General features: G+C 58.4%; 54 protein-coding genes and 1 pseudogene (2 of these 55 only partly in view). 18 read left to right on the top strand and 37 right to left on the bottom strand.

The features are described from left to right. Both V6582_RS06685 and V6582_RS06690 read left to right on the top strand, forming a co-directional pair. A protein-coding gene (locus tag V6582_RS06685) for an ABC transporter permease (RefSeq protein WP_156632925.1) crosses the window boundary here: on the top strand, window positions 1–58 show its final stretch. Its footprint begins 1085 nt before the window's first position; 58 of the gene's 1143 nt are visible here — the last part of the coding sequence; its start codon lies off the left edge, out of view; it ends in the stop codon at window positions 56–58. Window positions 59–61: 3 nt separating this feature from the next. After that, window positions 62–1261 carry an ABC transporter permease gene (locus tag V6582_RS06690; protein ID WP_156632926.1) on the top strand — a complete coding sequence of 400 codons (1200 nt, stop codon included), beginning with the start codon at window positions 62–64 and terminating at the stop codon, window positions 1259–1261. A 537-nt stretch (window positions 1262–1798) separates the two neighbouring features. On the opposite strand, the gene V6582_RS06695 is transcribed toward V6582_RS06690, so the two are convergent. Beyond that, window positions 1799–2869 carry a GGDEF domain-containing protein gene (locus V6582_RS06695; RefSeq protein ID WP_060719128.1) on the bottom strand — a complete coding sequence of 357 codons (1071 nt, stop codon included), beginning with the start codon at window positions 2867–2869 and terminating at the stop codon, window positions 1799–1801. Window positions 2870–3077: 208 nt separating this feature from the next. Between V6582_RS06695 and V6582_RS06700 the strand changes: the two genes are divergently transcribed. Genes V6582_RS06700 through V6582_RS06710 form a run of 3 tightly spaced genes read left to right on the top strand, consistent with a single transcriptional unit; the run spans window position 3078 to window position 5914 of the window. Then, window positions 3078–4049, top strand: coding sequence for an L-threonylcarbamoyladenylate synthase (locus V6582_RS06700; RefSeq protein ID WP_156632927.1), 972 nt, complete (start codon window positions 3078–3080; stop codon window positions 4047–4049). 36 nt (window positions 4050–4085) lie between these two features. Next, window positions 4086–5516 carry an FAD-binding oxidoreductase gene (locus V6582_RS06705; RefSeq protein WP_156632928.1) on the top strand — a complete coding sequence of 477 codons (1431 nt, stop codon included), beginning with the start codon at window positions 4086–4088 and terminating at the stop codon, window positions 5514–5516. Then, a complete protein-coding gene (locus tag V6582_RS06710) occupies window positions 5516–5914 on the top strand; it encodes a winged helix-turn-helix domain-containing protein (RefSeq protein ID WP_156632929.1) in 399 nt (132 codons plus the stop codon). The genes V6582_RS06705 and V6582_RS06710 overlap by 1 nt, the downstream gene beginning before the upstream one ends. A gap of 30 nt (window positions 5915–5944) precedes the next feature. Here the strand turns inward: V6582_RS06710 and V6582_RS06715 are convergent, their stop codons facing one another. The 5 genes and pseudogenes from V6582_RS06715 to V6582_RS06735 form a co-directional block, all read right to left on the bottom strand. After that, a complete protein-coding gene (locus V6582_RS06715; RefSeq protein WP_349508936.1) occupies window positions 5945–6622 on the bottom strand; it encodes a TOBE domain-containing protein in 678 nt (225 codons plus the stop codon). Further along, window positions 6623–7038 (bottom strand): annotated as a pseudogene (locus V6582_RS06720) (ATP-binding cassette domain-containing protein); the annotation flags it as partial. It lies immediately after the preceding gene. Further along, window positions 7038–7733 carry a molybdate ABC transporter permease subunit gene (gene modB / locus V6582_RS06725; protein WP_156632931.1) on the bottom strand — a complete coding sequence of 232 codons (696 nt, stop codon included), beginning with the start codon at window positions 7731–7733 and terminating at the stop codon, window positions 7038–7040. The pseudogene V6582_RS06720 and the gene modB, both read right to left, overlap by 1 nt. A gap of 31 nt (window positions 7734–7764) precedes the next feature. Then, window positions 7765–8562 carry a molybdate ABC transporter substrate-binding protein gene (gene modA, locus V6582_RS06730; protein ID WP_234889767.1) on the bottom strand — a complete coding sequence of 266 codons (798 nt, stop codon included), beginning with the start codon at window positions 8560–8562 and terminating at the stop codon, window positions 7765–7767. A 186-nt stretch (window positions 8563–8748) separates the two neighbouring features. Further along, window positions 8749–10932: a DUF1217 domain-containing protein gene (locus tag V6582_RS06735; RefSeq protein ID WP_156632933.1), complete on the bottom strand. Its 2184-nt coding sequence runs from the start codon at window positions 10930–10932 to the stop codon at window positions 8749–8751. 593 nt (window positions 10933–11525) lie between these two features. Between V6582_RS06735 and V6582_RS06740 the strand changes: the two genes are divergently transcribed. Continuing rightward, window positions 11526–12092: a DUF6101 family protein gene (locus tag V6582_RS06740; RefSeq protein ID WP_060719132.1), complete on the top strand. Its 567-nt coding sequence runs from the start codon at window positions 11526–11528 to the stop codon at window positions 12090–12092. A gap of 121 nt (window positions 12093–12213) precedes the next feature. Here the strand turns inward: V6582_RS06740 and dmeF are convergent, their stop codons facing one another. From dmeF to V6582_RS06765, 5 genes are all read right to left on the bottom strand, one after another. Further along, window positions 12214–13269, bottom strand: coding sequence for a CDF family Co(II)/Ni(II) efflux transporter DmeF (gene dmeF / locus V6582_RS06745; protein WP_156632934.1), 1056 nt, complete (start codon window positions 13267–13269; stop codon window positions 12214–12216). After that, a complete protein-coding gene (locus tag V6582_RS06750; protein WP_156632935.1) occupies window positions 13266–13541 on the bottom strand; it encodes a metal/formaldehyde-sensitive transcriptional repressor in 276 nt (91 codons plus the stop codon). The genes dmeF and V6582_RS06750 overlap by 4 nt, the downstream gene beginning before the upstream one ends. A gap of 74 nt (window positions 13542–13615) precedes the next feature. Next, on the bottom strand, window positions 13616–14569 hold the full coding sequence (ubiA, locus tag V6582_RS06755) for a 4-hydroxybenzoate octaprenyltransferase (protein WP_156632936.1): 954 nt from the start codon (window positions 14567–14569) through the stop codon (window positions 13616–13618). Between the two features lie 72 nt (window positions 14570–14641). Then, window positions 14642–15898 carry a class I SAM-dependent methyltransferase gene (locus V6582_RS06760; RefSeq protein ID WP_156632937.1) on the bottom strand — a complete coding sequence of 419 codons (1257 nt, stop codon included), beginning with the start codon at window positions 15896–15898 and terminating at the stop codon, window positions 14642–14644. Window positions 15899–16133: 235 nt separating this feature from the next. Then, window positions 16134–18446 (bottom strand): Tex family protein, encoded by a 2313-nt coding sequence (locus tag V6582_RS06765; RefSeq protein WP_156632938.1) that lies wholly within the window; start codon window positions 18444–18446, stop codon window positions 16134–16136. Between the two features lie 231 nt (window positions 18447–18677). On the opposite strand from V6582_RS06765, the gene V6582_RS06770 reads away from it, so the two are divergent. The 4 genes from V6582_RS06770 to V6582_RS06785 all read left to right on the top strand — a co-directional run bounded on the left by V6582_RS06770 (window position 18678) and on the right by V6582_RS06785 (window position 23647). Then, a complete protein-coding gene (locus V6582_RS06770) occupies window positions 18678–19745 on the top strand; it encodes an acyltransferase family protein (RefSeq protein ID WP_197434437.1) in 1068 nt (355 codons plus the stop codon). Window positions 19746–19798: 53 nt separating this feature from the next. Continuing rightward, window positions 19799–21079: a phosphoribosylamine--glycine ligase gene (purD, locus tag V6582_RS06775; protein WP_156632940.1), complete on the top strand. Its 1281-nt coding sequence runs from the start codon at window positions 19799–19801 to the stop codon at window positions 21077–21079. 111 nt (window positions 21080–21190) lie between these two features. After that, window positions 21191–21610, top strand: a complete 420-nt coding sequence (locus V6582_RS06780) for a plant virulence effector HPE1-like domain-containing protein (RefSeq protein ID WP_156632941.1) — start codon at window positions 21191–21193, stop codon at window positions 21608–21610. Window positions 21611–21814: 204 nt separating this feature from the next. Beyond that, window positions 21815–23647, top strand: coding sequence for a methyl-accepting chemotaxis protein (locus V6582_RS06785; protein ID WP_156632942.1), 1833 nt, complete (start codon window positions 21815–21817; stop codon window positions 23645–23647). A gap of 53 nt (window positions 23648–23700) precedes the next feature. On the opposite strand, the gene V6582_RS06790 is transcribed toward V6582_RS06785, so the two are convergent. The 14 genes from V6582_RS06790 to V6582_RS06845 form a co-directional block, all read right to left on the bottom strand. Then, complete coding sequence (locus V6582_RS06790) at window positions 23701–24195, bottom strand: DUF523 domain-containing protein (RefSeq protein ID WP_156632943.1); 495 nt, start codon at window positions 24193–24195, stop codon at window positions 23701–23703. A gap of 116 nt (window positions 24196–24311) precedes the next feature. After that, window positions 24312–24656, bottom strand: a complete 345-nt coding sequence (locus tag V6582_RS27520) for a type II toxin-antitoxin system RelE/ParE family toxin (protein ID WP_156632944.1) — start codon at window positions 24654–24656, stop codon at window positions 24312–24314. Next, window positions 24544–24792, bottom strand: a complete 249-nt coding sequence (locus tag V6582_RS27525) for a type II toxin-antitoxin system RelE/ParE family toxin (RefSeq protein ID WP_420360206.1) — start codon at window positions 24790–24792, stop codon at window positions 24544–24546. Before V6582_RS27525 ends, V6582_RS27520 begins: the two co-directional genes overlap by 113 nt. After that, window positions 24719–24958: a type II toxin-antitoxin system ParD family antitoxin gene (locus V6582_RS06795; protein WP_156632945.1), complete on the bottom strand. Its 240-nt coding sequence runs from the start codon at window positions 24956–24958 to the stop codon at window positions 24719–24721. The genes V6582_RS27525 and V6582_RS06795 overlap by 74 nt, the downstream gene beginning before the upstream one ends. A 130-nt stretch (window positions 24959–25088) precedes the next feature. Then, on the bottom strand, window positions 25089–27506 hold the full coding sequence (gene glyS, locus V6582_RS06800) for a glycine--tRNA ligase subunit beta (RefSeq protein ID WP_156632946.1): 2418 nt from the start codon (window positions 27504–27506) through the stop codon (window positions 25089–25091). 117 nt (window positions 27507–27623) lie between these two features. Further along, window positions 27624–27953, bottom strand: a complete 330-nt coding sequence (locus V6582_RS06805) for a TM2 domain-containing protein (RefSeq protein ID WP_060719143.1) — start codon at window positions 27951–27953, stop codon at window positions 27624–27626. A 108-nt stretch (window positions 27954–28061) separates the two neighbouring features. Continuing rightward, on the bottom strand, window positions 28062–29333 hold the full coding sequence (locus tag V6582_RS06810; protein WP_156632947.1) for a 3-phosphoshikimate 1-carboxyvinyltransferase: 1272 nt from the start codon (window positions 29331–29333) through the stop codon (window positions 28062–28064). A gap of 263 nt (window positions 29334–29596) precedes the next feature. Further along, the gene (locus V6582_RS06815; RefSeq protein WP_156632948.1) at window positions 29597–30337 is read right to left on the bottom strand and encodes a DUF4328 domain-containing protein; all 741 of its coding nucleotides are present in this window, start codon (window positions 30335–30337) and stop codon (window positions 29597–29599) included. Between the two features lie 33 nt (window positions 30338–30370). After that, window positions 30371–31303, bottom strand: coding sequence for a glycine--tRNA ligase subunit alpha (locus V6582_RS06820; RefSeq protein WP_041697566.1), 933 nt, complete (start codon window positions 31301–31303; stop codon window positions 30371–30373). Window positions 31304–31452: 149 nt separating this feature from the next. Beyond that, on the bottom strand, window positions 31453–32640 hold the full coding sequence (locus tag V6582_RS06825) for a PAS domain-containing sensor histidine kinase (RefSeq protein ID WP_234889768.1): 1188 nt from the start codon (window positions 32638–32640) through the stop codon (window positions 31453–31455). Window positions 32641–32966: 326 nt separating this feature from the next. After that, window positions 32967–33155, bottom strand: a complete 189-nt coding sequence (locus V6582_RS06830) for a hypothetical protein (protein WP_156632949.1) — start codon at window positions 33153–33155, stop codon at window positions 32967–32969. A gap of 126 nt (window positions 33156–33281) precedes the next feature. After that, a complete protein-coding gene (locus V6582_RS06835) occupies window positions 33282–34163 on the bottom strand; it encodes a S49 family peptidase (RefSeq protein WP_156632950.1) in 882 nt (293 codons plus the stop codon). 106 nt (window positions 34164–34269) lie between these two features. Then, complete coding sequence (locus tag V6582_RS06840) at window positions 34270–35073, bottom strand: tRNA1(Val) (adenine(37)-N6)-methyltransferase (protein WP_156632951.1); 804 nt, start codon at window positions 35071–35073, stop codon at window positions 34270–34272. Window positions 35074–35089: 16 nt separating this feature from the next. Next, entirely contained in the window at window positions 35090–35320 is a 231-nt protein-coding gene (locus tag V6582_RS06845) for a DUF2007 domain-containing protein (protein WP_156632952.1), read from the bottom strand. Between the two features lie 326 nt (window positions 35321–35646). Here V6582_RS06845 and V6582_RS06850 point away from each other — a divergent pair, with 326 nt between their 5' ends. From V6582_RS06850 to moaB, 4 genes are all read left to right on the top strand, one after another. Then, a complete protein-coding gene (locus tag V6582_RS06850; protein ID WP_156632953.1) occupies window positions 35647–36663 on the top strand; it encodes a polyprenyl synthetase family protein in 1017 nt (338 codons plus the stop codon). A 446-nt stretch (window positions 36664–37109) separates the two neighbouring features. Further along, window positions 37110–38975, top strand: a complete 1866-nt coding sequence (locus V6582_RS06855) for a tetratricopeptide repeat protein (protein WP_156632954.1) — start codon at window positions 37110–37112, stop codon at window positions 38973–38975. A 212-nt stretch (window positions 38976–39187) separates the two neighbouring features. Further along, a complete protein-coding gene (locus V6582_RS06860) occupies window positions 39188–40060 on the top strand; it encodes a 4-(cytidine 5'-diphospho)-2-C-methyl-D-erythritol kinase (protein WP_156632955.1) in 873 nt (290 codons plus the stop codon). A 50-nt stretch (window positions 40061–40110) separates the two neighbouring features. After that, window positions 40111–40659, top strand: coding sequence for a molybdenum cofactor biosynthesis protein B (gene moaB, locus V6582_RS06865; RefSeq protein ID WP_156632956.1), 549 nt, complete (start codon window positions 40111–40113; stop codon window positions 40657–40659). A gap of 77 nt (window positions 40660–40736) precedes the next feature. On the opposite strand, the gene V6582_RS06870 is transcribed toward moaB, so the two are convergent. Then, complete coding sequence (locus V6582_RS06870; RefSeq protein WP_156632957.1) at window positions 40737–41258, bottom strand: glycosyltransferase family 2 protein; 522 nt, start codon at window positions 41256–41258, stop codon at window positions 40737–40739. A gap of 270 nt (window positions 41259–41528) precedes the next feature. Between V6582_RS06870 and V6582_RS06875 the strand changes: the two genes are divergently transcribed. After that, a complete protein-coding gene (locus V6582_RS06875; protein ID WP_156632958.1) occupies window positions 41529–42686 on the top strand; it encodes a PA0069 family radical SAM protein in 1158 nt (385 codons plus the stop codon). Window positions 42687–43379: 693 nt separating this feature from the next. After that, entirely contained in the window at window positions 43380–44072 is a 693-nt protein-coding gene (locus V6582_RS06880) for a ribonuclease HII (RefSeq protein WP_156632969.1), read from the top strand. A gap of 205 nt (window positions 44073–44277) precedes the next feature. Here the strand turns inward: V6582_RS06880 and V6582_RS06885 are convergent, their stop codons facing one another. The 11 genes from V6582_RS06885 to V6582_RS06935 all read right to left on the bottom strand — a co-directional run bounded on the left by V6582_RS06885 (window position 44278) and on the right by V6582_RS06935 (window position 56011). Further along, complete coding sequence (locus V6582_RS06885; RefSeq protein ID WP_156632959.1) at window positions 44278–44763, bottom strand: F0F1 ATP synthase subunit B; 486 nt, start codon at window positions 44761–44763, stop codon at window positions 44278–44280. Between the two features lie 4 nt (window positions 44764–44767). Next, window positions 44768–45352, bottom strand: coding sequence for a F0F1 ATP synthase subunit B (locus V6582_RS06890; RefSeq protein WP_156632960.1), 585 nt, complete (start codon window positions 45350–45352; stop codon window positions 44768–44770). Between the two features lie 79 nt (window positions 45353–45431). After that, the gene (locus V6582_RS06895; protein ID WP_003588243.1) at window positions 45432–45659 is read right to left on the bottom strand and encodes a F0F1 ATP synthase subunit C; all 228 of its coding nucleotides are present in this window, start codon (window positions 45657–45659) and stop codon (window positions 45432–45434) included. Between the two features lie 67 nt (window positions 45660–45726). Next, on the bottom strand, window positions 45727–46479 hold the full coding sequence (locus tag V6582_RS06900; RefSeq protein ID WP_015915077.1) for a F0F1 ATP synthase subunit A: 753 nt from the start codon (window positions 46477–46479) through the stop codon (window positions 45727–45729). A gap of 77 nt (window positions 46480–46556) precedes the next feature. Further along, the gene (locus tag V6582_RS06905) at window positions 46557–46904 is read right to left on the bottom strand and encodes an AtpZ/AtpI family protein (protein ID WP_156632961.1); all 348 of its coding nucleotides are present in this window, start codon (window positions 46902–46904) and stop codon (window positions 46557–46559) included. Between the two features lie 308 nt (window positions 46905–47212). Further along, window positions 47213–49117: a potassium transporter Kup gene (locus V6582_RS06910; protein WP_420360207.1), complete on the bottom strand. Its 1905-nt coding sequence runs from the start codon at window positions 49115–49117 to the stop codon at window positions 47213–47215. 15 nt (window positions 49118–49132) lie between these two features. Then, window positions 49133–50110: a magnesium transporter CorA family protein gene (locus V6582_RS06915; protein WP_060719157.1), complete on the bottom strand. Its 978-nt coding sequence runs from the start codon at window positions 50108–50110 to the stop codon at window positions 49133–49135. A 358-nt stretch (window positions 50111–50468) separates the two neighbouring features. Then, on the bottom strand, window positions 50469–51635 hold the full coding sequence (apbC, locus tag V6582_RS06920) for an iron-sulfur cluster carrier protein ApbC (protein ID WP_156632962.1): 1167 nt from the start codon (window positions 51633–51635) through the stop codon (window positions 50469–50471). Window positions 51636–52054: 419 nt separating this feature from the next. Continuing rightward, window positions 52055–53281: a CmpA/NrtA family ABC transporter substrate-binding protein gene (locus tag V6582_RS06925; protein WP_349508938.1), complete on the bottom strand. Its 1227-nt coding sequence runs from the start codon at window positions 53279–53281 to the stop codon at window positions 52055–52057. 139 nt (window positions 53282–53420) lie between these two features. Next, window positions 53421–54161 (bottom strand): LuxR family transcriptional regulator, encoded by a 741-nt coding sequence (locus V6582_RS06930; RefSeq protein WP_420360209.1) that lies wholly within the window; start codon window positions 54159–54161, stop codon window positions 53421–53423. 758 nt (window positions 54162–54919) lie between these two features. After that, a complete protein-coding gene (locus V6582_RS06935; protein WP_349508847.1) occupies window positions 54920–56011 on the bottom strand; it encodes an IS5 family transposase in 1092 nt (363 codons plus the stop codon). Window positions 56012–56464: 453 nt separating this feature from the next. Here V6582_RS06935 and V6582_RS06940 point away from each other — a divergent pair, with 453 nt between their 5' ends. Continuing rightward, window positions 56465–57346: an SMP-30/gluconolactonase/LRE family protein gene (locus V6582_RS06940; RefSeq protein WP_156634585.1), complete on the top strand. Its 882-nt coding sequence runs from the start codon at window positions 56465–56467 to the stop codon at window positions 57344–57346. 267 nt (window positions 57347–57613) lie between these two features. Further along, window positions 57614–57671, top strand: partial view of a PRC-barrel domain-containing protein gene (locus V6582_RS06945; protein ID WP_156634586.1) — the 5' end (the start) only. The gene runs 476 nt beyond the window's last position; only the first 58 of its 534 coding nucleotides appear in the window; its start codon is at window positions 57614–57616; its stop codon lies beyond the right edge, outside the window.

Genomic DNA, 57671 nt, shown 5'->3' on the forward strand with positions numbered 1-57671 from the left:
ACTTCCGGGCTTTAACGCACTCAGAATCCCCGTTATCGCAGCCTTCAGAGAAAGATAAGTTATGACTTTCAACCTTAGGCAGTCACTGGTGATGGTGCGGGCAAATCTCTATAGTTTGCCGCGGCGCCTGCCGATTTCCCTTTCGATGATCCTTTCAATCGCGCTGGTCGTTTGTGTCCTCGCCGGCTTTCTGTCCATGGCAAGAGGTTTCGAAAAAGCTCTGCGCAGTGCAGGATCGCCTTCCGTTGCGGCTGTCCTGGGCGGCGGCACCAATCAGGAGACCGGCTCCGATATCCCAACATCCGTTATCCGCACGCTGGAAGCCAAAATAAACGATATAGGTGTCGCACGCAGCAGCGACGGTGCGCTCATGCTCTCTCGTGAGATTGTGGTGACCGTGGATGTCAAGCCTGACAAAGCTGCGGTCGGACGCACAATCGCATTGCGTGGCATGGACGCGGCGGGAATGTCGATCCGTGATAATATTTCGCTGTCTACAGGGCGGCCTTTCAAATCCGGCGCGCGCGAGATTGTCGTTGGTGATCGCTTTGCCCGTGAGTTGGGATTACATACGGGTGATATGGTTCGGCTCGGGACGGTCAACTGGACCGTTGTCGGGCAATTCTCCGCGCAAGGCAGCGCCTTTGAATCTGAAATATGGGCCGACCTCGATGCAATTCGTTCAGCGTTTGATCGTCAGGGACAGGTCCAAAGTCTACGACTACGCTTGTTTAGCCCGACATCTCTTCCAGCTCTTCAAAACGAACTCGCAACAATAACCACAACGCCGCTGATCGCTGTTTCGGAAGCTGATCTTTATGCGGCGCAATCGGGCCGAACAGCCAGCCTGATACGGCTGTTCGGCTGGCCTCTTGCAATCTTGATGGCAATCGGCGCCACAGCAGGTGCGTTAAACACCATGATGAATTCTGTTTCTGATCGTAAGGTGGAAATCGCAACCTTTAGAGCTTTGGGTTTTACGCGTTTCTCGGCATTCATCGGAACCTGGACTGAGGCCGTTCTACTTGCTGCAATCGGTGTGATATGCGGCCTGGCAATATCATGGCTGGTCTTCAATGGATGGCAAGCCAGCACGATCGGCGCGAATGACGCTCGGATGGCGTTTCAGTTAGCGGTTACCAGCGACGTCGCGTTCGTCGCTGGAGCGCTAGGGCTTACAATCGGCGTCATAGGTGGGGCATTACCAGCGATCACTGCCACAAGGCTTCCTATAGCAACAGCTCTAAGGTCGAACAGATAGTTTTTTCCTGGTGGCTCGAACGTTGGGTCTACTGCATAATTCTTTAAACCGGAATCGGTTTAAAGAGAAAATTATGCAGCAGATATAAAGCGCTACAGCGAACCTTTGTGCGCCATATATGGCGCACGGCGCTGTAGGCGATGTGCAGGTTTGGCATCTTTCTGCTGACTGCTCTTCAACATTCAGAACCGTGAAGCTTTCTATGGAGGAGCACCGACGCGCAAATCCGCCTGGTTGATCAGCAACACCGCGCTGTTTATGCTCTTGTCCACTGCTCTTTGTGCCCAATCTTAGCCGCCTATCCTGGCTGGGACGACGTCAAGACTAGACTTCCGCCTAAGCCATTCAGGGGAACGTGCCATTATTGTCGTCACGCACGCGGCCCAAATTGGAGTTGATATCGAGCCGCTGCGGGCAAACCGGCGGCTCGATGCAGTCGCGAAAAGGTTCTTTGCGCTACAGTGCCGTACAGAGAACCGGTTCACACTTTTCAGTCCAAAATCAATACCGTTCGCGTTCAGGCGTCAGCGACCTTCCTCACACCACATGCGGCTTGTAGATCAGCCAATCCTTCGGCACATAGCTGTTTTCTGTCACGCCATAGAGCGTCACCGTATCGCCACCGGAGGATTTTGAGGCTGTCAGGGCGCGTTCGGAATAGGTCATCAGGTCGAAGGCATTGGGGGCCTGTTCGGAGAGGCAGATGCCGAAAGACATGGTGAGCGCGGCAAGCGAGCCGTTGGAACCGGCATTGACCACGGCGGTGGCCTTCAGCTTGACGCGCACCGCATTGACGATGCGGCTGATTTCGTCCTGGTCTGACGTGTAGAACAACAGGCCGAAACGGCTGCCGTCGAAGCGGCAGGCAAGGTCGTCCTTGCCGGCCACGGCCTTCACCACCTTGGCAATCTGCTTGATGAAGCGCTCGGTCACCGTCGGGCCAAGATGATCGGCGAGCTTGGCGAAATCGTCGATTTCACCGACCGCCAGACCGCACAGCGTCGGCAGAGCCGGATTGGCATAGACTTTTGCCAGCGCTTTGTTGAAGGCGCGGCGGCTGCCCATGCCGGTCAGCGGATCGACGAATTTCGCCTGTTCCACCTGATCGGCCTCGCGCTGTACATCGGCGAGCTGCTCGGTCTTTTCCACCACGGTTTTGACGACATTGCTGTTTTCGGCAACGCGCTGGTCGGTGGCGGCCTTCAGCGCCTGGATGGAGCGGCTCAGTTCCGGATTGCCGAGATCGGTGTCGGTCAGGATGCCCTTGGTGGCATCACCGATCAGCCGGCCATAATCGGTCAGCGACAGTTTTTCCTGGTTGAGCAGGCTGATGAAGCTGCTCATTTCGGCGCGTACCTTGTTATTGTGGCGGGCGAGAAGTCCGTCCTCATGATGGTGGGGCAGGTATTTGCGACCGAGCGCGTCCAGCGCATCCTGGGTCTTGACCTTGCCGAGCGCGATGAACTCGCGCACCAGATCCGGATTGCTGCCGGAATAGGCTTCATAGACCAGTTCGTAATTGCGCGGCAGGCCCTCGATCCCCATCTGATGCATGGCTGTCGCTACACGCAGCGCAATGCTGGAGGCCGGATTTTTCATAGGCTGCATCGGATGCTTCCCCACATCGAATCATTGATTGCCCGCAGAGTAGCGCGACACTTCTTTCTTTCGGTTACAGCTGTATTTAAAATTTTACGGATTGGTGAAGAGACAGTGAAAAGCAAGCCTGCAAGATGGAAGCGCGTTCATAAAAGTCATTTGCTCCCGGGGCCGGGTCAGGCTATTTCACCGGTGAAACAGCGGCAATCAGGCAGGCATGGCACAGCGTCTCTCAGTCATCACATCCCCGGAACCGGCCATCCGCGCCGCCTTGCCCCTGCTTGAGGCCGGCGAAGTGATCGCCATGCCGACCGAGACCGTCTATGGCCTGGCGGCGGATGCCACCAATCCGCAGGCCATCGCTCGAATTTACGAGACCAAGGGTCGCCCACAGTTCAATCCGCTGATCTGCCATGTCGCCGATCTCGCCATGGCCGAGCACTACGGCATTTTCGATCCCTTGTCGCGGCAATTGGCGGAGCGGTTCTGGCCGGGGCCGCTGACGCTGATCGTGCCGCTTGCGCCAGATTCTGGCATTCATCCGCTGGCAACTGCCGGGCTGGACACGGTCGGCCTGCGCATGCCCCTGGGCTTTGCCGCCACGCTGATTGCTGCCTTTGGCAAGCCGCTGGCCGCCCCAAGCGCCAATACATCGGGCAAGATCAGCCCGACCACGGCTGCCCATGTCGAGGAGGATCTAGGGGCAAAAATCCCGCTGATCCTCGATGCCGAGGCAGCGGGCGTCGGGGTTGAATCCACCATCCTGAAGGTGGAAGATGGCCAGATCCGGCTGCTGCGGCCCGGTGGGCTTTCGGTGGAGGCCGTGGAAGAGGCGACAGGATTGCGGGTGATCCGCCCGCAAAAGGCAGGCGCGATCATCGAGGCGCCGGGCATGTTGGCCTCCCATTATGCCCCGGAGGCTGCTGTGCGGCTGAATGTGACCTCGGTTATTGCCGATGAGGCGGTGATCACTTTTGGCTCTGCCGTCCCGCAAGGGCTTGAAAAGGCGGCACTCGTGCTCAATTTGAGTGCCAGCGGCGACCTCACTGAAGCCGCCGCCAATCTGTTCAGCTTCATGAAAAGGGCCGATGCCAGCGGCGCTGCCCGCATTGCCTTCACCGCCATTCCCACCCATGGGCTGGGAGATGCAATCAATGACCGGCTGGAGCGGGCCGCTGCGCCACGATGATGGTTTGCGGCGAGAGAATAACAAGGACGAGACGCCATGACTGACATGCCCCTTTCCGCCGCCCTGCTCGACCGTTTCATCGCCATCGTCGGCCCCGCCCATGCACTGACCGCTCAGGCTGATATCACGCCCTATCTCACCGAAAATCGTGGCCTTTACCACGGCGCCTCCCCGCTGGTGCTGAAGCCCGGTTCGACCGAAGAGGTCTCGAAAATCCTGGCGCTGGCCAGCGAGACGAAAAGCCCGATCGTGCCGGTCAGTGGCGGCACCGGCCTGGTCGGCGGACAGGTGCCGCGCGATAATTCCAGCGATATCCTGCTGTCGTTGGAGCGGATGAACAAGGTGCGCGAGGTCGATCCGGTCGGCAATGTGATCGTCGCCGATGCGGGCTGCATTCTGGCCGACATTCAGAAGGCAGCCGCAGACGTCAACCGGCTGTTTCCGCTGTCGCTCGGTTCGGAAGGCTCCTGCCGGATCGGCGGCAATCTCGCCACCAATGCCGGCGGCACCGCCGTGCTGGTCTATGGCAATATGCGCCAGCTGTGCCTGGGCCTCGAAGTCGTGCTGCCGACCGGCGAGATCTGGAATGGCTTGCGGCGGCTGAAAAAGGACAATAGCGGCTACGACCTGCGCGACCTGTTTATCGGCGCGGAAGGCACGCTCGGGGTGATTACCGGCGCCGTGCTGAAGCTTTATCCGCAGCCGCTTGGCCATGAAGTGGGTTTCGTCGGGTTGAAATCGCCGGTGGAAGCTTTGGCGCTGTTTGAAAAGGCCAGCGCGCTCTGCGGCCCGGCGCTGACCGGCTTCGAGCTGATCCCGCGCATCGGCATAGACTTCACCAGCCGCCATATTCCAGGCGTCCGCGATCCGCTCACCTCGGCGCATGATTGGTATGTGCTGATCGATATTTCCACTTCCGATGCGGCGGAGACGGCGAAAACCATGCTGCAAACGGTGCTGGAACAGGGTTTTGAAGCGGGACTGATCGAAGATGCCGTGGTCGCCGGTTCGGTCGCCCAGCAAAAGGCGCTCTGGCACATGCGCGAAAGCATGTCGGATGCGCAAAAGCCGGAAGGCGGTTCAATCAAGCATGATGTTTCGGTGCCAATTGCCCGGGTTCCCGCCTTCATGCGGGAAGCGAAAGAGGCGGTGCTCGCCGCCATGCCGGGTGCGCGGGTCTGCGCGTTCGGCCATCTGGGCGATGGCAATATCCATTACAACATCAGCCAGCCCATCGGCGCCGACAAGGCGCAGTTCATTGGCCGCTGGCGCGAGATCAATAAAGTCGTGCATGATATCGTCCGCGCCCATGGCGGCTCGATTTCGGCCGAACATGGGGTCGGCCAGCTGAAACGCCAGGAACTGGCGCAGACAAGACCGGACATCGAAACCGCGCTGATGACCCGCATCAAACAGGCCTTCGACCCCGCTGGCATCATGAACCCGGGCAAAGTGGTGCCCGGCTGATGGCCGACACAGTGCCTTCCCACGACAATCCAAACCCGGCATCGGACAAGGTGCTGTTTCGGATCGATCTGGCCAATGGCGCACGGCTTGGGCCGGGCAAGGTGCAATTGCTACAGCTGATCGGCCAGCATGGCTCGATCCGCTCGGCGGGCGTTGCCATGGGCATGTCCTATCGCCGCGCCTGGCTTTTGGCCGATGAAATCAACCGAATGTTCAGGGAGCCCTCCATCGCCACCCGCCATGGCGGCAAAAGCGGCGGCGGCGCTATCCTGACACCCTTTGGCGCGGCTCTGCTGGCTCGGGCGCAAGCCATGGATGCCGCTATCCGTGCGACTCTGGTCGAGGATCTCGCCTGGCTGGAGGCGATGGCGGCGACAGAGTTGGTGCCAACTGAGTGATGTAGCAGGCCCTCATACGAAGGCCCTGGTTCAGCCCAAAGGATCCGTCCGTATCCGATAAACACCTCCCGCCTCTACCGAGACCGCCTTGAACAGCACCGAAACCGGCTTGCCAAGCGCCAGATCCAGGGCGGCCAGCGAGCGACGAGTAATTTCGGCGTCGATGACCTGACCGGAGCAATCGACCCTGACGACGATGCCGGGGCCTGTTTCGAAAATAGCTGTCACCTTGCCTGACAAACGGTTGAGGGTGGAAAGCTGACCCGTATCCCCTGTCGCCAGCACCAGATCGCTGGCGGCGACGAACAGGCGGATCGGGGTGCCAATGGGTAGATCGGCATATTTCAGGTAGAGCAAACCCGCAGGGCTTGTCGCCAGCGTCAGGCCTTCTTCACGGGCGTGGCCGGTGACATGGGCATGCAGGAAGCTGCCGGGGCGGCTGTCGCCGAACCTTGGGAGATGAACCAAAGCCCCCTCGCCCGCGTCCACCCTTGTCGCACGGCCTTTGGTCATCGTGACCACCCGGCTGGCCAACCGGGTGACTTCCTCGACCGCATGGCTGACATAGAGGATTGGCACCCCCGCCTCATCACGAATCCGCTCGATATAGGGCAGGATCTGCGCCTTGAGGGCGCCATCCAGCGCCGATAGGGGTTCGTCCATCAACAGAAGCTTCGGGCTGGTCATCAGGGCGCGGGCAATGGCCACCCGCTGCTTTTCTCCCCCGACAGCCCATTAGGCGCACGGTCCAGCAGATCGGTGATCCCCAGCAGATCGCAGATCCGGGACAAGTCTTCCCGCCGCTCGGCTTTCGGGGTGAAATACCGGCCATAGGTGAGATTGGCCCGCACGCTCAGATGCGGGAAAAGCCGCGCCTCCTGGAAGACATAGCCGATCCGGCGGCGATGCGGCGGCAGGAAGACACCGCTCTGCGCATCGCTCCAAACCCTATCGTCGAAGGTGATCCTTCCCTGGTCAGGGCGGATCAACCCGGCCACCGCATTGATCATCGTGGTCTTGCCCGATCCGGACGGACCAAACAGCACCGTCAACCCCGGCCCCAGCTGAAGATCGGCTTCAAGATCAAACGTTCCCTGGCGGTGGTGGATATCGATTTCCAACATCAGCCCGCCATCCGCACGGTCAGCCGCCGGGTCAGCAGCTCGGATGCGAGCAGCGCCAGCAGCGAAAGAACGACGGAAACCAGCGTCAGCCGCAACGCGCCGGCATCGCCGCCCGGCACCTGGGTATAGGTGTAGATGGCGGCGGACAGGGTCTGGGTTTCGCCGGGTATATTCGACACGAAGGTAATCGTCGCGCCAAACTCACCCATCGCCTTGGCAAAGGCCAGCACCGCACCGGCTGCGATGCCAGGCAGGATTAGCGGCAGGGTAACGGTGAAGAACACCATGATCGGCGATGCGCCGAGCGTCGCCGCTGCCGTTTCCAGCTTGCGGTCCACCCCGTCCAGCGACAGGCGGATGGCGCGCACCATCAAGGGAAAGCCCATGATGCCGGAGGCGAGCGCCGCCCCCGTCCAACGGAAGGAAAACACCAGGCCGAACCATTGATCCAGAAAGGCACCCACCGCACCACGCCGCCCGAAGGTGATCAGCAGCAGATAGCCAGTCACGACCGGCGGCAGGATCAACGGCAGATGCACCAGCCCGTCCAGCAGGCTGCGGCCCAGAAAGGAGGTTCGCGACAGCAACCAGGCCATACCGACGCCAAGCGGCAGCGAGACGGCAACAGCCGTCAGCGCCACTTTCAGGCTGAGCAGGATCGCGGTGATTTCGTCAGCGGAGAGCGCGTCGATCATGGCTCAACGGGCCACAGGTCGACGGGTTTTGTCAATTGGTCTTCGCCAACACCGTAAACCCGGCAGTCCTGAACACATCCGCAGCTTTCCGTTGTTGCAGATAGGCCAGAAAAGCCTTGGCATCGGGATTGGTGGAGGCCTTCAGCACCGCTGCCGGATAGACGATGGCCGGATGGGAATTTTCGGGGAACCGGTCAAGGATTTTCACGCCTGGATCAACCTTGGCATCGGTTTCATAGACGATGCCGAACGGTGCTTCCTGACGCGACACCAGCAGCAGTGCGGCGCGGACATTGTCCGCCTGCGCAACCTTGTCCTTGACACTCGCCCACACCCCGAGATTTTCCAGCGCTGCCTTGCCGTAGACACCGGCGGGCACCGAGGAAACATTGCCCATAGCCAGCCGCTCATCCCCCAGAAGCCCGGCCAGATCGAAACCAGAGGCGATTTTTGTCGTGATCGTCGACGAAGACGCCGTCACCAGCACGATCCGGTTGCCCAAGAGGTTGACGCGGCTGCCCGGCACGAGTTCGCCACCCTTGTCGAGATGGTCCATCCAGTTGAGGTCGGCGGAGACGAACAGGTCGGCGGGAGCGCCCTCATCGATCTGTTTTGCCAGCGCCGAGGAGGCGGCAAAGGACAGCTTGACCTCCCGGCCGGTCTCAGCCTTCCATTCGTCGGCAATCTTGCTCATGGTTTCCTTCAGGCTGGCGGCGGCAAAGACCGTCAGGCTCTGGTCGGCGGCAAAGGCCTGAGGGGCGACGAAGAGGATCAAAGCCGTCAAGACCGCCAGCAGCCGTTCCATGCTTGTCGCTCTGGCTTTAGCCATCATTTTCCAACCTGCCTTCATCCCGTATTCCCTTAGGTTCGATATATTCTACGGGATATATCGCCTCCACCAGGCAGGAGCAAGCGGCAAGCAGCGCGATGACGACGCCACCACGATTTATTCCAGGTCTCGAAGATCTTCATGGACCCTCGACTTGACGGAATTATACGACAGATAGAACAGTCTTTACAGACTGTTGACGGATTCGAGCAGGCTGGCGCTGATACCGCTGGTCGAAGAGCTGCCCCCCAGAATGGTCAGCGCGGCATTGGCCGAGGAGCCGGTATTGTTGTCAAGGTCGTACATGGCCGTAAAACGTTGCAGGAATTTCTTCTGCTTGTCAGGATCGCTTAGATCCTTCAGGTCCATTTTCTTCTCAATGACCTTTTTCTGCTGCTCGATATCCATATTGCTCATGTCGCTGGGCAGACTGTAGGCGGTGCGGAACACTTCCAGCAGCGCCGTATCGCCGAGAATGTCATAGGCCGAGGTAATGGTCGACGACATGCGATCCCAGTAAAGGGCAAGGCGCACACCCTGATCGCTTTCGCCCTGTTCGTTTTCCAGGGTCTGATGCAGATAGAGATTTTCAGTGTTAAAGGTCTCACTGCGGTTCTGCACGCCATCGGCATTTTCCTTGGAAATCTTGCCGCTACTGTCGAAATTATAGGAGGCGACGAATTTCGCATATCCTTCGTCGGCTTGGGTATTGGCAAAGCTTTTCGGATCGGTGAGATCAGACGAAAATAGCTGCTTGAGCATATCGTCGCTGACATCTTTCGGGTTCAGCCCCTCCGCCGTCAGAGCAAAATCCACCAGCTTGCGATCCTTGAGCAGATCCGTAACGGATGACACCTTGACGATATTCTCCTGGTAATATTTGGAATCCTCCTCCGCTGCGGTCTTGGCGTCGGTCTTTTCCTTGCCGTCCAGAAAGCGGGTTTTCTGGACAATATAGTCCTTGGCCACCTCGGTAATGGTGCGCTCCGATTGGGCCAGAAGCGGCACGTCAGCGGTCCCATCCTCCTTGAAATTGAAGGCGGAAGCCAGGCTGATCAACCGCTCGTCCCGGGTCTTGTTGGCATAGCTCTTGGGATCGTTCATATCGCTGGTCAGAACCTTTTTCAGGTCCGCCTTGGAAAATTCGTCGGTCTCGATGCCGTAGGCCTTCATGACCATATTGTAGATTTTCTCATTGCCGAGCAGGTCATCAACCTTGGTAATGGATTTCATCTGAGTGGAATAATAGGTGGTTAGGGTGCTGAGATCCGCCTGGTCCTGATCATCGTAATTGGTCATATAGCCGGTGGCGGTCTGGGCGAGCTGGGTCTCGCTCTGGGCATTTCCAGCCGTGGCATTGCCGCTGGTGTCGAAGTTAAACATCGCGGCGACCTTCGCATACTCTCCCTTCACCTTGCCCTGGGTATTGGCATAGCTGTTGGCGTCGTTGAGATCGCTGGTGACGATATTCTCGAAGGTGGATTTCAGCGTGTTCTTGTCCATGCCCAGCGCCGTCTTCACATAGCTGAACAGCCGCGAATCCCCCGTGATGTCCGAGGCCTTGGTGACGGTGGCGATCTTTTCCTTGTAGTAAGCGGCTTCGCGCTCGGCCTGGTAGGCGGTCTCGGTGCTGGGAACCTCCTCCAGATAAAGATCTTCCATCGCCGTTTTCTGATCGGAGGTCTGGGCCGTGGCATTTTTCAGCGAACCGTCGGTATTGAAGGAAAATGCTTTGGCGATATTCAGGTAATCCGACTTGTTGGTGGTCAGCGTATTGACGTAACTGGTACTGTCGTTGACATCGCTGGTCAGGACCTTTTTCAAATGGTCGGTGGAATAATATTTGGTGTCGAGCCCATAGGATTCGAGAACGAATTTGGTCAGGCGGCTGTTCTTCAAGAGGTCATCGACATTGGTGACCTTGTCGATAGCGGAATCGTAATATTGCACCTCTTCCTCGGCATCGTCGCCTTCGGTAACAAGCGATTGCTTGTAAAGGCCAATCACATCCTCTTCCTGCTTGTCGGTCTGGATATCAGCGGTTTCGGCGGAAAAATTGAAGGACCGGGCGAAATCGCGGTAACGGTCGTCGGCCAATTTATTGGCATAGCTGTTTTCGTCTGACAGATCGCTTTCCAGCACCTTTTTCATGAAGGCCTTGGCATAGGTCATGTCTTCCAGGCCGTTGGCCTTCATCGTATATTGGTAGAGCCGGTCGTCGTTCATGAAGTCGTCGACGGTTTTGACCTTGCCGATATTCTCCTGGTAATATTTCTGCTCGCGGGCCACCTCAGGCTCCTGAGACACACGCTTCAGGCTCGCTTTCATATCGCGATTGACAAGATCATAACCGATATAAGTAGACACCATGGCACTGCGTTCCTCGATAAGCTCCAAAAGCGTCGCCCGCCACGTCCCTGGCTGCAACGCCCTCAATCACTGCATAACCCTGCCCCTGACCACCCCTGGCCGGTTGCGTCATGCGGATGTCGGGTAACCCATCATGGCCTACCTGCCTTGCTCCTGGCTTTTGCCGCAAGGCAGAATGGCGTCAAGCAAGAGATACTCACAAGCCCGGCGCCCGCCGCATTCCATTCGCGGCATTCAAACTACAACCTGCCAAACACAACCCAAAAGCAATTTTCTGGCAGTTCTACACGTATTGCAACATTCACCGATCATACCAATAAAGGTTGGTGACCGATGCAGGTTGCCGTAGCATTATCATCCAAACATAGTAGAATACTCTTAACTAATGCTTCACAATTTTACAAAAGCCGTTCACCAAATCGAAACCGTTAGCGCTGGCAATTCGATAACCATCTGGAACGGCAAAGTTTTCTTAACCGCGATTTTTAAGCGGTCCGGAACCCGGCAAGGCTATCTTTGGCCTCAGAGGACGAAAAGTCCCAGTGAAAAGAGCAGATGCAATAACGGCTCTCAGGTAAAACAAGGGTAGTAAGATGACGAACACGGTTATGAAGCCCGTCTGGGCCGGAGCAACGTTTCGACTGGAACCATCACGGTTTCCGCAACATGTGACTTATACGTTGCGCGATGCTTCCGGAAATGTCTCCGTTACACTCGACGAGCGCGGTGCCGTGCTGCGCAAGATCCTGCCGGCCAGTGGCCTGCCAATGTCCTTTGCCCTTCCAGCCCGGGCTTTCAAGGGGATCGCCGCCCGTGCCATCGACCATGGCAATGGCGAAGTGACCGTGACGCTGGAACTGCATCACGCCGATCCGGACCTGTGCATTCCGCTGCTGGTTGCCCATGATCTCTGCGATATTGCCGCCGACTGGCGCAGCTGGGCTGAAACCTTCCGCATTCCGATGCTGATGGTCGAGGCCGATGGCGTTGCCCGCCCGCTGGAAGAGCATCTGGGCGAATTGCGCGCCGAACCGCCGCGCAGCCGCCGCCGCCATTCCTATTTTGCAGAGCGCCGCCCGCGCTTCCTGGTCCGCCGTACCACTGGTTCGCTGGGCGTTGCGATGAAAATTTCCGGCAAGGAAATCATTGCCCGCCGTTAATAGAGCGGTTGCCGATACCTGAATATTTTAACATGGCTCGCCGGAAAAGGCGGGCCATGTTTCATTTCGGGGCGCCGCACCCCGGAAAAATTCCTCCACCACATCTGTGTGTTGGCGGGGACTATGCCGCCTCGGCGCGCTCAACCTCGACAGTCACATGCGACAAAGCGGCAATCTGGGACAATTTTTCGCGGTACCAGGCGGGAGATTGCGGCTCGCGCGCCACCAGCGAAACGATGGCGCCGTGATGACCGGGGCCCAATTGCCAGACATGGAGATCGGCAATATCGGCCCCTTCCGCTTCGATCACCCGGCGGATAGTGCCGGAGAGATCTTCGCCATCCGAGACATGATCGAGCAGAACCATGCCGCTATCGCGCATCAGGCCGAAGGCCCAGCTACCAATGACCACCGCGCCTGCGATGCCGATCAACGGATCGAGCCAGAGCCAGCCGAAAAGACTGCCGAGCAGCAAGGCCGCAATCGCCATGACAGATGTAAGCGCATCCGCCAGCACATGGATATAGGCGGCGCGCAAGTTGCGGTCTCTGCCGCCATGGTTGCTGGACGCTTCCGAATGGGCGTGATGGCCGTGTTCGTGATGCCCATGGTCGTGACCATGATGATGGTCTTCCTGAAGCAGCAAGGCGCAAACGAGATTAACGGCCAGGCCGATAATAGCGATGACGATGGCCTCACTGAAGTTGATGGCGACCGGCTGAAACACCCGCCAGAGGCTTTCCCAGGCGATGATAACAGCCACGAGGCCGAGAAAAATCGCACTGGAAAAGGCGGCCAGATCGCCGAATTTGCCGGTTCCGAAGGTAAAACCACTATTATCCGCATGGCGCCGCGCCAGGCTATAGGCCATCGCCGCAACAAAAATCGCCCCGGCATGGGTGGCCATATGCCAACCATCCGCCGTCAGCGCCATGGAGCCGAACAAATTGCCCGCGACGATTTCCACCACCATCATCACCGTGGTGACGCCGATCACCGCCCAGGTGCGGCGCTCATTGCGCTGATGGTTTGGGCCTAAGAAGACATGGCTGTGGCGATTGCCCGGCTGATGCTGGTGCGGATGCGGATGAACATGCCCCCCTTGCCCATGGGGATGGTGGCCATGAGGGGGATGCTGATGAGAATCGTGGCTGTGAGACGTTGGGTCCTGGGTCATTTCAGGTAGCTCCTGATCACGTCGATGAGTTCGTCGGCGCCTTGATGACGCTCTGAGGCGCCGAGATTTTCGGCAACGATATGCTCGCGGATATGCTCTTCGACCAATTCGGTCATTAGCCCGGTCAGGGCTCCCCGCACAGAGGCCGTCAGGTTCATGATATCGCCGCATGGCTTTTCAGCCAGAAGCGCGGTTTCGATGGCCTCCATCTGTCCCTTCATCCGGCGGACGCGGGCGAGAAGCTTGGCCTGGTGTTTGATCGTGTGGCTCATAACATAGGGGGGTACCCTATTTTGGAGGTAAATACAAGAGGTCTCTTATATTCTCCAGCCGTCGGGCCGAGTGATCAGGCGAAGGGAATAGCAGCAACCAGACCGATAAACAGGATCAGACCAACCTTGCCATTCAGCTTGAACAGCGCATGGCATTGCAGTGGATTATGGATATCCAGCACCTTGATCTGGTAGCCGAGCAGAACCAGCGCCACCAACAGTCCGAGATAGGCGGGGAAACCGGCTCCAGCCAACAGAAATGCCACGGCCAGCAACAAGCCCATCGCGCCGTAAAATCCGGTGAGCCAGATCTTGGTGTCCTCGGCAAACAGCCTTGCGGTGGAGCGCACGCCGATCAGGGCGTCATCCTCCTTGTCCTGATGGGCATAGATCGTGTCATAGCCGATGGTCCAGACCACGGCGGCGACATAGAGCAGCACGGCGGCCAAAGACAGCGACCCCGTCAGCCCGGCCCAGCCCATCAGCCCGCCCCAGGAAAACGCCAGACCAAGGAAAAACTGCGGCCAATCGGTAAACCGCTTGGCAAAGGGATAGATCACCACGATGGCCAGCGACGCCAGGCCAAGCAGGATGGAAAACCCGTTAAAACAAAACAGAACGGCGGCCCCTACCACCAACTGCGCGACAATGAACAGCTTGGCTTGGCTCCGCGTTACCCGCCCGGAGGGCAAGGGGCGCGAGCGGGTGCGGGCAACCTCCATATCGATTTTCTCATCGACCAGATCATTATAGGTGCAGCCGGCACCGCGCATGGCGACGGCGCCGATGAAAAACAGCAGGAGGTGGGCGATGAAGGTAAAGACCGGCAGCGCGCCGCTGGATGCCAGAAAATTGGCGGCCAGCGCCGAGGACCAGAAGCACGGCCACATCAGCAATTCCCAGCCGATCGGCCGGTCCCAGCGGGCCAGCTGCGCATAGGGCCAAACCGCCCGTGGCAACAGGCGGTAGACCCAATTATCGGAAAGCGCGTCCTGGACGCGGGCGGTGGTGTCGCTGGCGGTGTTCATGATCGAAGTGATAGCTCAAATCCGCGCCCAAGAAAACTATCCTTAAGCCTTGGCCAACAGACACCTTGACGTTCAGAACAGCACCTTTTCCAAGGGCGCACGCAACGCTTCGGCTGCCTTCAGCGTCTCTTCACGTGCGGCGATGTAATCGCGATTGTCGGGCACGCTCATCCGCTTCTTGGTGATTTGCAGCTGGAAAATGAAGAAATCTTCATGGGTGAAGGCCATTTCGGACCCTGCGAGGTAAAACTCCCACATCCGCACGAAGCGTTCGTCATAAAGCCGCGCCGCCTCTTCACGGCGCGCCATGAAACGGTTTCGCCAATGGCGCAGCGTATGGGCGTAATGCATCGGCAGAATTTCGCAATCGGCAACCAGCAGACCGGATTTTTCGATGGCTGGCAGGACCTCGGCAAGCGACGGGATATAGCCGCCGGGGAAGATATATTTCTCGAAAAACGGATTGTTGTAGAGCGCCGGATACGGCTGGCCGATGGAATGCAGGATCATCACCCCATCATCCTGCATCAGCTCATGCACCTTGCGGAAATAATGCAGGTAGTGGGTTGGGCCGACATGCTCGAACATGCCGACCGACACCAGCCGATCAAAAGGCCGGGCCTTCAGTGTGCGGTAATCCTGCAAGTCGAACCGCAGCCTTTCGTCGAGACCGCGTTTGCGCGCCCGTTCGCGCGATACCTTCAACTGTTCTTCGCTGAGCGTGATACCGCTAACATCGACCCCGCAGGTTTCAGCCAGATAGATCCCCATGCCGCCCCAGCCGGAGCCGATTTCCAGCACCCGCTGGCCCGGCTCGGCCATCAGCTTTGCGGCGATGTGGCGCTTTTTCGCCAATTGCGCCTCTTCCAGCGAAATGCCCGGCGGATTGAAATAGGCGCAGGAATATTGCCAGTCCTCGTCCAGAAACAGGTCGAACAGCTTGGCGCTGAGATCGTAATGATGGGCGACATTGCGCTGGTTGCGGTTAACAGGCAACGCGCCCCGCACTTTCGCCGCCACCACCCGCAGCAGCCCGCGCCAGACCATCGGAAAGGTCAGGTCGGACACCAGCGTATTGGTCTTCACCAGTGCCAGCAGGTCGTAGATATCGCCTTTTTCGAAGGCCATCCGGCCCTGCATGTAGATCTCGCCCAGCTTTAGCTGCGCGTCGCAATAGATCTCGTCTTCCGCTTCGTCATCGAAGAAATGGATCGCAATCGGCGGTCCTGAACCATCACCGAAACGCTGCATCTGGCCATCGGCCCCGATGACCTCCAGCGTGCCTTTTCGGATGATCCTCATCAACATACCACGAAGAGACGATGCCATTGACACCTCCTGAAAGGAAAGAGATTGCCTGTCCGCTGATTGCAACCCTATCCTCTCTCGTGGCGCTGACAAGTATGCTTTTGTCACATAATTTTCAAAAATCCATGGAACTTTTCGGAAAAGCAAAACACGCGCTCACCTCAGGGTGTGCGCGTGTTTTTTGTTCCCGCAGTGGTTTATGGTGCATCGGACCGGAAAAACGGACACCGGTTTTCGGTCCGATGCTGATGACGGGTTATTTCTTGCGCATCGCCTCGGCAAGGGCCGCTCCCAGACCACCCATCGCGGGCTTTTCATCGCGGACCGGTTTCGGGTTGGCATTGCGCATCACCGCCGGGCCGCGATTGTCGCGGGCTGACGGTGGCGGGGCTTCGCCACCATCCTTGCGCATGGTCAGCGCAATGCGCTTGCGCTTCACGTCCACCTCGACCACGCGGACCTTGACCACATCACCGGCCTTGACCACCTCATGCGGGTCTTTGACGAATTTGTCGGCCAGTTGCGAGACATGCACCAACCCATCCTGGTGCACGCCAATATCGACAAAGGCACCGAAGGCCGCGACATTGGTAACCGTGCCTTCCAGCAACATGCCGGGCTTCAGGTCGGTGATTTCTTCCACACCATCGGCAAAGGTGGCAGTCTTGAAGCTCGGGCGCGGGTCGCGGCCCGGCTTTTCCAGCTCGGCCAGAATATCTTTCACAGTCGGCAGACCGAATTGCTCATCGACAAACTGGCGCGGGTCCAGCCCTTTCAACAGGCTGCTGTCGCCCATCAACGTGCGCAGATCCCGCCCGCAGGCCGCAACGATTTTCTTGGCGACCCCATAGGCTTCCGGGTGAACAGACGAAGCATCCAATGGCTCCTTCCCATCGGGAATGCGCAGAAATCCGGCGCATTGCTCGAAGGTGCGCGCACCGAGCCGCGCCACTTTCAACAGATCCTTGCGGCTGGAAAACGGACCGGTCTGGTCACGATGCGCGACAATTGCCTCGGCTATCGAGCCGCCCAGCCCCGATACCCGCGCCAGAAGCGGAGCCGATGCGGTGTTGAGATCGACGCCAACAGCATTCACCGCATCTTCCACCACGGCATCCAGCGAACGGCCTAGACGGCCCTGATCGACATCATGCTGATACTGGCCAACGCCGATGGATTTGGGATCGATCTTCACCAGTTCCGCCAATGGGTCCTGCAAACGGCGGGCAATGGACACCGCACCGCGCAAGGAAACATCGAGATTGGGGAATTCCTTGGCGGCCAGTTCCGACGCCGAATAGACCGAGGCGCCTGCTTCCGAGACGATGACCTTGGTGGGCTTCTTGCCGGTCGCGGGCAATTGCGCCAGCATATCGGCCACCAGCTTTTCCGTCTCACGGCTGCCGGTGCCATTGCCGATCGAGATCAGATCGACGCCATGCTTGCGGATCAGCCCCGCCAGCTCGGCCTGCGTGCCGCGAATGTCGTTTTTCGGCGGGAAAGGATAGACCGTCGTGGTTTCCAGCACCTTGCCGGTGCCATCGACGACAGCCACTTTCACGCCGGTGCGAATGCCCGGATCAAGCCCCATGGTGGGGCGCGAACCGGCAGGGGCGGCCAACAGCAAATCCTTGAGATTGCGGGCAAAAACGTGGATTGCCTCTTCCTCGGCCCGCTCCCGCAGGTCGCGCATCAGGTCCAGTGACAAGGACATGGAGAGCTTCACCCGCCAGGTCCAGCCCGCCACCTCCATCAGCCATTGGTCGGCAGGGCCTTTCTGGCCAATCTGATAGGCTGACGCAATCATCCGGTGGGTCGGCTTGATCAGCGAGGTGTCGTCCTTGTCCGCCTCAATGGTCAGCGTCAAAATCTCTTCATTCCAGCCGCGCAGCATGGCGAGCGCCCGGTGGCCCGGCACCGTTGCCCAGCGCTCGAAATGGTCGAAATAATCAGCGAATTTCTCGCCAGACGCCTGTTTGCCATCGACCACCTTGGCATAGAGGATTGCCTTGTCTTTCAGGTAATTGCGCAGGCTTTTCAACAGGTCGGCATTTTCCGCCATGGCTTCGGCAATAATATCGCGGGCGCCTTCCAGGGCCGCTTTCACGTCGGCCACTTCGCCCTTCACATAGGCTTCTGCCAGCTTGGCCGGATCGCCGGTGCGGTCTTCCCAAATCGCATTGGCCAGCGGCTCCAATCCCTTTTCACGGGCGATTTCGGCGCGGGTGCGGCGCTTGGGCTTATAGGGCAGATAGATGTCTTCCAGCTCCGCCTTGGTGGTGGTGCGGGCAATCTTGATGGCCAGTTCATCGGTCATCTTGTCTTGTGACGTAATGCTATCGACAATCGCCTTGCGGCGCGCACCCAGCTCACGCAAGTAAGTCAGGCGCTCGGCCAGATTGCGCAATTGCGTATCATCAAGCCCGCCGGTCACTTCCTTGCGGTAGCGGGCGATGAAGGGAACCGTGGCGCCGCCATCCAGCAAATCCACTGCGGAGATCACCTGATCGGCTCGGGCATTGATCTCGCCCGCAATGAGTGCGGCAATGGATTTGATATCGTCGGCCATGAAACTTCCTTCTCGCTTGTGCGGCGCGACTGTAGCCAGCCAATTGGGCAACACAACAGCCAAGCAGCGCGACTCCACAGGAAAGCGGCCAGAAGATCAACCTGCGGGTTAACCATTGCACCAGGAAATCGCCAGCAGAACAAGGTTAACCATTTATGACCATTCACTTTTTCTACACTGCCCCTATAGTTCGAAATGGAGCAGGCACACCCTGCCAGGAACAGGTCAGCGATGAATAAAAGCCAATACATCCAAAGTCTTGACGGGTTGCGCGGCCTTGCCGCCTTTGCCGTGGTGCTCTCGCATATGCCCTTGCTGCTTGGCGTCAGCCTTCCGGCCCTGCTGGTCGGCGATCCCTCGGTGGCGCTGTTTTTTTCGCTCAGCGGCTTCCTGATGGCCCATCTTTATGGCGCAAAGCCTTTCACCCGCGCCAGTGTGGCCGATTATCTCGTGCATCGCTTCGTGCGGATCTATCCGGTCTATCTCGTCGCGGTGCTGCTGGTCATCCTGCTCTCGGCCATTCCTGTCTTGCACTATATCCAGCCGGTCACCAGTCTAGTGGAGATCGTCCGCCATATCGCCATGATCGGCTCCAGCGGCGTGTTCTGGTCGGTGCCACCGGAAATCCAGTTCTATCTGTTTTTCCTGCTGCTCTGGCTGTGCTTCGAAAATCCGGCCAAACGCCCCGGCCTTTGCGCGGCCATCGCTGGCGGATTCGCCATCGCCATGTATCTCGGCTTCCCCGGACCCGGCATCGTGCTGCTGTCGAAAATTCCCTATTTTCTATTCGGCGCTCTGGCAGGCAGAGTGTTTTTCGCTGGCTATTGCCGGCCAGCAACGGCGCTTTCCGGTCTCGTGGTCCTTGGGTTGATCGCCCTGTTCTTTCTCGGCCAAAGCTTTTATGCCGCCACCAATACTTTCTGGGGTACATCAACGGCGCTGATCGCCACCATCATCGTCTATCTCAGCGCCTGCGAAGCGCCGATCTCCAAGGCGCTGCTGGCCTCGGCTCCGCTGCGCTTTGCGGGACGGATCAGCTTTTCGCTCTATCTCTTCCACATGCCCGTCAGCTTCCTGACACTCACGGCGCTGCGCAGTGCGTTTGGCGCTGCCCTTCCCGGCTGGCTTGCCGCCCTTATCATGATTTTCGCCAGCCTCGGGATGGCAACGCTCAGCTATAGCCTCATCGAAAAACCGTCCCGCCGCTTCTTTCTTGGCCTGTGGAAGGCACGTTTACCGGTCTTGCCTTCCGCAACCGGCAAACCGGACATTCCCGCTGCCGCGCACCTTTCCTCTTGACCTTTTCGGCTGCCCGCCTTAACCGCCGGGCAGGTTTTCCAGAGGGCTTTGCCATGAATATTCTGCTGATCGGTTCGGGTGGACGTGAACACGCGCTGGCCTGGAAGCTTGCCCAATCGCCGCTGATCGGTGCGTTCTACGCTGCGCCCGGCAATCCGGGCATTGCCGAACATGCCGAACTGGTGGACATCAATATCGACGACCACAGCGCCGTCATCGCCTTCTGCAAGGCAAAGGCGGTGGATTTCGTGGTGGTCGGGCCGGAAGCGCCACTGGTTGCCGGGCTTTCCGATGCGCTGCGGGCTGCGGGCCTTACAGTTTTCGGTCCATCGGCCGCAGCCGCGCAGCTGGAAGGCTCCAAGGGTTTTACCAAGGATGTCTGCGCCCGCTTTAACATCCCGACCGGCGCTTACCAGCGTTTCAACAATGCGCCGAAAGCCAAGGCCTATGTGCGCCAGCAGGGCGCGCCGATCGTCATCAAGGCCGATGGCCTGGCGGCTGGCAAGGGCGTGACCGTGGCAATGACGCTGGACGAGGCGCTGTCGGCTATCGATGATTGTTTCGAAGGCGCCTTCGGGGCCGCCGGTGCCGAAGTGGTGGTGGAAGCCTATCTGGATGGTGAGGAAGCCAGCTTCTTCTGCCTGTGTGACGGCAAGACGTTGCTGCCGCTGGCCACCGCCCAGGACCATAAGCGGGTTGGCGATGGCGATACCGGCCCCAATACCGGGGGCATGGGTGCCTATTCCCCTGCCCCCGTGATGACGTCTGACATGGTGGAGCGCACCTTGCGCGAGATCATCGAGCCGACCATGCGCGGCATGGCGGAACTGGGCATGCCGTTTTCCGGTGTGTTCTTTGCGGGGTTGATGATCACCGAAAAAGGCCCCGAACTGATCGAATACAATGTCCGCTTTGGCGATCCGGAATGTCAGGTGCTGATGATGCGGCTGAAAAGCGATCTCCTGCCGCTGCTGCATGCCTGCGCATCCGGCACGCTGGACCAGGTTGCAGCCGAGTGGCACGATGACCCGGCGCTGACTGTGGTGCTGGCCTCCAAGGGTTATCCGGGCAGTTTCACCAGAAACACCCCCATCGCCGCCGTGCCTGCCGCAAGCGACGAGGCAAAGGTTTTCCATGCCGGCACCGCCCTGAAGGACGGTCAGTTGATTGCCACCGGCGGGCGCGTGCTGAACGTCACTGCCCGTGGCAAGACGGTGGCGCAAGCCCAGGCAAAGGCCTATGCGCTGGCCCGGCAGGTGGAATGGGACAATGGTTTCAGCCGCAGCGATATCGGCTGGCAGGCGATTGCCCGCGAAAAGCAATCGGAATCCTGATCCAAAACGAGCAATCGATAAAATTTGAACATTCCGGATTACGGCACGACAACATCCTTTGGCTAATCTCCCCCCAAGAATTTGAGGAGCCAGCCGTTGAGGAACCAGTCAATGCGTGTCGTGATCGCCACTCTTGCCACCCTGTTGCTGTCACAGATGGCGCAGGCCTCGTCCATCGAAATAATCGGTGGCGGCAACGTGGCAACGCCCAGCATTTCGGCTATGTCCTGCACAACCTGCCCGCCCAGCGCCCAGATAAAAGCGCCGGAACAGGCGCAGGAAACCCTAGCGGAAGGCACCCAGCGGATCGAGCTTCGCGACACCAACGGCCATAAACAGCTGCTGCGCACCGAAGCCTGGCTGGGCGGTTCGCCCGTCACTTACGTCCAGAAGGCGGATGGCTGGCTGGACCATGACAATCAACTGGTGGGGCTGGCCGGAGACGGGCTGGACACGGCAGCGACCACCGCCGCCGTCGGCGATGAGCATCGCCCTCTCGATGCTGCCAGCATGCAACTGCGCCTGAAATAATTCCGCCGCTGCCGGCCCCTTGGTGTCGATGAGGACGATCTGAGACTGTGGCATGCCCTTGCCGTTTGCGACATGTTGCAGACCCACAACTCAGACGACAATCATCGAGATAATACAGTCAATGACTGCCAAGCGACTGTCTTTATGCTTTTTTTAGCAAATGCCACTATACTCCTTGAAAATTGATCGAGGCTGAAGACACCTATGAAAAATCTCAGGATTTCGCTGCAACTGTTCCTGCTGGTTGGCGGATTGATGGCGGCTTTCGCAATCGCGACATTCTTCCAGATCCGCTCTTCGGAGCAAACCATCTATACCCAGCGCTATGAAATGCTGCGCACCGAGGTGGAAACCGCTATTTCGGTGATGAAGTTTTACAATGCCAAGGAAGTGGCGGGAAGCCTGTCGCGGGCCGATGCGCAAAAGCAGGCCTATGAGACGATCAACGCGCTGAAATTCGATCCCGACGGCTATTTCTTCGGCTACGACTACGATGTGAACATGCTGTTTCATCCCGATCCAAAGCGGGTCGGGCAGAATTTCAAGGGCAAGGCCGACAGCAAGGGCTTTGCCTATCGTGACGAACTGGTCAAGCTTGGCAAGGCTGGCGGTGGCCGCACCGATTTCTATGGCCCCAAGCCGGGTCAGGAAGGCAATGATTTCCGCAAGAGTTCCTACGCCAAGGCCTTCGAGCCCTGGGGCGTGGTCGTCGTGACCGGTCTTTACATGGACGATCTCGATGCTGAAGTGAATGCGGCGATATTCAAGGCCATTTCCACGGGCCTGATCGTCTTCGTCATCGGTCTTGCCGCCGCTTATGTGGTGATCCGTGGCATTTCGCGGCCGCTGACGGCCATTCACGATGCGCTGGGGGCTGTGGCCGATGAAAATGTCACCCTGGCCATTCCCCATACCAATATGAGCAATGAAGTTGGCATGATGGCAAAGGCGACCAAATCCTTGCAGGAAAAGGTGCGCGAACGCCATGCCATGGTGGCCCGCCAGGAGGAACAGCAGCGCGAACTGGACGAAGAGCGTCAGCGCAATGCCGACCGGCAGGCCGAAGAGGCCCGCGCCCAGGCACATGTGGTAGCGACCATCGGCGCCTCGCTGGAAAAGCTGGCAACCGGAGACTTGACCGTGCGCTGCGCCGATCTCGGTGCCAAATACGAGGATCTGCGCCATAATTTCAACGATGCCATGACCCGGCTGGAGCAGGCCATGGCCCGCGTCAACCTGAAGGGCAACGATATCAGCGTCAGCAAGGAAGAAATCCGCCGCGCCTCTGGCGAGCTTGCGACCCGCACCGAGCGCCAGGCCGCCAATCTGGAGGAAACCTCGGCAGCCTTGGACGAATTGACCGTGGCAATCCGCCAGACCGCCGATGGCGCCCGCGAGGCGGCAAGCCGGGTGAAATCGGTCAGCCGGGAAGCCCAGCAGAGCGACGGCATCGTCAGCCACGCCATCGAAGCGATGAGCGGTATCGAAAAATCCTCCGAGGAAATCACCAAGATCATCGGGGTGATCGACGAGATCGCCTTCCAGACCAACCTTCTCGCGCTCAATGCCGGTGTGGAAGCCGCGCGGGCCGGCGAAAGCGGCAAGGGGTTTGCAGTCGTCGCCCAGGAAGTGCGCGAGCTGGCACAACGCTCGGCGGCAGCCGCCAAGGAAATCAAGGCGCAGATCGCTCGCTCATCGGCCCAGGTCACGGAAGGCGTGCAGCTGGTGGGCCGCACCGGCGAAGCCCTGAAGCGGATCTCCAACCAGATCACCGAGGCCAACGAAGTGGTGGGGCGCATTGCCGCCAGCGCTCAGGAACAGGATACGACCCTGCGCTCGATCTCGTCCGCGCTGAACGTGCTCGACACCACGACCCAGCAGAATGCCGCCATGGCCGAGGAAACCACCGCCTCAGCCGAGATTCTCGCCAACGATACCGGCGACCTTCTGCACCTGATCCAGGGCTTTCGCGTTAACCAGCAGGCCGACGGCGCGGCTCTTGGTGGCATGGCCCAGCAGATGCGCCGGGCGGGCTGAAACAGATCACTCCCAAGACGAAAGCCGCCGGAGCAATCCGGCGGCTTTTTCTGTTAATCGTTGCTTGAAAGCGCTGCCTCAAGCGCGTCTATGTCCCTATCTGAAAACACCGCAACACCCGCCTGTTTCAACAGTGCCGCAGTCACGCCGAAGCCCGGATGGCGCTTTCCTGAAAACGAGCCGTCATAGATAAAGCCGGAGCCGCAGGACGGGCTGCCATCGATCAGCAGCGCGTAGCGACAACCCTGTTCCAGGGCCATATCCACCGCTTTGCGGCCACCGGCGATGAACTCTGTGGTGACATCGCCGCCGGTCACTTCCAGAACACGGGCGCGGCCATGCAACACATCCTCACCAGTGCCGCCCTGCTCTATTTCCGCTGGTGGACGCGGTGTCGGCAGGCCACCGGCCTGTTCCGGGCAAAACACCACCAGCCGCCCCTCGTCTTCCCAACGGGCAATAGCGGGATGATGCAGGGGCTTGCCCTTGCCATCATAGCGCACCGGGCGACCCATCAGACAGGCGCTGATCAGGATTTTATCGATCATGAGAGCATCGGACCGAAAAGTGGGACCCGGTTTTCGGATAAATCCGATGCGCAAACAAAAACTGAGAGCATCGTGCTGATTCCGGTTTTCTGCACCATGCTCTACTGCATAATTCTTTAAACCGGAATCGGTTTAAAGAGAAAATTATGCAGCAAATATAAAGCGCTACAGCGAACCTTTGTGCGCCATATATGGCGCACGGCGCTGTAGTCAAGCTGGCGTTCCACATCCATGTGTTCGTGAAGAACACGGATAATCTCGATGATGGCAAGGTCCAATTTTCGGTAGAAAACCAAGTGAACACCCACTCTACGCCGACGATAATCCTTTCTGATCCAGGATACATCCTCACCCACATTGGGGCTCACCGGCATTGGGGAACGCCGCGATCTCCTCAAACTTGTCGAAGAGTAGGTTGAGATAGCGCTCAGCCTGTTCATGTGACCAGCGTTCAATTCCATAGGACCAGATTTCACGAAGATCCTGCTCTGCCGCAGGGCGAAGCCGGTACTCACCCACTGGTTTAAAGGCCGCTGCGCAAATCGTTGATGAAGGATTGCCTGTCGATTTTGCGGGCAGGTCCGCTGTTTTCCCCATCTGCCAAAGCCTGACGGAGGGTGATCAGCTTACGCTGCTCTTGTTCCAGTAAACGCAAACCGGCTTCAACCACTTCACGTGGCGAACCGTAACGACCGCTTTCAACCTGCCGTTCGATGAAGGGAGCGAACTGGTCGCTGATCGCAATGTCTACCGGCTTCGCCATCCATCTGCCTCAGAACGCATGCGCCCAACACCAGCGCTACCAGATAAAGATAAGCCCATCGCGCATTTTGCGCAATGACAGCCGGGGCAGGCCAATATGCCCGACCCGACCATCGGATCATCCCGCGATCTTACCCAGCGATTTTGGAGAAATCTGCCACCGTGCCGGTTGCCTCGCGGATCGCTTTCAACAGCGCCAGGCGATTGGCGCGGATGGCGGCGTCATCGTCATTGACCAGCACATCCTCGAAGAAACGATCGACCGGGGCACGCAGGGTGGACAGTGCCTGCATGGCGGAGCGGAAATCTTCCTTAGCCACGGCCTCGGCTGCGGATTGGGTCGCCTGGGTGATGGCGGCATAAAGCGCCTTTTCAGCGTCGAGTTTCAGCAGCGCCTCGGACACGCCATCGGCCACCACCGTCCCCTTCTTTTCCTCCGCTGCCAGCAGCTGCGTGGCGCGCTTGGTGCCCGCCAACAGGTTCTTGCCGTCTTCGGAGGTGATGAAAGCCGTGAGTGCTTCGGCACGGCGGGCGACCATCAGCAGGTCGTCGGCGGCAGAGAAAGCCCCCTCACCCTGCTCTTTGACACCAACGAGTTTCTGAATAAAAGTTGCGCCCCGCGGCCCGGAGGGAACGGCAATTACGGCATCTACGATGTCATGACGTGCGCCCTGCTCTCGGAGGTAAACTTTCAGGCGCTCATGGAAAAAGGAGATGAGGGAAACTGAAATATCCCAAGCTAATGGCCCAGCTACCTCTCCAAGAGCTTGGAAACCAGATTCCCCGACCAGTTGATCGTATATATCTTGTCTAGCTGAATCAGAAAACAAACCTACAGCAGCCAAACTATCTGCGGCAGCGAGGTATTTTCCAGAGGACTGTATCTGTTTAGAAATAAAGAAATCAACTAACGGAGGCGCAAAGGCGCGAATGAGGGAAATCCGGATGCCCTTCTCCAACAAAATCCGCACCACACCCAACGCAGCCCGCCGCAATGCAAACGGGTCCTTCGACCCTGTCGGCTTCTCGTCAATCGCCCAGAATCCAACCAGCGTATCCAGCTTATCGGCCAGTGCCACCGTAATCGCCACCTTGTCTTCCGGCAGGCGATCCGATGGGCCTTGTGGCTTGTAATGATCCTCGATGGCTGCGGCGACGCTTTCGTGCTCACCCTGAAGCGTCGCATATTTGCGGCCCATCAAGCCTTGCAGTTCGGGGAATTCGCCGACCGCTTCGGTGCGCAGATCGGCCTTGGCCAGCACCACGGCGCGATCAACCAGTGCTTCGTCAGCACCCACAATCGGCGCCAGAACCTTGGCCAAAGCGCGGATGCGGGCGACCTGCTCGCCTTGGCTTCCGAGCTTGGCGTGGAAGGTCACATTCAGCGCATCCAGCTTGGCCATCCGCTGGTCGAGCGGTTTTTTCAGGTCGAGGCCGAATTTTGCGGCAGAGGCTTCAAGCGTTTGCAGATCCGGCAAATTGCCCTGGTCGCGCTTCCAGAAATGCAGGGCATCGGACAGGCGGGCGCGGACCACTTTACCATTGCCATGGATGATTTCCGCGCCGCCATCATGGGCGGCGATGTTGGAGATCAGGATGAAATGGTTGGAGAGCGCGTCACTCTCGCCAATTGGCCGGGTGACGAAGCATTTCTGGTTGGTCTTGATGGTCAACCGGATAATTTCCGAGGGGATCGACAGGTAATCGGCCTCAAACGTGCCGAGCAGGACTTGCGGATATTCCACCAGGCCGGACACTTCTTCCAGCAGGCCCTCATCTTCCACCAGGTCCAGCCCGTTGGCAAAGGCGATGTCGCGGGCGTCGTGCAGAATGATGTCCTTGCGCCGTTCGGCATCAAGGATCACCTTGGCCTTTTCGAGGCTCGACACATAATCGTCGAAGCGCCGCACGGTGATGGCATCCGGCGCATGAAAACGGTGGCCATAGGTGATGTTGGAGGCGGTGATCCCGTCGATGTCGAAGGGAATGATCGCCACTTCGTCATGCTCGGAGCCGAAAGTACAGAGGATGGATTGCAGCGGCCGCACCCAGCGCAGGCTTTCCGACCCCTTGCCCTCGATGCCGCCATAGCGTGAACCCTTCGGCATGGAAGCCGCACCTGATCGCATGGACTTCGGCCAGGGAAAGCTGCGGATAATGCCCGGCATCACCTCGGTGATGATCTCTTCCGCTGACCGGCCCGGCTTATCGATCATCGCGACATAGAAATCGCCCTTCTTGGGATCGGTCTTAACCACGGCCTGATCGATGGAGGCAAGCCCCGCGCCGCGCAGAAAGCCCTCAATGGCCTTTTCCGGCGCCGAGACGCTTGGTCCCTTGCGCTCTTCCTTGACATCGGCGGACCGGGCCGTCAGGCCGCGAATGTCCAGCACCAGCCGGCGCGGCGTCCAGTATTCCCGCGCACCTTCATAGGTCAGGCCCGCATCGACAAGTGCATCGGTGACCAGCTTTTTCAGATCACCCGCCGCCTTGCGCTGCATGCGGGCGGGGATTTCCTCGGAGCGAAGTTCAAGCAGAAGATCGGGCATGGGACTGACTTTACGGTTGGCTTTATCGTGAAGCGGACTTAGCAAGCCCGAAGCGAAAAGTCATCCATGCAATGGCGGCAAAATGCCATCTGACCGATGGCATTTTGCGCTTTCCCCCTAGTGAGCCGACAACAATGCTTGTTGAAGCAGATCGCTGCGCACCTTGTTTTTATGCTCCGCAACCATGCCCGGAATAAGGAATGCATCGATCAGCAACCATAGCCCAACGATTGCAAGCAAAATCAATCCCACGCCAACAACCGCAAGCAGCCAACCAGCAATAGTCATGAGCAGAATCGCAATCGCAGAACCCTTTCGACCAAGATAGAAGCGATGTCCACCGAGATAACCGACAAAGAACCAAAGCGCATAGCTTGCGCCCATCGACTTCGCTTCGTTGGTTACACGTTGTTCTATTAGAATTTGTTGTTCAGTTGATATAGCCATAAATGCCCCCAGGTTACCGAGGGAATTTATTGAAGGCTTCCGATTTATGCAACCCAAGACTGTATATTGCCAAAATACTCCCCATCAAGATGAAGAGATTGGGTAATTTCAGTCGTTCTGATATGCCACCCCAAGCGTCGCCAGCGCGTCCCAATAGCCGGGATAGGTTTTGGCCACGCAGCCGGGATCGAGAATGGTGATGCCGCCCACTTTCAGGCCCGCCAGTGCAAAGCTCATGGCGATGCGGTGATCGGCGAAGGTGTCGATCTTCGCGGGCAGGGTTTGTCCCGCCAATGCCGGATCGGCGGCGATGATCAGGTCGTCGCCCTCTTCCGTGGCAAGGCCGGGGCGGATGGCGTTGAGGCCGGTCGAGAGCGCCCGGATACGGTCGCATTCCTTGACGCGCAGATTGGCGATACCGACGAAACGCACCGGCGTTTGGTTGAAGGCCGCCAGCACGGCAATGGTCGGAATAGCGTCCTGCATCTGGCTGCCGTCGATCACCTCGGGCATCTGCGGGAAAGCGGAAATGACAGCATGCGCCTTGGCATCCGGCTGGGTAAACTGCCCGGCAGGTGTGCCGATATCGACCTTGCCGCCGGTCAGCACTTCGGCAGCCCAGAGATAGGTGGCGGCGGAGGCATCCGGCTCGATGTGGAAATCGCTTGCCTTGTAGCCGGTCGGCTCGATCCGCCAGATGGTTTCGGACGGTTGCTCGATCCGAGCGCCAAAGGCGCGCATGGCCGCAAGTGTCAGGTCGATATAGCCGCGCGCGCCGATCTCGCTGCCGGCCAGTTCCACCTCGAACGCCTCGCCCGCCATCGGGGCGGCCATCAGCAGCGCCGAAACATATTGGCTGGAGAGACCGGCATCGATCACCACCCGGTTTTTGGTAAACGCGCCCTTGGCATCGATGGCAACCGGCGGGCAGCCGCTTGGGGCGGCAATCGCCACGCCCAGCGATTGCAGCGCATCGACCAGCGGCTGGATCGGCCGTTTGCGCATATGCTCATCACCGTCGATGGTGAAACGGCCATTGGCCAGCGCCACCGCAGCCGTCAGAAAGCGGGTCGCTGTCCCGGCATTGCCCAGAAACAATGCCTCATCAGGTGCGCGCCACAGGCCCGTACCGGTCACGACAAAACTGGTCTCATCCGGCTCCTCGACGGTGACGCCCATGGCTCTCAGCGCATCGGCCATATAGCGGGTATCATCGCTTTTCAGCGCGCCGGTCAACCGGCTGGTGCCATTGGCCAGACCCGCCAACAGCAGTACCCGGTTGGTGATCGACTTCGAGCCGGGCGGGCTGACATGGCCGGTCAACGGCTTTGCGGGTGGCAGGATGGTGAGGGCATCGGCAGTCTGGGCGGTAAGGGTCATGAGCATGTCCGTGGGTTAGCCGGGCTTTTGCCTACTGCATAATTCTTTAAACCGGAATCGGTTTAAAGAGAAAATTATGGCGCTGTAGAGCAATATGCGATTCATAAGACGCAGATAAGATGCTGTATCAGCTTAAATTTGCTGCATAATCTTTTCCTCAAATCGCCTCCGACTTAAGGAATTATGCAAGTAGCGCGCTGCCGTTTCCTTTGCAATCTTCAATGCGCCGATCTTCAAAATGCCCGCCTTCAAGGTTCAGGCCATCAAGGTTCAGGGAGATCACGATCAAGAAACAACCGTGCCAGCCTGGTTTCCTGGGCTTTCGCCATCGTACGGGCATAGGCATCCATGGCCAAAAGCGAAAGCAGGGTCGCAACACCACCGGCAGCGGCAAGATGCAGGATGTGTTGACTATGGGCCGAGAACTGCAACCGGTCGGCCACAGCCTGCGATACGACATTCATCACCGTCAGGCTCACCAGATTGCAGACCAGAATGGATGGAGCCAGCCAGTACAAGTCTCGAACGTTCAAAGCTGGCAGATCATGATCCGGCGCTTGTCCTTCCGGCGGAGCGTGGTCATCGCGCATGGTGATGCGGGCAATTTCCATCATCACCACCTGCGGCAGTATATATTTGATGATCGGCACGAACCAGCAGATCACCGAGACCCAGGGGCCAAGTCGTGGCGGCGCATCGGGTGAAAGACGGGTGGCGAAGTGAACGGCAAACCAGAGCCAGGCCAGCCAGAAACAGGCGCTTGCAACCCGAAACGCGAGGGCGCCAATCTCGATGAAAGCCGCCCAGCGGCCAACACCCTGCGCCAGCCAGCTGGTTACGCCGGTATAGGTCGCAAAACCGGTGGCCGCCACCACATATTGAACCCAGGCAGTGTAGAGAAAAAACGGCACCAGAATGAAATAAAGCACCCCGCAGAGAGCGGCCAGAATCAGCCAACCGCGCCGCATCCATGTCATTCGCCGGAGAAGGGTGTCCAGCGTCATGCCCTTGCCCTCTCCCCAGCCGTTTCCAAGCTCTTACGCGGCCTTGCCGAAATTCGCGCCACCGGCATCGGTCTGCAAAAAGGCCTCGCCGCAGGCCTTGGCCAGCGTGCGCACCCGCAGGATATAGCTCTGGCGCTCAGTCACGGAAATCACCCCGCGCGCATCGAGCAGGTTGAAGACGTGGCTTGCCTTGATGCACTGGTCATAGGCCGGAAACACGCACTTGTGTAGAACCTGATTGGCGCTTTCGCCCGGCGCACCGGCGTCCAGCAGCGCCTGGCATTCCTTCTCGGCATCGGTAAAATGCCGCAGCAGCATTTCGGTATTGGCATATTCGAAATTATGGCGGGAATATTCCTGCTCGGCTTGCAGGAAGACATCGCCATAGGAGATCTTTTCCTCGCCTTCGCGGCCATTGAAGTTCAGGTCATAGACATTGTCGACGCCCTGCACATACATGGCCAGACGCTCCAGACCATAGGTCAGTTCGCCCGCCACCGGCGAGCATTCGATGCCGCAAACCTGCTGGAAATAGGTGAATTGCGAGACTTCCATGCCGTCGCACCAGCATTCCCAGCCGAGACCCCAGGCGCCCAGCGTCGGGCTTTCCCAATCGTCTTCCACAAAGCGCACGTCATGCAGCAGCGGATCGAGACCGATGGCCTTCAACGAGCCGAGATATAGCTCCTGCAGGTTGGATGGGTTGGGCTTCAGGATCACCTGATATTGGTAGTAATGCTGCAAGCGATTGGGATTTTCGCCATAGCGGCCATCGGAAGGACGGCGCGAGGGCTGGACGTAAGCAGCCTTCCAGGGCTTGGGCCCAAGCGCGCGCAGCGTCGTTGCCGGGTGAAACGTACCAGCGCCGACTTCCATATCATAGGGTTGCAGCACGGCGCAGCCCTTGTCGGCCCAGTAATTGTGCAGCGTCAGGATCAGCGCCTGAAAGGAGCGCTTCGGGTCCATATGCGGGGCGGAAGCCGAAGGAGCGAGAGGAAGCGTCATGGGAACCTGCATTTATCATCGAAATCAAAGGGTCAGTCTGACCTGCCATGCGCGGCCTTTCCGGTCAAGAGTGGCGTCGTTTGGCAGAGGCTACTCATCAGTCCGGTCGCTCAGTGGCTGACGACCTGATCCAATTGCCCACACAGCAAAAACACCACGCCTTCAGGCGCAAAATCAATCTTCGCCTCACCGCGAAACAGATCCGCCACGACACGCTCGGTCAGCTTGGAACCGAAGCCGCGACGCTGCGGTTCAGACACGGTTGGCCCGCCGCGCTCGCTCCAGCGCAGAAAAAACCGGCCATCCTCCTGATTGCCCCATTCCACCTCCACCTGACCGCCCGTTACCGACAGCGATCCATATTTCGTGGCATTGGTGGCAAGCTCATGCAGGGCAAGCGACAGGCCGAGCGCCTGGCGCGACGAGGCCTGCATGGATAAAGGCCCAGTGATCAGGAAGCGCTCGGGACTGTCGCGATGTGGTTCGATGGCATTTTCGACCACTTCGGCAATATCCGCCGAGGCCACGCTCTTGCCGGTCAACAAATCCTGTGCCTTGGACAAGGCCTGAATACGGGCCGAAACCAGACTTGCCGCCTGCGGCAGCGATTGTGCGCCGCGCATGGTCTGGCCGACGATGGATTGCACCATGGCCAGCATGTTTTTCACCCGATGCGCGAGTTCGCCGTTCAGCAGGCGCAATTCCTGCTCAAATGCTTCTTTTTGACGAAGATGCTGGCGGGTTTCCTCATGGTTCGTTTCCAGCGCCCGGCGGTCAAGCACGGCCTGCGTCGTCTCCGTGACGATGTTCAGCAGGCCATGCACCGCGCCATCGTCACCGTAAAGCGGGCTATAGGAAAAGGTCCAGTAGGTCTGTTCCGCAAACCCATTGCGGGTCATCACCAGGGGTAAATTTTCTTCCCATGTTGCCTTGCCGGCCAGGGCACTGCGCACATAGGGCAGAACTCCTTCCCAGACATCCGCCCAGATCTCGGTAAAGGGCCGCCCCAGCGCCTTGTCCTTGCGCAGGCCCAGTATCGGCTCATAGGCATCGTTATAGAATTGCAGCAGGTCCGGCCCCCACCAGAAGCACATTGGCTGGCGCGAGGCCAACACCATTCGCATGGTGATTTTCAGCGACAGCGGCCAGGTATTGATTGGACCGAGCGATGTCTCCGCCCAGTCGAAATGGCGGATCATCTCACCAACCCTGCCGCCTCCGGCCAGGAAATCATCTGTGCTGATCGATGCATGAGAGGATGGCCAAGCCTGTTTCGCCTCCGGAAAAGACAATGCCAAGATCCCCCAGGTTCATAGTATTACATCATAGGATTACAGTGCCGAGCGCTCTTCGGGCGCATTCCGGTTCACTGTAACAGTTTATAGGCTTTGTATAATCCCTGTCCTGACCCATAGGGGATCAGGCAGACGTACCGCCAACGCAGTGAAACAGGTTTCACCAGCAGGTTGTTCCCGCTCATAAGATCATAATTCCAGCGCGATGCAAGCAAAGTTGCACAACCACACTGCCGTAACACGTGTGTGCTACGCTTACAGCGCCGTGCGCCATATATGGCGCACAAAGGTTCGCTGTAGCGCTTTATATCTGCTGCATAATTTTCCGGTCAGTCGTCCTGCTTCACCCTGTATTCACCGGTCTTCGGGTCCTTGACCAGGGTGGTGATCGCGTCGCTGTCGCGCCCGCTGCGGCGATGGGCATTCACCGTTTTACGCTGCGCTACCGATGCGGTCCAGCGCCGGTAATACCAGACGGCAAGACCGATCAGGATGATGAAAAAGAGAATGCGCGTCATGCTGCCTGCTCGCCAACGGATCACACTGCCCGCTGGAAAACCGAGAGGACATCACCCTCTTTTATCAGGTCGCCCGCATCTCCGAAAGCCCCGCTCGCGCCAAAACACAAACGACATCAAGCATTTCTAAAGCCCGTAGCGCGCCCACAGCGCCCGGTCTTCCAGCGTCTCGACAAGACCGGCGGCAGCAGCACTGCCAATATCGCCGGACGCCGAGATGCCGCAAGCAGATAGTGCCGTATCAACGCCCGGCAGACGGCGACCGAACAGTCCGCGCGCCCCGGAGATCAATTCCAGCCGGGCTGTCTTGCCATAGCGGGCCTTGATGTCTTCGCGCATGCTGCCGAGTGCATCGACCAGACCAAGCTCGAAACCCTTGCGCCCGGTCCAGAACAGGCCAGAAAACAGCTCCGGATTGTCGTTAAGCCGGATGCCGCGCCGCGTCTTGACTATATCGATAAAAACACCGTGAATATCCAGCTGAAGGGTCTTCAGATACTCGATATCGCTCTGCTTTTCCGGCTGAAAGGGATCGAGCATCACCTTGTTTTCGCCCGCCGTATAAACGCGCCGCTCGACGCCGATCTTCTTCAGCAGGTCGGGAAAGCCGAAACCGCCTGAAACGACACCGATCGAGCCGACAATCGAGGTCGGGTCGGCAATGATTTCATCACCGGCAAGCGCAATCATATAGCCGCCGGAGGCTGCCACATCTTCCACGAACACCAGCACGGTCTTGCTGTGTTCATCGGCCAGGGTGCGAATGCGCTGGTAGATCATCCGCGATTGCACCGGCGAGCCGCCTGGCGAATTGATCGACAGCACCACAGCCGGGCTGTCCTTCAACTTGAAGGCTTTTTCCAGAAGCGGGGCAACAGCGGCAAGGTTCAGCGCCGGGCGAAACCGGCTGCCGCCGCTCATGATCGCGCCATGCAGCCGCACGACCGGAATGACGATTTCCTGCTTGCGAAACCGCTTCGGCACCCACCGCTTCCATAGACCCGCCATGCGTCACATCCTTTGCTGCTTCAAACCGAACAGTCATGTAAGTCCTGAGGGCGTAAACGCAATGGCAGGGCTGATTTTTGCCGAATGATCCCGCCACGACGACCTGTCAGATCGTCTTGATGTCCAGTCGTGGATAGGCCCCTCGGCCATTGTTGAGCGCATCGACCTGCGGCAGGAAGGCATGGCCTTCAGGCCCATGCATGATCAGCGGGCTGCGGAAGGTGAGCCGGGCGCGCGAGCCTTTAATCGCCGTCAGCAGCAGGCGGATAGCACTTTCGCCCTCCCTTGGATGGATAAGGGTGATCTCGATGCCGCCAAAGCGTTTGCCGCAGGCGGCGATGATCTCGGCCACCGATTGCGGCCGGGCGATCAGCGACAATTGCCCGCCCGGTTTCATGATCGCACCAGCGGTGCGCAGCCAGCGTTCAAACAGATCCCCGTCCATGGCATGCGCCTCGGCCTTCAGACTGTCAGGCGTCATACGATCGCGCCCGTCATTGAAGGGCGGGTTCATGATCACATGATCGAAAGCATCATCCGACAATCCTGCCGCCCGGCGCGCCCGCCCCGTCAGCGTCACATCCGCCGCGATCAGTTGAACCCGCCCGGCCAGATGGGCATTCTCGGCCAGGTCGAGGGTTTTGTGCGCATAGGACAACATGTCAGGGGAGCGCTCGACCAGCGTCACCTTGGCCGTCGGCAGACGCGAGGCGACGGCCAGGCCCGCGCCACCGGCGCCAGCCCCCAGATCTGCGACAGCACCTCCATCCCCCACCAGCGCCGCCAGGAGCATGGCGTCCATGCCGGCGCGATGACCGCGCCCCTTTGGTTGCACGAGGAAAAAGCCGCCGCGATGGAAGGCATCGACGGTTTCGTAGATGATATCGGAGACTGTCCCTTCAAACGCCATGGCCTTTATCTCTTGATTATGCCGCGCCGTCGCGCAATTCCGCGCCAAGACCGGCATCGATCAGGATGCGCCGCGCTTCATCCGCCCGGCTCGGCTCAACCAGAAAACGGCGCGGCAAAAGGCCGAGCGATCCTTCCAGAATGCTCATCGACTGGTCGGCGATCAGGCTCTCGATACCGGCATCCTTCATCAGGCTCTGGGCAAAGGACAGTAAAACGGCGTCATTGGTGCGAATGAGTTCATGCATGCGATGATTAGTCCTATCAAATCTGCGGGATAGCGAAATTCCGCTCTTGCCGGGCCGCCAACGGCTTTTTATGTTCGTTTCAGCATTATGTCTCGATTTTTTGCGCAAACACCGCTTGATGACGCGACAGTCAGGCAAAAAAACCGTAAGTTGGGTCGAAGCGATGATAATTGTCCGATCCGGTTGGGCCAAATCCGGTTGGGCTAGGCCCGGTTGGGATTGAGATGACATTGAGCCTTGGATATAAGGGACCAACGCGGTCTTGTGGTGTGATAATCCACAAGGCGTCGCAGTCCTGATACAGGAATAAACAGGAGTCCGGACAGTTGGGCGCAGTGATACCGCTTGGTGACAAGAAAAACAAACAGGCCTCGGTGCAACCTCTGGTGGACCTGACCCGCAACGGCATGGAGCGGGTCAATCAACTGATCCTGTCCAAGGCAGGCTCCGATGTCCAGATGATTCCGGAAGTCGCCAATCACCTGATTTCCTCCGGTGGCAAGCGCCTGCGGCCGATGCTGACGCTGGCCTCTGCCGCGATGTTCGGCTATGAGGGCGAAGGCCATATCAAGCTCGCCACCAGCGTCGAATTCATGCACACCGCCACCCTGCTGCATGACGACGTGGTCGATGAGAGTGATCTGAGACGCGGCAAATCCACCGCCCGGATGATCTGGGGCAACCAGGCCAGCGTGTTGGTCGGCGATTTCCTGCTTGGCCAGGCCTTCCGGATGATGGTCGAGGTCGGCTCGCTGGAAGCACTGGATGTGCTGTCGACGGCAGCCTCGGTGATTGCCGAGGGCGAAGTGCTTCAGCTTTCTGTCGCCAAGAACATGGAAACCACCGAGGACGATTACCAGTCCGTCATTCGTGCGAAGACTGCGGCGCTGTTTGCCGCTGCTGCCGAAGTCGGTCCTATCGTGGCCGGAACGGACAAGGGCGCACGCAATGCGCTGAAATCCTACGGCATGAATTTGGGCCTGGCCTTCCAGCTGGTCGATGACGCCCTGGATTATGGCGGCAAGGTCGCCGATCTCGGCAAGAATACCGGTGACGATTTCCGCGAGGGCAAGATCACCCTGCCGGTCATTCTCGCCTACCGACGCGGCAACGAGACCGAGCGGGGCTTCTGGCGCGAAGCGCTCGAAGGCGGCAGGCATGACGATGCCAATCTGGAAAAGGCCATGGGGCTGATTACCAAGTATAACGGTCTTTCCGATACGGTGGCGCGGGCCATTCACTATGGCGACGTGGCGCGCGATGCCCTGGCGCCGGTGCCTGACGGCGTCTGGAAAGATGCCCTGATGGACGTGATCGATTTCTGCATCGAACGGGTCAGCTAGACCATTTCCAGCCAAACCAGGTCGCGGTCTGGCGTCTGGCATGCTTGAAAGAGGGCAACAAAGCGTTTCGGTGCAATACCGAAATCCTCGAATATTCACCCTGCAAATGCTGGGGCCAGTTTCGCTTGCAAACTTCTCGCCCTTTTGAAATCTGGCACTTGTAAACTCTGACCCTTTTAAACTCTGACTCTTGTCAACTCCGGGAGGTTTTTATGTCACTTACGCAAAAAAGCCATTCTGTTGCCATCACATTGACTGGTCACGTGGGGGCAAGGCTCTTACATATATGTTTCGGCATATCGTGCTCCGGTTTGAGCGAACCGGTTTGGCGGCAGCGCTTTGCTTCGCCGTCAGGTCTTTAATTTTCCGATCCGGCCAAAATGGCCGGTGATTCTGGTTGCCCGATCCGGTCGAATGACCGGTGATCTTGGTTGAAAGGCTTCTTCATGCGGCAGATCTTTGCCAAACGCTTCCTCTCGGGCACAGCGCTCCTGCTTCTGGTGTCCTTCAGCGGGGGCGTTCTCCCGTCCTTCCTGGGTTCCCCAGTGGCGATGGCGGCAGAAACGGCAAAACAGGAGGTCGACGGCTTCGATCTCGATGAGGTCGATACGCTGTCCGGCGCGTATCTTGCGGCCCGCACGGCCAATACCGACCGCGATTTCGCCACCGCCGTGACCCTCTACGAGAAGGCGCTGCGTTTCGAACCGCAGGACCTGGAAATCCGCGAAAGCCTGATGCTGTCGCTTCTGATGGCTGGCCGCTTCGAGGAAGGCGCGAAATATGCCAACGAGCTGCGCAAGGATCAGGCCGTTGAGCGCATTACCGCCATTGTCCGCGGTCTTGAGGCTATCAAAGGCAAGAAATACCGCACCGCGGAAAAAATCCTTGCTTATAAAGGGCCGAACGATCTCGACCGGCTGACCAATGCGCTTCTGACCGCCTGGGCGAAAATGGGCGCCGGGCGTGGCAAGGAAGCCCTTGCCGATCTCGACAAGATGAAAGGCCCGGACTGGTACGGTATTTTCAAGAATTACAATGCTGGCGTGATGGCTGCCGCCATTGGCGACGAGACCAAGGCCCGCAGCTATCTGAGCGGCGTTATCACCGACCGCGAGGGCGGCGCGACTGCACCCGACACGTTCCTGCGTGCGGTCATGGCCCTGGCAACGCTGGAAGCCAAGACCGGCAACAAGCAGAAGGCACTCGATGCGCTGGCGGCCGGCGACGAAGTGTTGAACAATTATCCGCCCTTCAAGGCGATGCGCGAGCGGATCGAAAAGGGCGAGGTTCCCAAGCCGCAGGTGGCCACTGCCGATGAAGGGGCAGCTTCGGTGCTGTTTTCAATCGGCGGCGCTCTGAACCGCCAGGGAACCCAGGACACGGTGGCGCTCTATCTGCAATTGTCGCGGGCGCTCGATCCTGACAGTGCCGATACGCTGATCATGCTGGGTGGCATTGCCGAGGGCAACAAGCAGACGGATCTGGCCATTTCCTTATACAAGCAGGTGCCCGCCGAATCGCCGATGCGGCGGATTTCCGAAATGCAGCTGGGTCTGGCGCTGGCCGAAACCGGCAAGGTCGAGGAATCCAAGGCCCATCTGAAATCGCTGATCGCCTCCGATCCCCAGGATATTCGCTCCTATCTGGCCTATGGCAGCGTGCTGTCGGATGCCAAGGACTACACCGAGATGGCCGCCAATTACGACAAGGCGGCGGAAATTCTTGGTTCCGCCCCCGGAAAGAACCAGTGGCCGGTATTTTTCCAGCGCGGCATTGCCTATGAACGCCTGAAGAAATGGGACCAGGCCGAGCCGAACTTCCGCAAGGCGCTGGAGCTCAACCCCCAGCAGCCGCAGGTTCTCAACTATCTCGGCTATTCCTGGGTGGATATGAACCGCAATCTCCAGGAGGGCCTGGAGATGATCAAAAAAGCCGTCGAGCTGAAGCCTGATGATGGCTATATCGTCGATTCGCTCGGCTGGGCCTATTATCGGCTGGGCCGATATGACGAGGCGGTCGAGGAATTGGAGCGCGCCGTGCAGTTGAAGGCCGGTGATGCGACCATCAACGACCATCTGGGCGATGCCTATTGGCGGGTTGGCCGCAAGCTGGAAGCCACGTTCCAGTGGCGTCAGGTCCTGGCGTTTAAGCCGGAACCGGAACTGATCGCCACGGTGCAGGAAAAGCTGGAAAAGGGACTGCCAGACCTGCCTGCCGGACCGGGTGCAGCCGAAGTCACGCCGCCAGTCACCCCGGCGCCCGCACCCACACCCACACCGCAGACGCCAGATCAACCTGAAAAGAAATCCTAGTGGAATGAATTTGACATTTGATACCCCCTTGCGGCACCCTCGAGGATCAAATGTCAAATTCTTAAATTCCACTAGAAACAGAGACTTACTAGTGGTCCTGAAGATTCCGACATTTGCTCTCGAGGGTGCTGCAAACGCATGCAAATGTCGGAATCGGACCACTAGGCATCGTCGATGCCTTGGTTTTCAAACAGGGCGAGGCAGGAACCCGAATGACGGTATTTCGTGAAATTGCAGCGGCAAAGATCAATCTTGCCCTGCATGTCACGGGCAGACGGGATGATGGCTACCACCTTCTCGATACGCTCGTGACATTTGCCGAACATGGCGACGTGATCACCGTTGAAACGGCCCGACAGGACGAATTCACCCTGTCGGGGCGCTTCGCAGGCCCGCTTCAGTCGGAAGATCCGGCTGGAAACCTGGTTATCCGGGCGCGGGATCTGTTGCGGACAGCCACTCTGGCCAAGGGCCTGCCCGCTCCGCCCGTTGCCATCGCCCTTCAGAAAAATCTGCCGATTGCGTCCGGCATCGGTGGCGGTTCAGCCGATGCCGCAGCCACGCTGAGGGCTTTACAGCAGCTATGGGACAGCCATCTTGAGCCAGCCGCCCTGGAGGATCTGGCCCTAAAGCTGGGAGCGGATGTGCCGATGTGCCTTGCAAGCACATCATTACGCGCCACGGGAATTGGCGAGGAATTGACACGCCTTCCGACCTTGCCACGCTTCGGCATCCTGCTCGCCAATCCGTTGCAGGCAGTGTCGACACCGGCAATCTTCAAGGCGATGACCCGACGCGACAACCCGGCGATTGACCCGCTGCCAACTCTAGCGGAGCAAGACCCGTGGACAGAAACGCTCCGCCGACTGCGCAATGATCTGCAACCCGCAGCCGAGACCTTGTGCCCGCACATTGCCGAGCTTTCCCGGATGATTGAGGCGACCGGCGCGCTTGTCACCCGGATGTCCGGCTCCGGCGCCACCTGTTTCGGCCTTTATCCCACCTATGAAGCCGCAGCCGCTGCTGAAAAACTGCTTCTCACGGAGCGGCCTGATTGGTATTTTCAAGCGAGCCAGACTCTATAAACTATCGCGTGGTTCGGGATTGACCGGACATGCTGTATCGGAGACCCGTCATGCCCGGACTGGACGAAACACGCACTTTTATTCCCCTCGGCTTCGCCGTTCTAACGGTGTCGGACAGCAGGACATTGACCGACGACCGCTCCGGCGATGTGCTGGTCGAGCGGATCGAAACGGCCGGGCATCAGCTCATCGACCGCGCCATTGTCACCGACGATGCCGACCGGATCGCCAACCAGGTGCGCGCCTGGAGCCAATCGCAGGATGTCGATGTGATCATCACCACCGGTGGCACCGGCTTTACCGGTCGGGATGTGACGCCGGAAGCGGTGGAGCCGCTGTTCGACAAACGGATGGACGGATTTTCCGCCGTGTTTCACCGGATTTCCTACGATAAGATCGGCACCTCGACCATCCAGTCGCGCGCAACAGCCGGGCTTGCCAATGGCACCTTCGTTTTCGTCCTGCCCGGCTCTCCCGGCGCCTGCAAGGACGGCTGGGACGGCATTCTCGCGCAACAGCTGGACTATCGCTACCGGCCCTGTAATTTCGTGGAGATCATGCCACGGCTGGCCGAGCATCTGAAGCGGGACAAGGCGTAAAACGACACGTTGGCTGGGCCAATATGGCAGTAGGCCCAGCAGCACTATCTAAGCCGCAGTGACTTAAGCTGGTAATGTTAAGCTCGTGCCTGACGGACCGCCCAGGCAGGCACCATTTCACTCGACAGCGCCCGGCCCCTCAGGCCCACGACCAGATCGGCCAGCTTCATGCCCGTCTTGACCAGGGATTGAGCCTGGCTCTTTCGCAGCAGAAATCCATGTTCCAACGGCGGACCGCGTCGGGTGAAGCGTCGGAAAAACGGACGTTTATGGTGTCGTGACGGTGAAAATCGGGCCGGCGCGCTGTTCAGCGCCACATATTCCGCCACTTCCTCGATCCATCCTGAAGACGGTCGAGCGCCTGGCTCGACCAGCAGCAACCATTCGCCCCTGGCTGCCGCAACCACGTCTCGCAAATCCCAGATCATGTGAAATCGGCAGCCCGCCGCATCGGCCAACCGCGACGTCCCATCGCTGGACCCGTGATCCAGAACAACCACGTCACAAATAATCCCCTCCACCGCCCCGGCGACAAGGGTGGTCAAGGTTTGCGCCAATTCGCTTTCCTGATCGCGGCATTCGATAATAACAGTCAACATCCGTTACTCATACCGCAATGCATCATGCTTTACCACGGGTGAACCGTGCTTGACCGGAATTTGATCGAGGACGGATCGGCAAGTGGATAGAGCCGGACATGCTGTTTTTTACTTCTTATTGCGACTATTGAATATATTTTTTGGTGTATTTGTGATTTTATACAATCTTCGATTACGCTTTCAAGATCGATATTTTGTTCTTGCATTGTTCTCGTTTTAGCGTTAGTTCTAAGCTCATGAAAGGGCCGGTTGGCCCGTCAGGAGTTCCAAATGACCGTACTGTCTGATGTCAGGCAGGCTGCCTTTCAGCCTGCCAATACGGCGGATATTGCCGACGCGCTGCTGGTCGCCTCAGGGCTTCGGGTGGATGGCGCACGCAGGCGCGGACGCGGCGCGGGGCTCAATCCCTCCGGTCGTTTCGAGACGCGGGAGCGGCAGCTGGAAGACGATGGCTGGGCAAGTCTCGAAGACATGCCGCCGTTTCGCACCGAAGTCCAGGTGGAGCGGCCAAAGACGGTGATTACCCGCAATGATTCGCCGGACATTCCCTTCGATCGTTCGGTCAATCCTTATCGCGGCTGTGAGCATGGTTGCATCTATTGTTTTGCCCGGCCCAGCCACAGTTATATGGGCCTGTCTCCAGGGCTTGATTTCGAAGCCCGGCTGTTTGCCAAGCCGGATGCGCCGAAACTGCTCGAACGCGAACTGTCCAAGCCAGGCTACAAGCCTCGCACCATCGCCATCGGCACCAATACCGATCCTTACCAGCCCATCGAGCGGGAATGGCGGATCATGCGGCAATTGCTTGAGGTCTTGAAGGAGGCCAATCATCCGGTTGCCATCGTTACCAAGTCGGCAATGGTGCTACGCGACATCGATATTCTGTCCGACATGGCCGAGAAGGGTCTGGCCAAGGTCGGTATTTCAGTCACCACGCTGGACCGCAAGCTGGCCCGGACCATGGAGCCCCGCGCCTCGACCCCAAGCCGTCGGCTGGAGGCGATCAAGGCCCTGAGCGAGGCAGGAATCTCGACAAGCGTATTGGTGTCGCCGATCATTCCCGCCCTCAACGATCATGAAATTGAGCGTATCCTCGACGCAGCCAAGGCAGCCGGGGCATCGGAGGCGAGCTATGTGCTGTTGCGCCTGCCACTGGAGGTCAGCCCGCTGTTTCGTGACTGGTTGCTGCAACATTATCCTGACCGCTATCGCCATGTCATGTCGCTGGTGCGCTCGATGCGTGACGGCAAGGATTACGATGCGGAATTCGGCAAGCGGATGAAAGGCACTGGCCCCTATGCCTGGCAGATCAGCCGCCGTTTTGAGATCGCCACCAAGCGGCTCGGAATGGGCCGTCGGAGCATGCAATTGCGCGACGATCTGTTCATCCCGCCTATGGGCAATGGTGTGCAGCTATCGCTGCTGTAGCAAACCATTGTTCGGCTTGGCAGCGCGGGCGCAAGAGATTGATCGCTCAGGCACCTCCGCCCCGGGCCTCGGACTATCCATCCAACCCGGCAACACGCACATAAATTTGAACCTTCTCTTTCCGAGGCCACACCGCCTACCGCAAGGGCGGCCCTCGGAAATGCCGGAAGCGGTTTCCTTGACCGCTTGTCCGGCGCGGCGTCGCGTCTTGGGTAGAGGGATCGACCCCTTTCGATCCTTTTGCATCGAGGCGACGCCGAAGCCTTTTACCAACAGCATGACAGCGCCGTGCGTTTTATAAAACGCGATAGTACACGACGCAAACGTCTCTCGGCTTTGCCGCCCCCTTATCCGGCTGCCGCCACCTTCTCCTCGATGAGGAGAACAGACCTGCGGCACCCCCTTGTGCCTTATACGCGCGGCAAAAGCCGATAAACCCCTTAGCCCGCAGCCTCAGGATGAGGCTCAGTCCTCTCGTGTTAACCTCTTCTCCCCAGCGGGGAGAAGTCCCCCCGGCAGGGGGATGAGGGGGCGAAGCCAATGAATCAAGTTGCGTCATGTACTCGATAAAACGCATAAGGGACACGGTAACACTTTAAATCTACTGCATAATTCTCTCCTTAAATCGAATCCGGTTTAAAGAAGTATGCAATGGGCTTGCAAGCCAACCCGGTGATGTGCGACGTCTGCCACATGCCAAAACGTTCTCCATCCAACATGCCCGATCTTTTCACCCTGCCCCTGACCGGACCGGATTTTTCGCTGGAGGAGAGTTTCCGCGCCAAGGGTTGCTGGCCTGTGGCCGGCACGGATGAAGCAGGGCGAGGCCCGCTGGCCGGGCCGGTGGTGGCAGCAGCCGTCATTCTTGATCCCAACGCCATTCCTGACGGTCTCAACGATTCAAAAAAACTTACGGCGACCAGACGCGAGGCGCTTTTTATTCAGATCCTGGCAACGGCCACGGTCTCCATCGCCTCCTCAGGCTCCGATCATATTGACCGCAGGGATATCCGCAAAGCCAGCCTCGACGCCATGCGCCGGGCAGCAGCCGGGCTTTCGATCGCCCCCGCCCATCTGCTTTGCGATGGCCGGGACGTTCCTCCTGGGCTGATCTGTGGCGGTACGGCCGTGATCAAAGGCGACGCAAGATCGCTTTCCATTGCCGCCGCATCGATTATTGCCAAGGTCATGCGAGACCGGATGATGACGCGCGCCGCCCTGGTCTTCCCTCAATACGGCTTTGATGCCCATGCGGGCTACGGCACCAAGGTCCATCAGCAGGCCATCGCCGACCATGGTCCCTGCCCCCTTCACCGGATGAGTTTCAGTCCTCTGCGCATATCGGATGAACGGACGCGAAATGAGAGTGTGTCAGGTTCAGAGTGAACCACACGGACTGCCATTTCTGTCGTTTTCCTATGTATCTTTGGAAAATTCGGCTGCCATTTTTCTTCCGCATAATTCCTTAAACCTCAATGAGTTTAAGTGGGACCTTGCGCAGCCGATATAAAGTCTCAGGGTGCCGTTCTAACACCCGGACATGAAAAAGCCGGGCTTAACCCGGCTTTCAATTCATCACTGATGAACAATCTCAGTTCAGACGATTTTTCACTTCGCTTACAGACGAATTAAACAGGCCTGACTGCAACTGCGCATCGACTTTCTGCTTCAGCAGGGTCTCGGCAGCCGAGATTGCAAGATCGACAGCCGCTGAGCGAACCGCATTGATGGCGTCGGTTTCGGCCTGCTTGATCTTCTGTTCCGACAGCGCATTGCGGCGCTGGACGAATTCCTCGGTCTTCTGACGGGCTTCTTCCGTCAGGGCAGCAGCTTCGCGCTCGGCGGCGGCAACGATGGCCTGAGCTTCCGCTTCAGCCTGTTTGCGCTTGGTACGATATTCGGCCAGCAATTGCTGAGCTTCTTCCCGCAGGCGCTTGGCTTCCGCCAATTCGTCGCGGATATTGTCTGCCCGCGCATCCAGCGACTTCGCCATCATGCCCGGTACTTTGAGATAGGCGATCAGTGCCAGAAACAGCACCAGGCCGACAAAGGCGAAGAAAGTTGCATCATATTGCATCGGTTCAGCCCCTCTTGCCAGCGGCAACAGCCGATTGCGCATCTGCTGCGGTGACATTTGCACCGGTCAGCTGCTCAACGATGGCGGCAACGGTTTCCGTAGCAATCGTGTCAACCTCGGCGAATGCCTTGGACTTGATCGCTGCAATGCTGGCTTCCGCCGCAGCAACCTTGCTGGACAGCTCAGCCTCGACAGCAGCGCGGTCGGCGGCAGCCTTGGCCTTGGCAGCATCGCGCGCCGCAGAGGCAATCTGGTTGCCCTTCGCCTTGGCGGCGGTCAATTCTTTTTCATAGGTCTCGACTTCGGCATCCGCTTCCGCCTTCAGGCGGCTGGCCTCGTCGATATCCTTGGCGATACGGTCATGACGATTTTCGAGGATACCGCCGACGCGTGGCACGATGACCCGCTGCATCAGAATGTAAAACAGGCCAAAGGTGATGACCAGCCACAACAGCTGCGATGGGAAGGTAGAATGGTCGAAGGGCGGAAATACGCCTCGTCCATGTCCGGCTTCCGCGGGAACGCCGGTTTCCGTGTGGGTCTCAGCCGCTGCCGGGACTTCCTCGGCATAGGCGGGGGTAACGAACATACTCGCCTCCAGTATCCTGCTAATACAAAAGATCACGGCCGACGTCGAAGGCCGGCCGTGATCCTGAATTGCGCTGAAATCAGACAGCGAACAGGAGCAGGAGGGCTACGAGCAGCGAGAAGATGCCCAGAGCTTCCGTAACGGCGAAGCCGAATACCAGACGGCCGAACTGGCTGTCAGCGGCAGACGGGTTGCGCAGTGCGCCCGACAGGTAGCTGCCGAAAATGTTGCCAAGGCCGAGAGCCGTGCCGGCCATGCCAAAGCAAGCCAGACCTGCGCCGATGAACTTTGCTGCTTCCGCTTCCATGAGAGTACTCCTTTGAAATGGTTATTGCGGCGAATGACTGACGCTTGTTACGCCAATGTCGATATCCTTAGTGCCCACCCGGATGGATTGCGTCGTTCAGGTACATGCAAGTCAGTACCGCGAAGACGTAAGCCTGAAGGAAGGCAACCAGGAACTCCAGACCGGTCAGTGCGACGGTCATAGCGAGAGGAAGGAGCGCGCCACCGACGCCAAGGGCGCCAAGGCTGCCAAGCGAGGCAACGAAGCCCGCAAACACCTTCAATGTAATGTGGCCTGCCAGCATATTGGCAAACAACCGGATCGACAGAGAAATCGGGCGCGACAGGAACGAGATCACCTCGATCGGCACCACGAGTAACAAGAGAGCGCCAGGGACGCCAGAGGGCACGAACAAATTGAGGAAGCCAAGGCCGTGCTTGTAGAAACCATAGACCAACACCGTGCCGATCACAAAAATCGCCAACGCAAAGGTGACGACGATCTGGCTGGTGATGGTGAAGAAATAGGGCATCATGCCGAGAAGGTTCGCGGTCAACACGAACATGAACAGCGAGAACACCATGGGGAAGAACTTCATCCCGTGGCTGCCCGCCCCTTCCCGCAGCATCGACGCCACGAATTCATAGGACATTTCCGCGACCGACTGCGCCCGACCGGGAATCAGGCCGCGATTGGATGTGGCGAAATAGAGGAAGCCAGCCGCGCAGGCCACCGTCGCCACCATGAACAGCGAGGCGTTGGTGAACGAAAAATCAATGCCACCAATCTCGATCGGAACAATCTTGTGGATCTGGAACTGATGGGTCGGATCGTTTGACACCTGGTGATCTCTCTCGCTTTTGCCACCCTCAGGCAGCGTTCCTTACCTCGTCCGCCGGATGCCAGGCATCCGCCGTGTTATTTCCCTTTGCCGTTCGAGCTGCGATCCGCAGGATGGGGCGAAGCCACTTTTCCTGCCGCACGCAACACGTTCAGCACACCGGCGCAAAACCCCAGCAACAGGAGGACGATAAGCCCCCAAGGCGAGGTTCCTGCAAAATGATCGATCAGGAAACCCAGAATGATACCGACGATGATGGCGGAAAGGAATTCGCTGGAGAGCTTCATGGCCTGGGCATAGCCTTTTCGGCTTGCCTGTGCCCGCTCGTCCTGTGCGGCCTCTTCCCCCGTCCGCAGATCCTTCGCAGCCAGCTTGGCTCCGAGATGGCTGCGACGCCGTTCCAATTCTCTTTCCTGATCGTCCATGCGCCCTCCCCGTCCGATCCCGGTCCGGCTGCTAAAGCCTTGTCCGAGTATGCAAACAGCTCGGATTTACACATGGTCCGACCGGTTCTGAATTTGGCCGCACCATAATTTTGCGAGCTTCCATAGTCAAGGCATTGCCAAGGGTTGTTTCACGACAAATTAACCGAATAAAATCAGCTCTTTAGTCGAAATTTTCGAATTCCCCACAGAAAGTGGCATGAAAAAGCCGCGTTCCGGGCGGTGAATTCCCGGAATCGGTGCGGCTTTGTGGCGATGCCCGTCGCGCGAAACGCCGCCACAAATAACGATCAGATGATCACATGCGAGCCAAGCTCGACGACGCGATTGGCCGGAAGCCGGAAATAATCCGAGGGGTCGGTTGCCGAATTGGCAAGCGCGATGAACAGCCTGTCCTGCCAGTTTGGCATTCCTGCCTTGGCGTCCGGCACCAGCTTGCGGCGGCCGAGATAGAAGGACGTGGACATGATGTCGAATTTCAGCCCGCCCTTGCGCAGTTTGGCCAGCGCCTGCGACACATTCTGTTGTTCCATGTAGCCGAAGCGGATCTCCACCCGGCTGAACCGCTCCGACAGGCTTTCGGCCACGAAGCGTTCCGCTTCGCTGGCGCGGGGCCGGTTGACGGTCTTGATGGTCAGGATGATGTTTTTCTCATGCAGGACGTGGTTGTGCTTGAGATTATGCAGCAAGGCCGCAGGCGCCGTTTCCGGGTCGCTGGTGAGGAAGATGGCCGTGCCCGGCACGCAGACCGGCGCATGCTCACTCTTGCGCTCCACCGAGGAAATGAACGAGGACAGCGGAATATCGGCATGGCGGGTCTTGGCAAACAGGATGGCCGTGCCGCGCCGCCAGGTCCACATGACAATGGTGAAGCCAGCCGCAAACAGCACTGGAATATAGCCGCCATCGTGGATCTTCAGCAGATTGGCGCCAAGGAAAACCGTTTCCAGCGCCAGAAGCGGCACGATCACCAGCAGCGCCACGAAAACCGACCATTTCCACTTCTTGCGCACGAATTCGAACGCCATGATGGTCGTGACGACCATGGCGCCGGTAACGGAAATACCATAGGCGGTGGCCAGCGCGTCGGAGCTTTCAAACAGCAGAACCAGGCTGAGAACGCCAAGCAGCAGCAGCGTGTTGACGGCGGGAAGATAGATCTGTCCGGTATTGGTTTCCGAGGTGAACAGGATTTCCATGCGCGGCAGGAAGCCAAGATGGATGGCCTGGCGCACCATGGAAAACGCTCCTGTTATCACCGCCTGGCTGGCGATAACCGTGGCCGCCGTCGCCAGGATGACGACCGGCAGGATGGCCCAGCTTGGAAACATCAGGAAGAATGGATCGGACGCCATGGCCGGGTCCTTCAGCACCAGCGCGCCTTGGCCGAGATAGTTCAGCACCAAGGCCGGAAACACCAGCACGAACCACGCCCACTGGATCGGACGACGGCCAAAGTGGCCAAGGTCGGCATAGAGTGCTTCGGCGCCGGTGACGGTCAGGAAGACCGCGCCCAGCACGACGAAACCGAGAAACTTTTCCTGAAACAGAAAGGTTACGGCATGGATCGGGTTGAAGGCCCGGAAAATCGCCGGATCGTCGAAAATATGGCCGATACCGCCTGCCGCCATCACCAGGAACCAGACCACGGTGATCGGCCCGAAGAAATTGGCGACCGCGCCCGTGCCGCGTGACTGCACGGCAAATAGCACGATCAGGATGACCACCGAGATCGGCACGATGAAGCCGGAGGATTGTGGCGCCACCAGTTTCAAGCCTTCCACCGCCGACAGAACCGACAGCGCAGGCGTGATCATGGCGTCACCCAGAAACAGTGCCGCCCCGACCAGGCCCAACACCATCAGCACGACGGTATGACGCCCGGCCGATTTGCTGAGCAGGGCCAGCAGCGACAGGGTGCCGCCTTCGCCGTCATTGTCGGCGCGCAGCAGAAACAGCACATATTTCAGCGTGACGATGATCGTCAGCGTCCAGACGATCAGCGAGGTCAGGCCAATCACCTCGAAACGGGTAATGCCGTCATGGGCAATCGGCTTCAGCGCCTCGCGAAACGCATAGAGCGGGCTGGTGCCGATATCGCCGTAGACGACGCCGACCGAACCGAGCGCCAGCAGCATCAGACTGCGCAGGTCTTTCTTTTCAGCCGGTGCGGCGTGGGTGTTTTCCTGGGACATCAATCTTACAGGCTCTCAGAGCCAGCCTTTCGAGCGGAAGAACAGGAAGGGAATGATCGCAGACAGAACCATGACGATCAGAGCAAATGGGTAGCCAAGCAGCCACGTCAACTCCGGCATGACCTGAAAGTTCATTCCATAGATGGAAGCGACCAGCGTCGGCGGCAAAAACACCACCGATGCAATCGAGAAAATCTTGATGATCGAATTCTGTTCGACATTGATCAGGCCCAGCGAGGCATCGAGCATGAAACTGATATTGCTGGCGATGAAACCGGCATGTTCGGACAAGGACTGAATATCGTGCGAAATGACCTTGCACAGATCACGCGGCTCACCACTCGTCTTGAACGGTTCCACCGACAGCAGGAAGGACGACAACCGCGACAGGGATGCAAGACTGTCACGCGTCTTGCTGACCAGCCGGTGATGGCTGGCGATATCGAACAGCCGGTCCTCCAGGAACCGCGCCGCGCGGCGTTTGGTCCGGCTGCGATCGACGAAGACATCGCCGGACAGCGCATCGACCCGCATACCGGCAATTTCCAGGATTTCGGCGGTGCGGTCGACCACCGTTTCCAAAAGTCGCGCCAGCATGACGGCGTTGGAGGTGCAATGGGCATGATTGCGGCTGAGGGCCGCGGTAAACAGGCCAAAGGCGCGGGGCTCGGCGTAGCGCACGGTAACCAGCCGGCCACCGCCCAGAATGAAGGCGACATCGGCCAGATGCGGCAGGTCCGATTCGGCCTTGCAGAGCAGCGATGCGGTCATGTAAACGCCATGATCGTCCATATACAATCGGCTGGACGGCTCGATATCCTTGAGGTCGTCACGGGTGGGAAGCGGCAGGCCCAGCAAGCGTTCGGCCAAAGCCTCCTCAGTCCTGTCAGGATTGAGAAGATCGAGCCATAGAACATCTTTGTCCAGCACCGCTGGCGCATCGCTGGGCAGGATCATATCCGCCGTCCCGTCACACCTGTAAGCTTTGATCAAACGTTCGACACCTTTGCCCGATGACGGACATCGCCGCCAGCCGCAGCACTCCCATGGACACCCATGAAAACCTGCGATGATTTACCCTTGCCAATTCGCATGAGGACCATCCCGCCGCCGCAAGACTGTTGCCTGCCCATGATCCATGCTCAGTGGGCAAGCAATAGCACCTGCCGTCAGGATGGCAAGGGCAATTGCGCGTCGGCATTTGATCCCGATCAATGCAACCTGAAGAAATTTCCCCCACAAAGCATCCGCCAGGGTAGCGAGATCCTGTTGCATTTCCGCCGGAACCCTACAACCGTGCGGTCCGCCGTTGCAGTATCAATCTGCAACGGCGGCCTATCCTGTGCTGGTCTCATTCAAAGGTAATGGTCGGCGCCTGTCTTGTTGAATGCCGTTCGACCTCGCACCAGACGCGGGTGGCGATCTCGCGGTACACAAGTGCTTGGGGGCTCTCCGGCTCGGCAACCACAACCGGGGTGCCGGCATCGGAATGTTCGCGAATGGAAATGGTCAGCGGCACTTCGCCCAGGAACGGTGCACCAATGGCTTCGGCTTCGGCTTTGGCACCGCCATGACCGAAAATATCATAGCGGGCGCCGGTATCCGGCGCGATGAAATAGCTCATGTTTTCGATGACACCGAGCACCGGCACTTCGACCTTCTTGAACATGTTGATACCCTTGCGGGCATCGATCAGCGCCAGATCCTGCGGGGTCGAGACGATCACCGCACCGCTCAACGGCACCTGCTGGGCCATGGTCAATTGCGCATCGCCCGTGCCTGGCGGCATATCGACCACCAGCACGTCAAGCTCGCCCCAGGCCACTTCGCGCAACATCTGCATCAGGGCCGATTGCACCATCGGGCCACGCCAGATCATCGCGGTGCCCTCATCCACCAGAAAGCCGATGGACATCGCCTTCAGGCCGTAATTTTCCATGGGTACGATAATCCGTCCATCGATCTGCTGCGGCCGCCCGGAAATGCCAAGCAGACGCGGCATGGAAGGACCATAGACATCGGCGTCGAGAATGCCGACCTTCAAGCCATTGGCCAGCAAGGCCAGCGCCAGATTGACCGCCGTGGTGGATTTGCCGACGCCACCCTTGCCTGACGCCACCGCGATGATGGCGCCGATACCGGGAATGCCGGCCTTGGCCGGGCGGGCAGGCTGGCTTGGGGCCGGTGCATGAGAATGTCCGGGTGAATGGGAATGCGAGTGGGAAGGATTGGGAGCCGAAGGTGCAGGCGGCGTTGACGGCGATCCGGCCTTGCGCTCTGCGGTCAGGCTGACAAGCGCTCCCTTGACGCCGGCAAGCGCCTTGACACTGCGCTCCGCCGCCTGGCGCAAAGGCTCCAGTTCCCGGGCGCGTTCAGCCGGAACATTGATGGAAAAATAGACCTTGGCGTCGGAAATGAACACGTCGGATACCATGCCCAGATCGACGATATTGCCCTCGAGATCGGGGCCGCGCACGGTCTTCAAAGCTTCAAGAACAGTGTTTTTATCGAGCGTCATGGATCCGCTTCCTTGGTGAAGGCCGGGACACTCGACTGGAAATTGCCCGCGCCCGACGAAACGTGTGAGTGACGTTCAAATAGGGTTTTATGGCCCTCAACGGAAGAGCCAAAAACAAACGCCGCCAAAACCATTGCCCTGAAGCACGGTTAAGGCGGCGTTTTGTGAGGGCGATTTCCAGACCGCCCTTCTCCAAGTCCCCTCTGGACCCTGTTGCTGTATTGAAAGCACAAACCGTGCCAACTCGAAAGACTGGACTTTTTACTTGGTAAATGCGGACAAATGACCGGGGTCGTCGCCAATTGGCTGAAGAAATCGCCTCAATCCAGCCGTTCCATTCCGGCAATTGCTTAAAAAACAGCCGCGCCGGCACTTTGACCATTCATGTCATAGGTTTTGTCTGCTGCAATCTGACACGCTCAATCTTTCGGAACTGCTGGCGAGGCGGCAAGATAATCGTCCAGGCGGTCGGGGTCGAAGACCCGTCCATCGAAAAATCCGTCTGGACCAAGCAGCAACCGGCCATTGCTGGCGCCGACATAATCGGCTGCCATCATCGCCCCTTCCACCTTGATATTGGCACCCGGCATGGCGGCGAAAACCGGCCTGAGGGCGCGGCGATAAAGATCCGGGCGATAGGTTTCGAGCACCATGGCAATCCGCTCGTGGGCATGAACAACATGACCACCAAGCACCATCTGGCTATAAAACCAAAGGGCATGGCTGGCCCAGGGGAAATTGGCGGCCTTGCGCTCCAGCACCAGAAAATCCTTAAGCGGCTGAACCTCTCCCGGCGCGGTCACCATGTCTCCGGTCAGGCCGGGCAGCAAGAGCCGGCCTTCGACACCGAGATAGCGGGGGGCCGCCATGATACCGGCCAGTTCCTCGGTATTGCCGGGATTGCCGCACCATTGCGCGGCGCGGTAAAGCGCTCGGATCAGCGCATCAAGCGCAGCGGGATTGTTTTGGCCCCATTGCCTGCCAATACTGAGAACCTTGTCCGGACCGCCGCGCCAGATAGCGGCGGTCGCAGTCACAATGCGTCCGACCTGCCTATCCACCGCGACACTGTTCCAGGGTTCCGCCGCGCAAAATCCGTCGAGTACACCAGCGCTAAGCCCATCCACCATCAGCGGCGATGGCAATGAGACGATTTCCACCTCACTGCCAAGGTTCAGATTGCAGGCAGCAAGCCAGTAACGCAGATAATAGGCCTGACTGGAATGGGTATCGCTAATGGCAATCCGCAAGGGCGGCAGGGACTTAACGCGGCGTTCATCCACCACCCGTTTCAGTGCGGCTCCGGCAGCCGTCGGCTCCACAAGGTGGCTTTCCCAGCCTGCCTGTTGCATGGCGTTTGCAAGCGCGTTCGACACAGTGAGCGCGCCGCCGCCTAGATTGAGCGTCATGGGAACCAGCAGAGCAGGAGCAAGCGGCGAAAAACCGAAATTGGCTGCCAGCGCAAAGGGGGCAGGCAGGTGTGCGCCATCGAAATGGCCGACCGTCAGGCGGTCGCGGATCTGAGCCCAGGAGGTTTCGCGCATCAGGCGCAGGGTCAGGCCCTCGTCGGAGGCAAAGCCTTTTTCCACCGCAGCCACCAGCGGGGCGCTATCGAGACATGGCATGTAGCCAAGAGTGACATGCAAAGAAATCTGCTGACCCATTGCAGCATACATGCCGCAAACCGCTGCCTCAGGCAAGTTGAACCTGCCGGAGAAGGCCGTCCTTCGGGTGCATTATATTCAGATGCATTATATCAAGACATCAAAGATGTCTTCCGCATCCTTACTTGATCAGGCTCAACCGTAGCGCCTTCGCGACTGCCTGGGTGCGGTTCACGGTATCCAGCTTGCGGGTGGCGCGATTGAGATAATGATTGATCGTGTGTTCCGACAGGCCCATGATCTCGGCGATTTCAACCGAAGTTTTGCCCGCCGCTGTCCAGGTCAGGCATTCGATCTCGCGTTCCGTCAGCGTTTCGGTCACCCGAGCATCCAGATCGCGAATTTCGGCAAGCCGGTTGAACACATGCCCGGCCAGATATTGCATCAGCACCATGTCGACGAAGGAAAAGGCTGGCATTTCCCCGCAAATATTCACAGCGCCCCGGTTGCCATGGGCATCATGAACCGGAAAACAGGCGCCGCGCGGCATGCCGAACCGCAAAAACAGGTCCATCGCCAGCTCGACTGTCTTGGGATCGCGTTCTCGGGCAACCACATGAACATCGAAAACAACGGGTATAGCGGTATTGCGCACCCGGTTGAACATCGGGCTGGACGAAAGCAGAGACGCCATGTCGTATTCGCTGAGAAGATCAGCCGGCCAGTTGGTGATAACGGAGCTGCCGGTCAAGGTTTTCGCTCCAGCCGAAGGCATGTTCATCACCATGAAGCCCTTGGCGCCGAAAAAGTCGGTCAACCGCTTCATCAGCCTGAAAACGTCAAACTGGGTCTTATAACCGCTTAATTCGCGCACATAGCGTTCTGCCGTCGCAAATTTCGAGGCCGTATCTTCGGCAACCATTGCCATATGGACCAGATCGTCACCCATCGATAAAAAGCCTTGCTCTCTTTCATATCGCGACCGCGTCGCAACCCGCTGCAGACCTGCTACTGCATAATTCCTGAAATCGGACTCGATTTAAGGAGAAAATTATGCCGCAGATTTAAAGTGTTACAGCGTCCTTTGTGTGTTTTATAAAACGCACGGCGCTTTATCGCCGGACACTGCGAAAATTTTATGCCGCCTGCATTCCGGCAGTTACAGCCAAAAACATTGATAACTAAAAAAGCCAGTCCTGAATAATTTAACGAAGCCCTCTATCCATTACGATATTCCGCCATTCCGTAAGTCCCACCGCAACCGGAAAACGCTCCTGCTGTTGCCGGTCGGCGATAACGATACACAACCGAACACAATTGCCTATCCTATAGATCGACCATCCTGCCAAAACCATGGGCTGAACCCGGGTTTTTAGAAAATTCTATCGTCTAAGCTGCAAAACACGTCCGCGCCACAAAACAGGCCACGCCACAAAACAAGTTGGCAAATCAATTAACCCCTATTTCGCTTGCGCGACGTTGACCAATACGATGGCAAGGGCGGCCTGGATGTGAAACCGCTGTCATCGCACGCAATTGGACACCTCGATTTACCGGTCGCAGTTGGCAAGATGGTGCCGTGGATGTATTTCCGCGATGAACTCGCGCGGATGATCGCCCATTTTTTGTGATGATTGCCGCATCTGCGGCATGCATTTCGGCCTTCCGGCCAGCTGCGCGTTATGCGGTCCGTGGTTTTCCAGTCAGCCAGACATAGCGAAGCATGTTGTAGGTGATATTGGCCATGCCGATCTTCACCCTCGCTCGGCTGATTCCGATGGTGCGCACGAAGAGCTTCATCTTGTCCTTCTGCCGCGCAAAGACATGTTCGATGGCGGAGCGGACCTTCGAACGACGGCCGTTGGCGCGCGACATCGCCTCCGGCATGGGTTTGCCCTTTGGCTTCTTCTGATGGATGTCGGACTTTAGGCCATTGTCCTGCAACCATTCCTCGTTGGTCTTGGAGCGATAGGCCGTATCGGCCCAGACCGTCGACGCGGTATTGTCTTTGGTCACTACGTTTCGAAGCTGGGCTCCGTCATGGGCGCTCGCACTCGTCACCGTCCATCCCCGGATAAAGCCATGGGCTCGGTCGATGCCTGCATGGTTTTTGTAACCAAACATTGGAATGGCAATATCGTGCTGGCCAGTCGTCGTCGACGTCGGCGTCTCCGTTGGCCGTTTCGCCTTGGAATACTTCACTGTCCATCGCGCGTCGCGGTCCTTCTGGGCCAGCCTGGCGGGTTTATCCTTCCAGTCCTCAGGGATTTCGCCGGCCTTGATCGCGTCTTTCTCGTCCTGGCTGTTATGTTGCTTGGGAGCCTGGATGATCGTGGCGTCAACGATCTGCCCGCCTTTGGCCAGATATCCGGAACGTGAGAGATGCTTGTCGAAACGGGCAAACAGATTATCAATGGCACCTGCACGCACCAAACTCTCTCGGAACAGCCAGATCGTCTTGGCATCCGGCACCTTCTGCGAAAGGGAAAGGCCAAGGAAACGCATAAACGACAGCCGGTCCTGGATAACAAACTCTGCTTGGTCGTCGGAGAGATTATAAAGCGCTTGCAGCACCAGGATTTTAAACATCAGAACCGACGGAAATGGTGGACGTCCACCCTTCGATCCGTCGGACCGCTTCAGCGCCTTCGCTAAAGGTTTTTCAAATATCGCCCATGGAATGATGCTGTTGAGCTTCTCCAGCGGATCGCCGACGGCACTCAGCCGTTCGTAACGATCATCCAAATCCCAAAAGCCCGGTTGCCCACGCATCATCCGCTCCCAGAAAATCACACTGGCCGGATTGAATCATGAAACGCGGAAAATGGGGAGGTTTTTAGAGGTGTCCAATTTATTTTGCCTGGCACTGTCATTCGTACCAGATCGGTCACACTGGAACCCTCCAGCGGCCCGAGCCAAGTTCTCTGCGGTATGGATGAGATGCGATTGTCATGCTGAGCGCATACTCGCCTAGAGCGGTCCTGCTGTTCATGGAATCGCAGCACCGCTCTTTGTTTTCTCGCATGTCCGATGGGCAAACCGGTTTCCACTTTCTCTGGAAATGCTCCAGCGCCGTGCACGATATATGGCGTACGAAGGTTCGCTATAGTGCTTTATATCTGCTGCATAAGTTCTCCTTAAATCGATTCCGATTTCAGGAATTATGCAGTAGACAAGATTGCCACAGCGATTGGATGCCACAGCAATTGGATAAAGGAGACCATCTTGCAAACAGCATATTCCGGCACCGTCCTGGTCGATACCCGCCTGCATCTGGGTGAAGGCCCGACCTATGACGTAGCGCGTGACACCGCCTGGTGGTTTGACATTCTCCGCAAGGGGCTGATCGAGCATCGGTTTGCCACGGGCGAAACGATCCGCCACGATCTGCCGATGATGGCCAGCGCCTTGGCAACAATCGATGCTGAACGCCAGATGGTGGCGACGGAACAGGGTATTTTCATCCGCACCATTGCCAGCGGCGAACTGACCCTGCTGACCGCGCTGGAGCCGGAACGGCCCGGCAATCGCTCCAACGACGGGCGGGTCCATCCTTGCGGTGCGCTATGGATCGGCACGATGGGCAAGACGGCAGCCGATGGGGCTGGCGCGATCTATCATGTGGCGGGCGACAAGGTGACCCGTCTTTATGATAGCATCAGCATTCCCAACGCCATCTGCTTTTCGCCGGATGGAAGCCTCGGTTATTATGTCGACACGCGGGTCAATACGCTGATGAAGGTCAGTCTCGATCCGGCAACCGGCCTTCCGACCGGAGCGCCATCCGTGCATATCGACGGACGCGGCAAGGATGGTGGCATCGACGGTGCGGTCTGCGATGCCGAGGGCGGCTTGTGGAATGCCCGTTGGGGCGTTGGTGCCGTCGACCACTACGATAGAACAGGACAGCACCTGGCGCGCTACCGGCTTCCCGCTGCCCAAACCACCTGCCCGGCCTTTATCGGTCCCAAGGCCGACCGCCTGCTGGTCACTTCCGCCACCGAAGGGCTCGACGCCGATGGTCTGGCCGCCGATCCACATGGTGGCAAGACCTTCGTCCTTGATGTCACGGTCAAGGGCAGGCACGAGCCAAGCTTCCGCTTGTAAAGCTGCGCCAACCGACGCTCCCCAACCCCCAGTGTATAGCGCGGGCTATGGGGAGCGAAGGGCCGCAAACTCATTCTTATGCCTAAAGTTCCGTCAATTTGCAGAAATAAAATGCATAAAATTATCGGAACTCCTGCCTCTTTCGGGCATTTCACTACCGAGCCGAGCAGAGAGCCAGTCACTCACTCTCATGAAAACACTCTTTTCATGCAGTGACCATCTCTCACTCAGTCCGAGACGAAACAAAGACCGAAAGGCAGGTTTAAGATGAACAAGACCCTCAATATTGTAGCAGCAACCGTACTTATGGGTTCTACTGTTGTCG

Origin of the sequence: Agrobacterium vitis (assembly GCF_037039395.1) — a bacterium.
Lineage (GTDB): Bacteria > Pseudomonadota > Alphaproteobacteria > Rhizobiales > Rhizobiaceae > Allorhizobium > Allorhizobium vitis_E.

What these genes read in the sequence shown, in the direction of transcription:
- V6582_RS06750 (WP_156632935.1), bottom strand. Translation starts at nt 13,541, where the DNA reads ATGAGCCACACGATCAAACACCAGGCCAAGCTTCTCGCCCGCGTCCGC.
- V6582_RS06875 (WP_156632958.1), top strand. Translation starts at nt 41,529, where the DNA reads ATGACCGTACTGTCTGATGTCAGGCAGGCTGCCTTTCAGCCTGCCAAT.
- V6582_RS06780 (WP_156632941.1), top strand. Translation starts at nt 21,191, where the DNA reads ATGCGTGTCGTGATCGCCACTCTTGCCACCCTGTTGCTGTCACAGATG.
- V6582_RS06805 (WP_060719143.1), bottom strand. Translation starts at nt 27,953, where the DNA reads ATGGCTATATCAACTGAACAACAAATTCTAATAGAACAACGTGTAACC.
- V6582_RS06830 (WP_156632949.1), bottom strand. Translation starts at nt 33,155, where the DNA reads ATGACGCGCATTCTCTTTTTCATCATCCTGATCGGTCTTGCCGTCTGG.
- V6582_RS06710 (WP_156632929.1), top strand. Translation starts at nt 5,516, where the DNA reads ATGGCCGACACAGTGCCTTCCCACGACAATCCAAACCCGGCATCGGAC.
- V6582_RS06815 (WP_156632948.1), bottom strand. Translation starts at nt 30,337, where the DNA reads ATGACGCTGGACACCCTTCTCCGGCGAATGACATGGATGCGGCGCGGT.
- modB (WP_156632931.1), bottom strand. Translation starts at nt 7,733, where the DNA reads ATGATCGACGCGCTCTCCGCTGACGAAATCACCGCGATCCTGCTCAGC.
- apbC (WP_156632962.1), bottom strand. Translation starts at nt 51,635, where the DNA reads ATGACGCTCGATAAAAACACTGTTCTTGAAGCTTTGAAGACCGTGCGC.
- V6582_RS06930 (WP_420360209.1), bottom strand. Translation starts at nt 54,161, where the DNA reads ATGGTTGCCGAAGATACGGCCTCGAAATTTGCGACGGCAGAACGCTAT.
- V6582_RS06785 (WP_156632942.1), top strand. Translation starts at nt 21,815, where the DNA reads ATGAAAAATCTCAGGATTTCGCTGCAACTGTTCCTGCTGGTTGGCGGA.
- V6582_RS06695 (WP_060719128.1), bottom strand. Translation starts at nt 2,869, where the DNA reads ATGCAGCCTATGAAAAATCCGGCCTCCAGCATTGCGCTGCGTGTAGCG.
- V6582_RS06845 (WP_156632952.1), bottom strand. Translation starts at nt 35,320, where the DNA reads ATGCATGAACTCATTCGCACCAATGACGCCGTTTTACTGTCCTTTGCC.
- V6582_RS06760 (WP_156632937.1), bottom strand. Translation starts at nt 15,898, where the DNA reads ATGGCATCGTCTCTTCGTGGTATGTTGATGAGGATCATCCGAAAAGGC.
- V6582_RS06765 (WP_156632938.1), bottom strand. Translation starts at nt 18,446, where the DNA reads ATGGCCGACGATATCAAATCCATTGCCGCACTCATTGCGGGCGAGATC.
- V6582_RS06690 (WP_156632926.1), top strand. Translation starts at nt 62, where the DNA reads ATGACTTTCAACCTTAGGCAGTCACTGGTGATGGTGCGGGCAAATCTC.
- V6582_RS06910 (WP_420360207.1), bottom strand. Translation starts at nt 49,117, where the DNA reads ATGTCCCAGGAAAACACCCACGCCGCACCGGCTGAAAAGAAAGACCTG.
- V6582_RS06855 (WP_156632954.1), top strand. Translation starts at nt 37,110, where the DNA reads ATGCGGCAGATCTTTGCCAAACGCTTCCTCTCGGGCACAGCGCTCCTG.
- V6582_RS06905 (WP_156632961.1), bottom strand. Translation starts at nt 46,904, where the DNA reads ATGGACGATCAGGAAAGAGAATTGGAACGGCGTCGCAGCCATCTCGGA.
- V6582_RS06700 (WP_156632927.1), top strand. Translation starts at nt 3,078, where the DNA reads ATGGCACAGCGTCTCTCAGTCATCACATCCCCGGAACCGGCCATCCGC.
- V6582_RS06795 (WP_156632945.1), bottom strand. Translation starts at nt 24,958, where the DNA reads ATGGCGAAGCCGGTAGACATTGCGATCAGCGACCAGTTCGCTCCCTTC.
- V6582_RS06895 (WP_003588243.1), bottom strand. Translation starts at nt 45,659, where the DNA reads ATGGAAGCGGAAGCAGCAAAGTTCATCGGCGCAGGTCTGGCTTGCTTT.
- V6582_RS06735 (WP_156632933.1), bottom strand. Translation starts at nt 10,932, where the DNA reads ATGGTGTCTACTTATATCGGTTATGATCTTGTCAATCGCGATATGAAA.
- V6582_RS06935 (WP_349508847.1), bottom strand. Translation starts at nt 56,011, where the DNA reads ATGCGTGGGCAACCGGGCTTTTGGGATTTGGATGATCGTTACGAACGG.
- V6582_RS06790 (WP_156632943.1), bottom strand. Translation starts at nt 24,195, where the DNA reads ATGATCGATAAAATCCTGATCAGCGCCTGTCTGATGGGTCGCCCGGTG.
- purD (WP_156632940.1), top strand. Translation starts at nt 19,799, where the DNA reads ATGAATATTCTGCTGATCGGTTCGGGTGGACGTGAACACGCGCTGGCC.
- V6582_RS06870 (WP_156632957.1), bottom strand. Translation starts at nt 41,258, where the DNA reads ATGTTGACTGTTATTATCGAATGCCGCGATCAGGAAAGCGAATTGGCG.
- moaB (WP_156632956.1), top strand. Translation starts at nt 40,111, where the DNA reads ATGCCCGGACTGGACGAAACACGCACTTTTATTCCCCTCGGCTTCGCC.
- V6582_RS06820 (WP_041697566.1), bottom strand. Translation starts at nt 31,303, where the DNA reads ATGGACCCGAAGCGCTCCTTTCAGGCGCTGATCCTGACGCTGCACAAT.
- glyS (WP_156632946.1), bottom strand. Translation starts at nt 27,506, where the DNA reads ATGCCCGATCTTCTGCTTGAACTTCGCTCCGAGGAAATCCCCGCCCGC.
- V6582_RS06810 (WP_156632947.1), bottom strand. Translation starts at nt 29,333, where the DNA reads ATGACCCTTACCGCCCAGACTGCCGATGCCCTCACCATCCTGCCACCC.
- V6582_RS06705 (WP_156632928.1), top strand. Translation starts at nt 4,086, where the DNA reads ATGACTGACATGCCCCTTTCCGCCGCCCTGCTCGACCGTTTCATCGCC.
- V6582_RS06890 (WP_156632960.1), bottom strand. Translation starts at nt 45,352, where the DNA reads ATGTTCGTTACCCCCGCCTATGCCGAGGAAGTCCCGGCAGCGGCTGAG.
- V6582_RS06740 (WP_060719132.1), top strand. Translation starts at nt 11,526, where the DNA reads ATGACGAACACGGTTATGAAGCCCGTCTGGGCCGGAGCAACGTTTCGA.
- ubiA (WP_156632936.1), bottom strand. Translation starts at nt 14,569, where the DNA reads ATGAACACCGCCAGCGACACCACCGCCCGCGTCCAGGACGCGCTTTCC.
- V6582_RS06770 (WP_197434437.1), top strand. Translation starts at nt 18,678, where the DNA reads ATGAATAAAAGCCAATACATCCAAAGTCTTGACGGGTTGCGCGGCCTT.
- V6582_RS06885 (WP_156632959.1), bottom strand. Translation starts at nt 44,763, where the DNA reads ATGCAATATGATGCAACTTTCTTCGCCTTTGTCGGCCTGGTGCTGTTT.
- V6582_RS27520 (WP_156632944.1), bottom strand. Translation starts at nt 24,656, where the DNA reads ATGGAATTGAACGCTGGTCACATGAACAGGCTGAGCGCTATCTCAACC.
- dmeF (WP_156632934.1), bottom strand. Translation starts at nt 13,269, where the DNA reads ATGACCCAGGACCCAACGTCTCACAGCCACGATTCTCATCAGCATCCC.
- V6582_RS06835 (WP_156632950.1), bottom strand. Translation starts at nt 34,163, where the DNA reads ATGGCGGGTCTATGGAAGCGGTGGGTGCCGAAGCGGTTTCGCAAGCAG.
- V6582_RS06840 (WP_156632951.1), bottom strand. Translation starts at nt 35,073, where the DNA reads ATGGCGTTTGAAGGGACAGTCTCCGATATCATCTACGAAACCGTCGAT.
- modA (WP_234889767.1), bottom strand. Translation starts at nt 8,562, where the DNA reads ATGGCTAAAGCCAGAGCGACAAGCATGGAACGGCTGCTGGCGGTCTTG.
- V6582_RS06860 (WP_156632955.1), top strand. Translation starts at nt 39,188, where the DNA reads ATGACGGTATTTCGTGAAATTGCAGCGGCAAAGATCAATCTTGCCCTG.
- V6582_RS27525 (WP_420360206.1), bottom strand. Translation starts at nt 24,792, where the DNA reads ATGGGGAAAACAGCGGACCTGCCCGCAAAATCGACAGGCAATCCTTCA.
- V6582_RS06880 (WP_156632969.1), top strand. Translation starts at nt 43,380, where the DNA reads ATGCCAAAACGTTCTCCATCCAACATGCCCGATCTTTTCACCCTGCCC.